This window comes from Methyloversatilis sp., assembly GCF_051861465.1.
GTDB lineage: Bacteria > Pseudomonadota > Gammaproteobacteria > Burkholderiales > Rhodocyclaceae > Methyloversatilis.
The window spans coordinates 57,038-113,735 of sequence record NZ_JBHYCQ010000012.1 but is presented as its reverse complement, the minus strand read 5'-3'; the positions used below and the strand labels follow the sequence as shown (position 1 = coordinate 113,735).

The window sequence follows — 56,698 nt, the reverse complement described above, 5'->3', positions numbered from 1 at the left end:
CCGGGCAAAGTTCCGATGAAGTTGGTGCAGCAACAGTTTGCGGCCCAGGCGCGCTCTGAAGCCTTCACGGAAGCGGTTCAGATGCAGTTTGGCAACGTGGTACGTGAGCAAAAACTACGTGTGGCGGGCAATCCGAAGATTGAGCCTCTTGAGTCGGCCGATCCTGGGCAGGTCTCGTTCAGTGCAACCTTTCAGGTGTATCCGGACATAGAGCTCGCAGATTTATCCGATGCAGTTCTTGAGCAGGCTGTACTTCCGGTCGGGGATGCCGAGGTTGAGAAGACAATCGAGGTACTTCGCAAGCAGCGCGTAACTTTTTTTGAGGCAGATAAGAAAGCCGCAAAAGAAGACCGCTTGACTATCGATTTTCGTGGCACCCAAGAAGGGGAGCCATTTGACGGTGGCGCCGCAGAAGACTTTCCACTAGTGCTCGGCGCCGGATCGCTTTTGCCCGAATTTGAAGCAAACCTCGAAGGCATGGCTCGCGGCGAGTCCAAAACGTTCCCGCTTACATTTCCCGGCGACTACCAAGCTAAAGATCTGGCCGGTAAGACCGTTCAGTTCGAAGTGAAGATCAAAGCTGTAGAAGCTCCTCGGCTCCCGGAGATCGATGAGGAATTCGCAAAGTCACTAGGCGTTCCGTCGGGGGATGTGTCCTTGCTGAAGGCTGATGTTCGGACAAACTTGCAACGCGAGGTCAAGAAGCGCCTCCACGCCCGAGTCAAGAACGAGGTCATGAATGTGTTGCTTGAAAAGCACACCTTTGAGGTTCCGACTTCACTTTGTGACCAGGAATCGCATCGTCTCGCCGAGGAGGCGCTGTCTAACCTCGCTTCTAGGGGTATGAATGTAAAAGATATTCCTGTCGAGCCGACGTGGTTTCTTGCGCAGGCTGAACGAAGGGTGCGTCTGGGCTTGCTTGTCGCGGAAGCCGTCAAGAAGCACGAGCTTTACGCAAAGCCAGAGCAGATACGCGCAGTTGTGGAAGAGCAGGCACAAAGTTACGAGGATCCGGCCGATGTCGTTCGTTGGTACTACAGCGATACGCAGCGCCTTGCCCAGGTTGAAGCGATGGTGGTCGAAGACAACGTGGTGGACTGGGTGCTTGCAAATGTCAAGGTAACGCCCAAGACGGTGGAGTTCGATGAGTTGATGGCGTCGAACTGACCCACCTCGCTTCGCAATTTATCGGCGATCCAGAGCACGAACCGGTAACCAGATAAACTTGAAGCAGGCAGACCTGCTTCAACAAGGAGTGAAACGAATGATGTCGGAAACCGTAGGCTTGGGTCTCGTGCCCATGGTCATCGAACAGAGTGGTCGTGGCGAGCGGGCGTATGACATCTACTCGCGCCTGCTGCGCGAGCGAGTAATTTTCCTGGTTGGCCCGGTGAATGACTCGACAGCGAACGTGATCGTTGCGCAGTTGTTGTTCCTCGAATCTGAAAATCCGGACAAGGACATCTTCTTCTACATCAATTCACCCGGCGGTTCGGTCACTGCCGGGCTTTCGATCTACGACACAATGCAGTTCATAAAGCCAGCGGTGTCGACGTTGTGCATCGGACAGGCCGCCAGCATGGGCGCGTTTCTGTTGTCGGCCGGTGAAAAGGGCAAGCGTTTCTGTTTGCCGAACTCGCGCGTGATGATCCACCAACCGATGGGTGGTTTCCAGGGACAGGCATCGGACATTGAAATACATGCCCGCGAGATCCTGACTTTGCGATCGAAGCTGAACGCGATCATGGCGCATCACACAGGTCAGCCAATTGAAACAATAGAGCGTGACACCGATCGCGACAACTTCCTGTCCGCCGAGCAGGCCCGTGATTACGGCATTATCGACAAGGTACTGACGACCCGCGCCGAAGGCACGACCTGATCCTTCACGCTGTGCAGTGACTTTGAAGTCTGGAGTAAAGCCATGACCGAAAAAAAATCGGGGTCCGAAAAACTGCTGTACTGCTCCTTCTGCGGAAAGAGTCAGCACGAAGTCAAGAAGCTCATCGCAGGCCCATCGGTGTTCATTTGCGATGAATGCATCGATCTGTGCAACGACATCATCCGTGACGAGATCAGCAGCGAACAATCGGGCAAAGGCGCGCGTAGCGACTTGCCGTCGCCGAAGGAGATCTGCGAAATACTCGACCAGTACGTGATTGGTCAATCGCCGGCAAAGCGAATCCTCGCCGTAGCGGTGTACAACCACTACAAGCGTCTGCGCCACATGTCGCGCAAGGACGAAGTCGAACTGTCGAAGAGCAACATCCTTCTTGTTGGGCCGACGGGTTCGGGTAAGACGCTACTTGCACAAACGCTTGCCCGCCTTCTCAATGTGCCGTTCGTGATGGCGGATGCCACGACGCTTACGGAAGCGGGCTATGTCGGCGAAGATGTTGAGAACATCATCCAGAAGTTGCTGCAGAAGTGCGACTACGAAGTCGAACGCGCGCAGCAGGGCATCGTGTATATCGACGAGATCGACAAGATCTCCCGCAAGTCTGACAACCCTTCGATTACCCGTGACGTATCTGGGGAGGGGGTTCAGCAGGCGTTGCTCAAGCTTATTGAAGGAACGGTTGCCAGTGTGCCGCCGCAAGGTGGGCGCAAGCATCCCAACCAGGACTTCGTTCAGGTGGACACGACGAATATATTGTTCATCTGTGGCGGTGCTTTCGACGGTCTTGAGAAAGTGATCCGCAACCGTACCGAGCAGTTCGGTATCGGCTTCGGAGCCGAGGTGAAAAGTCGCGATAACCGGAATTCAGGCGAAGCGCTCCGCGACGTAGAGCCAGAGGATTTGATCAAGTTCGGCCTGATTCCGGAGTTCGTCGGTCGTCTCCCGGTTGTCGCGACGCTGCAGGAACTCGATGAAGAGGCGCTGATTCAGATACTGATCGAGCCAAAGAACGCGTTGATCAAGCAATATCAGAAGCTTTTCCAGATGGAAGGGGTCGAACTGGAAATCCGGCCAGCGGCGCTGCAGGCCATCGCCGGCAAGGCGCTGAAGCGGAAGACTGGCGCACGCGGGCTGCGAAGCATCATTGAGTCGGCGCTGCTCGACACCATGTACGAACTGCCGGGGATAGATAACGTCACCAAAGTTGTCATTGATGAAGGTGTGATCGAAGGCGAAAGCAAGCCCATCATGCTGTTTGCAGATCAACCCAAAGTGTCAGGATCGAACTGACGCCCGCGAACCGGATGTCGCGTAACGCGGGTGCGCCCTCGAGGTGGCTTGATTCGGGCATCGCCGCCCCAATCTGCCTGACACTGTCGCGTTAAGGAATATCAATGTCCAGCCTTCAAACCGTCCCTGAACAACTGGAGCTTCCGCTCCTGCCGTTGAGGGACGTTGTCGTTTTTCCCCATATGGTCATCCCGCTTTTCGTGGGTCGTCCGAAGTCGATCAAGGCCCTGGAATCGGCGATGGAATCAGGAAAGAGCATCTTGCTCGTCGCCCAGAAGTCGGCCGCAAAGGATGAGCCGAGTCCGGATGATCTTTACCGCATTGGCTGCGTCGCCAACATCCTTCAGATGTTGAAATTGCCTGACGGTACCGTGAAGGTGCTTGTCGAAGGCACCCAACGAGCTACGGTCGAAGACATCGTCGACATCAAGACGTTGTTCATGGCGAACGTCACTACAGTTCCGGCCGTCGAGCAGACCTCACATGAGATTGAGGCAATGCGCCGTGCGCTGATCGGCCAGTTCGACCAGTATGTCAAGTTGAACAAGAAGATCCCGCCGGAAATCCTGACGTCGCTGTCCAGTATCGAAGAAGCGGGTCGTCTGGCAGATACGGTCGCAGCACATCTCCCGCTCAAACTTGAACAGAAGCAAGACATTCTGGAGCTGTTCGGCACCGCGGAGCGAATCGAGCGTTTGCTGTCGCAACTGGAAACGGAGCTCGACATCCTGCAGGTCGAGAAGCGCATCCGTGGGCGCGTGAAGCGGCAAATGGAGAAGAGCCAGCGCGAGTACTACTTGAACGAACAGGTCAAGGCTATCCAGAAAGAGTTGGGCGAAGGTGAGGACGGAGCCGATCTCGAAGAAATCGAGAAGAAGATCAAGGCAGCCGGCATGACAAAGGAAGCCGTCGCCAAGGCGCAGTCCGAACTGAAGAAGTTGAAGCTGATGTCGCCGATGTCTGCCGAGGCGACCGTCGTACGAAACTTCATAGAGACGCTTGTGGGCCTCCCCTGGCGCAAGAAGTCACGTATTTTCAAGGACCTCGCTGAGGCGGAAAAGGTACTCGATCGGGATCACTACGGCTTGGAGAAGGTCAAGGAGCGTATTCTCGAATATCTGGCTGTGCAGCAGCGCGTCGACAAACTCAAGGCGCCAATCCTGTGCCTGGTCGGCCCCCCGGGCGTCGGCAAGACCTCGCTCGGCCAGTCGATTGCCAAGGCAACCAACCGCAAGTTCGTTCGTATGGCGCTCGGTGGCGTTCGGGACGAGGCGGAAATCCGTGGACACCGCCGGACTTACATAGGATCGATGCCGGGCAAGATCCTGCAGAACATGACGAAGGTGGCCGTCAAGAATCCCCTTTTCCTGCTCGATGAAGTCGACAAGATGGGCCAGGATTTTCGGGGTGATCCGTCATCCGCCTTGCTGGAAGTGCTTGATCCGGAACAAAACTCGACGTTTGTCGACCATTACGTCGAAGTTGAGTACGACCTTTCCGACGTGATGTTTGTCGCCACTGCCAACACGCTGAACATTCCTGCGCCACTGCTCGATCGGATGGAAGTGATCCGCCTTTCGGGTTACACGGAGGATGAAAAGGTCAACATTAGCCAACGCTATCTGGTTCCGAAGCAGATCAAGAACAATGGTCTGAAGAAGGAAGAGATTTCGATCACTGAAGATGCCCTGCGCGACATCGTCCGCTACTACACACGGGAAGCCGGTGTGCGCGCACTCGAGCGTGAAGTGTCGAAGATCTGCCGCAAGGTGGTCAAAGGACTGGTGCTGAAGAAGCGCTCGTCGAAGATCATCATCAATGCAAAGAACTTGGACAAGTTCCTCGGCGTCCGTCGCTATACCTTCGGCATTGCGGAGAAGGACAATCAGGTTGGTCAGGTGACGGGTCTGGCGTGGACGGAAGTTGGCGGTGAATTGCTGACGATCGAGGTCGCGACAATGCCGGGCAAGGGTGTCGTGCAGCGCACGGGTTCGCTTGGTGACGTGATGAAGGAATCGGTGGAGACTGCGCGCTCCGTCGTCCGCTCACGCGCCCGTCGTTTGGGGATCAAGGACGAAGTATTCGAAAAGGTCGATCTTCACGTGCACTTCCCTGAAGGTGCGACGCCCAAGGACGGACCATCCGCAGGCATCGCCATCACGACCGCGCTGGTTTCCGCTCTCAGCGGGATTCCCGTGCGTGCTGATGTGGCCATGACGGGTGAAATCACACTGCGTGGTGAAGTGCTCGGCATTGGTGGCCTGAAGGAAAAGCTGCTTGCCGCCGTCCGCGGTGGTATCCGTACCGCATTGATTCCACATGAGAATGTCAAGGATCTTGCGGACATGCCCGACACGCTGAAGAACTCGATCGAGATTGTGTCGGTCAGGTGGATCGACGAGGTGCTTGAACGCGCGCTGGAGCGCAAGCCGGATGCGTTGCCGGACGCCGATCCCGCCGCGACGATTGCCAAGGTCGAAGACGCCGCGGTCGCTGCCGCTGCCGTCATTACACACTGACAGCCAGAGTCAGCACAGCCCGCGACTGACCTCTTGTGAGGTATCATCGCGGGCTGTTTTTCGCAGTGCCCGAAGCTCGCGCAGGAATCGGCGGGTGCTTAGCTCAGTTGGTAGAGCGTCGCCCTTACAAGGCGAATGTCGGCGGTTCGAGCCCGTCAGCACCCACCAGAACGGAGTGGTAGTTCAGTTGGTTAGAATACCGGCCTGTCACGCCGGGGGTCGCGGGTTCGAGTCCCGTCCACTCCGCCAAAACTGACAGCGGGCGAACCTGGGTTCGCCTTTTTCATTTTTCGCGCCTGCTGTACGCAGGCCCCGCGAAAGGTATTTATGTTTGATGCGGTTCGCAACAACAAGCGCGTCGTCCAGGGTGTCCTGCTGCTGATGATCCTGCCGTTCGCGTTCTTCGGCGTTGAATCCTATGTAAACAGCGACGTGCAGCGTGAAGATGCCGCGGTTGTCGGCGGTGCGAAGATTGCGCAGGAAGAATTCACGGCAGCCTTGCGCGACCAGCAGGACCGGTTGCGCGAAATGATGGGCGAGGAATTCGACCCGAAGATCATGGAACGTGCAGAGGTGCGCCGCCAGGCGCTGGACGGCCTGGTGAGCCAGCGCTTGCTGATCCAGGAAGCGCAGCGTACAAACCTGACGGTCCCCGATGCTCGCATGAGTCAGATCATCGCCGCGATCCCCGGTTTTCAGGTTGATGGCAAGTTTTCCGAGGCGCGTTTTGATCAGGTTGCGCAGTCGCAGGGGTACAGCCGAGACGGGCTGCTGGCACGCATCCGTCAGGATCTGCTGATCCGCCAGCTTTACGCCGGGATCGCCGGCAGTTCGTTCGTTCCGGCATCGCTCGCGAAGCGCTGGGCGCAGATGCAGCAGGAGCAGCGCGAAGTCAGCGAGGCGGTCATCACGCCGTTCGAATTCATCGAGCAGATTGCCATCACGCCGGACCAGGTGCGCAAATTCTACGACGACAATCTGAAGCAGTTCGAGGTGCCCGAGCAGGTCAAGGTGGAATATCTGACGCTGAGCGAAGCCGCGCTTGCCGCAACGATGGAAGTGAGCGAAGAAGACATCCGGAAGACTTACGAAGCGGATCAGTCGCGCTACATGCAGGGTGAAGAACGAAAGGCCAGTCACATCCTGTTGACCATCGACGCATCGGCCAGCCCGGATGAGCGTGCCGCGGTTCGCACCAAGGCCGAAGCGCTGCTCAAGACGCTGCGCGCCGATCCGTCAAAGTTCGCCGAACTGGCAAAGGAGAACTCGCAGGATCCCGGCTCGAAGGACGCTGGCGGCGATCTGGGCTATTTCGGACGCGGAACGATGGTCAAGCCGTTCGAAGATGCCGTGTTCGCGCTCAAGCCGGGCCAGATCAGCGGTGTCATCGAGTCTGATTTCGGGGTGCACATCATCCAGCTCACTGAAGTCCGCGGCGGGCAGGGCAAGACGCTGGCCGAGGCGCGTGCGGAGATTGCCGACGAACTGAAAAAGCAGTCGGCGCGCCGTAAGTTTGCCGAACTGGCCGAGGTATTCAGCAACACCGTGTATGAGCAGGCCGATTCACTCGCACCGGCCGCTGAGAAGCTCGGCCTTCAGGTCAAAACCAGCCCGTTGATTCCGAAGGGCTTCCTGATGCCCGCGCCGTTCGATAATGAAAAGCTGCGCGATGCAATTTTCTCGGAAGACGCCGTGAAGAACCGCCGCAACACGCAGGCGATCGAAACCGCACCCAATACATTGGTATCTGCACGTGTCATCGAACAGCTGCCTGCTTCCGTGAAACCGTTCGAAAGCGTGCAGCCGGAAATCGAAAAGCAGCTTGGACTTGCGGCCGGGGAAAAGATGGCGCGCGAGCGGGGCGAGGCCGCCATCGCCAAATTGAAGGCGGGAGAAAACGCGCCGTTGAACTGGTCGCCGCCGCAGGATGTGTCCCGCGCCCAGGCGCAGGGACCGGCTGCGGAGATGGTGCGTGCCATATTCAATGCGCCCGCCAACGCGCTGCCGGCCTATCTTGGCTTCCCGATGGGTAACGGAGGCTATGCGGTGTTCCGCATCAGCGCGGTTAAGCAGCCGAAGGAAGCACTGGACCCGCAACGCATCGAAGCGATCAAGGCCCAACTCGATCAGACCGTTTCGCAGGATGACTTTGCAGCCTATCTGGGTTCGCTGCGTCAGCGCTATCCGGTCACCATCAACAGCAAGGCGCTCGAAGCGGCGAAACAGCAGTAGCCACGGCACATGCACCCCAATGAAAAGGCCGCCTGAAAGGCGGCCTTTTCATTGGGGTGCTTCATTTCATCGAGGCGGCTTCAGCTTGCAGGATCCGGAACGGGGGCATTGCGCAGACCGATCAGAAAGGTATCGACAAGCCACGGCGCGGACTTCTGCAGGTCGAAGTCGCGCCGTTCGATCCAGCTGCGCATCAGACCGCCGATGAATGCATGCATCGCCTCTGCCGTTTCGCGTGGCGGGAGGTGCAGCGGCAACTGCCCGATGCGCACTGCCGCGCCGAAGACGACTTCCAGCATATCGAGGCAGCGGCTGTGTGTTTCGAGTTCGCGGGTGCGCAGGCGGTCGAAGTCCGGTCCGCCATCCAGCTTGCAGAACTTGATTTCAAATACTGCCTGAACACGCTCGCAGTCGGTCAGCATGCGCAGCACGCGGATAGCGTCATTGCGCAGAAAGCCGAGCGGATCAGCGCCCGGGTCGGCTGCGAGGTCGCCCAGCATGGCCTGCATCGGCGTTGTGACGCGTTCGCAAACGGCTTCGAAAATGTCTGCCTTGTTTTCGAAGTGCCAATACACGGCGCCGCGTGTATGGCCCGCACTTTTTGCGATGTCGTCCAACGTCGTGCCGGCAACCCCTTTTTCGCGAAAGCAGCGTTCCGCGGCATCAAGAAGCTGCAGCCTCGTTGCTTCAGCTTCTTCTTTGGTGCGTCGAACCATATGAGGCAATCTTTTTACAAACAAGCTTGAATGTATATAAGTACTCGTGACGCGTCAAACCTGCAAGTGGCGGCCGTGCATCAGACCGGCTCAAGCGGTTTCGACAGCCTCGCTTCCGGGGTCGGCTATCATGAACCCACGACAACATTGTTACTACAACACAGGAGGCACGACATGGGATTGCTGAATTTCCTGAAAGATGCGGGTGAAAAGCTTTTTGGTTCCGGTGAGGCCAAGGCTGCAACCGAGCAGGTCAAGGCGGCGCCTACACCGGAGAACCGTGCAAAGCTCGACCGTGCCGCAGGCGACGCCATCAAGACGTACATCGAAAAGATGGGCTTGTCGGCCACTGCGCTTAACGTTTCGTTCGACGGCAGCACCTCGACATGCACGGTTTCCGGCACCTGCGCGGATCAGGCGACCCGCGAACGTATCGTGCTGTCGGCCGGCAACGTGGCCGGTGTCTCTTCGGTGCAGGACCAGCTCAATGTGCTCAATCTCGAACCCGAAGCGCAGTATCACGATGTGAAGTCGGGCGACAACCTGTCGAAGATCGCCAAGACCTACTACGGCGATGCCAACAAGTACCCCCTGATCTTCGAAGCCAATCGTCCGATGTTGTCGCACCCGGACAAGATCTACCCCGGACAGAAGTTGCGCATTCCGCCCAAGCCCTGACCATCTGCACACCTGCAAGGCAAAAAAAAGCCCGAACCTCGGTTCGGGCTTTCAAGATTGGTGGGCAGTACTGGGATCGAACCAGTGACCCCCGCCGTGTGAAGGCGGTGCTCTACCGCTGAGCTAACTGCCCTGCATTCGTGACAGGGCGCGAATACTAGCGGTTAAGCGAAGTGCCGTCAAATGGCTGGGGTGCTGGCGGTACAATCGCGCGCTCATCTTTCGCAGGCATTGCCATGACTCAAGTTGTCCGCACGCGATTTGCGCCGAGTCCGACCGGTTACCTCCACATCGGTGGCGCGCGCACGGCGCTGTTTTCCTGGGCGTACGCCCGCCATCACGGTGGCCAGTTCGTGCTGCGCATCGAAGATACCGATGTGGCGCGTTCGACGCCCGAGGCGGTGCAGGCGATCATCGACGGCATGAAGTGGCTCGATCTGGGACATGACGAGGGGCCGTTCTTCCAGATGCAGCGCATGGATCGCTACAAGGAAGTGATTGCGCAACTGCTGGAGCAGGGTCATGCCTACCGCTGCTACACCACGCAGGAAGAACTCGACGCGCTGCGCGAACAGCAGAGAGCCAGCAACGAAAAGCCTCGATACGACGGTCGCTGGCGCCCAGGGCCCGGTCGGACGTTGCCCGAGCCGCCTGCAGGCGTCGAGCCGGTCATCCGCTTCTGCAATCCGGTCACTGGCGTGGTGGCGTGGGACGATCAGGTCAAGGGCCGCATAGCGATCGCCAATGATGAGCTGGACGACCTGATCATCGCGCGCGCCGACGGCACGCCCACCTACAATTTCTGTGTCTGCGTCGACGACTGGGACATGGGCATCACCCACGTCATCCGGGGCGACGATCATGTCAATAACACGCCGCGCCAGATCAACATCCTGCGCGCGCTGGGCGCTGCCGTGCCGCAGTACGCCCACCTGTCGATGATCCTCGGCGACGATGGCCAGAAGCTGTCGAAACGGCACGGTGCGGTCAGCGTCATGCAGTACGACGAAGACGGCTATCTGCCCGAAGCGGTCATCAACTACCTGGCGCGGCTGGGCTGGAGTCATGGCGATGACGAAGTCTTTTCGCGCGAACAGTTTGTCGGGTGGTTCGATCTCGACCACATCACGCCGTCGGCGGCGCAGTTCAATACCGAAAAGCTGCGCTGGCTGAATGCGCACTATCTGAAGCTGTCCGACAATGGCCGGCTGGCGGCGGATGTGGCGAGCCGCCTGGCGCGTCGTGGTGTCGATCCGGAGACCGGACCGCAGCTCGAGCCGTTGATCGCGCTGTACAAGGACCGTGCGGCCACCCTGGTCGAACTGACCGATGCGCTCGAAGCCTTCTACATCGACCTTCACGTGTCGCCCGACATGCGTGCGCAGCACCTCACGGATCCGGCGCGCGACGCGCTGCGCAAGCTGGCTGCACGTCTTGAAAGTGCGCCATGGGAAAAGGCGGCGCTTTCGTCCGCGATCAAGGAAACCTGCGCCGAGTGCGGCATGAAGATGCCGCAGGTGGCGATCCCGCTGCGCGTGGCGCTGATCGGCCAGCCGCAGACGCCGTCGATCGATGCCGTGCTGGAAGCATTTGGTCGAGAGCGCGTGCTGGCCCGTCTGGCGCGCGTGTGCTGAATCAACGCGGCCCGGACTTGTCGGGACGCGCATGCCCACTTCTGTCATCGTGATCCGCACCGCGCGCATCTCATGGCTTTTTGCGGCGCATGCGGCATCACGTGTCGCGGTGCCGTGTTGCATGCCTGCGCGACCGGGTTGACCGGGTGCCGGACCTTGCCCGATCGGTCACTTGAAAAGCGGCCGCTTCAGGTCCGACAGGCTTGCCGGGTCGCAAGGCAGCTTGAGAATGCAGCAGCGCGGCGCCGACTCAGCTTCTGCACCGGGTTTCCGTGTCGATCGGTTCCCGGGCAATGCCAGTCCGATGGCCGACTGTTGCGCCAGCTGTTCCGGGCATACACTCGGCGATGTGTGAGCTTTCCACCGTGGCGCAGCCCGGCTCCCCGCATGAACCGGATATTCATCAGCTACCGCAGTGCCGACGGCACCAAGGACGCCAGCCGGCTGGCTGACGATCTGGGCGACGCTTTCGGTGCCGAGCAGGTCTTTCTCGACCGACATGACCTGAGGGGTGGCGGCAGCTGGCGTGAGGCGATCGACAACGCCATCGGCAAGCGGCCAGTCGTGCTGCTGCTGATCACGCCAGCCTTCTTCGGCGCGCGTCGCGATGATGGCCACCTGAGAATCGAGGATGCGGACGATCCGGTACGAGGCGAGATCCTGTCTGCGATCGCTGCCGGCGCGACCGTGATGCCGCTGCGCGTCGATGGCACGCCGATGCCGACAGCCGACAGCCTGCCCGAGTCCTTGCGCGCCGTTATCGACTGGCACGCATTGCCGCTGCGTACCGACGATTGGTCGGCCCTTGATCTGCCGCGCATCGTCGCTGACATCGAACAATTCGGTGTGCCGCGTTCGGCAGAAAAGCGGGTCGCCAGCGCGGCCGGGAAACGTCGCCTGATCCTGAGTTCCGGCATAGCGCTCGCAGCCGTTGCGGGTGCCGGCGTGCTGCTGCGTTCCGCCCATCCGCCCGTCGACGTGCCCGCACCTGCGCCCACTGCGCCCGCTGCGCCGAATACGCTGGATGGCGACTGGCTTCTTGTTTCCGCCGACGGACAGCGCACACCGGCGCACCTGCGCCAGCGCGGCGATGCGGTCGAATTGCGATCCGAGCCGGTGCGCATCGACAGTCGGCCGGAATGGGCAGCGTACATCGCATCGCTGGCGGTCGACGGCACGCAGCTGTCGCACGTGCGCTACACCGCGCGCGGCGAGCTTTTTGGCGATGAGCTCGACATGGCGCTGATGCTGATCAGTGGCGACGGCAGCTTCGAAGTGGCCGGTGGCAACCTGCATGTGCGAAGGTCAGCCGATGCGCGAACGCTTGAAGGCAAGGTGTCGCTGAATACAGGTGATGAAGAAGTGGTGCGTCTTGAGCGCATACGCTGACGCTCGAACCGCAAACAAAAAGAGGGCACCCCTGAGGTGCCCTGAAAACATCCTCACGGAGAGAGAGGAAGAGGAATTCTGAAACGACCGGCTAGTCGGCCTGGACAAGGTTGCCGTTCTGCAGCTTCACCTTGTCGCCGACGTGCCAGCTTGGTGCGGTGTCCAGCGTGACCGTACGATAGTCACCGTTGTTCATGCGCACGCCGACCTCATGCCGGGTCGTCTTGCGCTGTGTCTTTTCGATCTGATGGCCAGCATAGGCGCCACCCGCGATACCGATGATCGTCGCCACGGTGCGCCCGCTGCCTTTGCCGACATTGTTGCCGAGCAGGCCACCCACCACACCACCTGCCGCAGCACCCAGTCCGCTCGGATCGGCGGCTGCCTGTACTTCGCGAATCGACTCGACGATACCGCAGTCTATACACAGCGAGGCGGGAGCTACCCGGTAATCGTTCTCAATACGGTACGAATTCGTGCGCGACGCGTCGATCTGTTGTTCGATGTCACGCGGCGGCGCCGCCGTGATGTCGATGCCCGGATCGTAGGTGCGGTCTGCCACGCGCACCGGACGCGCGTCGGCGTACTGCATCGGCTCGGTCTTCTTCGGCGGTACCGCTTTCGCGACCGGCCTGTCAGCGGCGACCGGCCTGGCCGGTGCCTGCGTGACGACCGGCGCTCCTGCGATCGGTGCAACCGGTGTCACCGCCGTCGCAGCCAGTGGATCGATGCTGGCCGCGGCGACCACCTGAGCCGGTGCCGGCTCGGGCGAGCGTTCGAGCATTCCGGTCATCGACGCGATACCGACCGCACTGAAGGCGGTGATCGAAAGCGCAGCCACCCACAGCGCCGGGTGCAGCGAGCGGGCGGAAGCAGTGCGGGCGTGTGTGTTCATCGTGTTCTCCTGTGGGTGAAACGCATGAGCAGCAGTAACGCATGCCCAAGTTAATGAAAGCGACCCCCGTTTGTAAGGATCCATTTCCGGAACGAATCTGCCGCCCGCGTGCGCATGCTGCAGGCTCCGGTCAGGCGATGCCGTTTCAGTCGCGCCAATAGCCGGGGAAAACCCCGCTTCTTTCCAGGGTTCGGGAGGGCCCCGGTGCGCTGAAATACTGCCATGGCTTCCTCTCTCTCGCTCCGGCAGGCAATCGGCACACCTAACCTTCAGCAACTGGCTGCGCCGATACTGATCATCCTCATCCTGTCGATGATGGTGCTGCCGCTGCCCACCTTCGTGCTGGACGTGTTCTTCACCTTCAACATCGCGCTGTCCGTGATGGTGATGCTGGTGGCGCTCTACACGACGCGCGCACTCGATTTTTCGGTTTTCCCGACGGTCCTGCTGGTGACCACGCTGCTGCGGCTGTCGCTGAACGTCGCCTCTACGCGTGTCGTCCTGCTCGAAGGCCACACCGGACCGGATGCTGCGGGAAAAGTGATCGAAGCGTTCGGCCACTTCCTGGTCGGCGGCAATTACGCGGTCGGCATCGTCGTGTTCATCATCCTGACCGTCATCAATTTCGTGGTCGTGACCAAGGGCGCCGGACGGATCGCCGAAGTCGGCGCGCGTTTCACGCTGGACGCGATGCCCGGCAAGCAGATGGCGATCGACGCCGACCTCAACGCCGGCCTGATCGGTGAGGAAGACGCGCGTCGCCGGCGCAAGGAAATCGCCGACGAAGCCGATTTCTACGGCTCGATGGACGGCGCGTCGAAGTTCGTCCGTGGTGACGCGGTCGCCGGCATCATGATCCTGCTGATCAATGTGATCGGCGGCCTGCTGATCGGCGTCTTGGAGCACGACATGAGCGCCGGCGAAGCCGCCAAGGCCTATGTGCTGCTGACCATCGGCGACGGTCTGGTGGCGCAGATTCCGGCGCTGATCATTTCGATCGCCGCCGGTCTGGTCGTTTCGCGCGTCGGCAGTGGCCAGGACGTCGGCGGTCAGGTCATCAGCCAGTTGTTCGGCGACCCGCGCGTACTGGCCATTTCTGCGGGCATCCTCGGCCTGATGGGCATGATCCCCGGCATGCCCAACTTCGTGTTCCTGCTGCTCGCGTCGGTACTGGGTTATCTGGCATGGCGCGGTGTGAATGCCCAGGCGGAACCGAAGGCGAAGGAAGTCGCCGAGAAGGCGGCCGCAGCACAGGCAGCCGATGGCGCCAATGTGGTGATGCCCGAGTCGCAGGAAGCAGCATGGAGTGACGTGGTGCCTGTCGATACGCTGGGGCTCGAGGTCGGTTACCGCCTTATCCCGCTGGTCGATCGCGGTCAGGACGGCGAACTGCTGAAGCGTATCCGCGGCCTGCGCAAGAAATTCGCCGCCGAAATCGGCTTCCTGACTGCGCCGGTGCACATCCGCGACAACCTTGAACTCAAGCCCAACGGTTACCGCATTACGCTCAAGGGCGTCGATGTCGGCAGCGGCGAGGCCTATCCGGGCAGCCTGATGGCGATCAACCCGGGCCGGGTGGCCGGTGCACTGCCCGGCCGTGAAGCGAAGGATCCGGCGTTCGGCCTGCCGGCCGTGTGGATCGAACAAGGTCTGCGAGAACAGGCGCATGCGCTGGGTTACACCGTCGTCGATGCCGCCACCGTGGTGGCGACACACCTGAATCACCTCATTCTGAGCCACGCCGCGGAACTGCTCGGCCGGCAGGAAGTGCAGGCGCTGCTCGACCACGTCGGCAAGGATCAACCGCGGCTGATCGAGGACCTGGTGCCCAAGGCGCTGCCGCTCGGCACCGTGCAGCGCGTGCTGCAGAGCCTGCTGGAAGAGGGCGTGGCCATCCGCGACATGCGTTCCATCATCGAAACACTGGCCGACTATGCAGCGCGCACCCAGGACACGCTGGAACTGACCTCCCGCGTCCGTGTTTCGCTGGGCCGCTCCATCGTGCAGCAGCTGTTCCCGGGCAACGCCGACGTGCAGGTCATGGTGCTCGACCCGGGCCTCGAACGCCTGCTCGGTCAGGCGCTGGGCGCCGGCGGCGATGGCTCGGTCATCGAACCGGGTCTGGCCGACACGCTGATGCACGAAGTTGCGCGCAGCGCGCAGCAGCAGGAAGAAATGGGTCTGCCCGCCGTGCTGCTGGTACCGGCGCCACTGCGCTGGCTGCTGTCGCGCTTCCTGCGTCGCGCCGTACCGAGTCTGAAAGTTGTTGCCAATTCCGAAGTTCCTGAAACACGCACCATCAAAGTGACCTCTGTCATCGGAGTCAAATCATGACGCCTCGCAAATATCTCGCAGCCAGTGCGCGCGACGCACTTCGTCGCATCAAGGAAGAACTCGGGCCGGACGCCATCGTGCTGTCCAACCGACCGGTCGAAGGCGGGGTGGAAATCCTTGCGCTGCCGGCCAACGCACTCGACGCGATGACGGCGGCGGCCAGAAAGCCGGCGCAGAAGGCGGAACCGGTCGCCGTGGCGCCGCAAGCCGATGACGAGGACTTTCAGCTCACCCTGTCGAGCACTGTCGCTGCACGCAGCGCCGCGCCAAGCGCGGCCCGGGTGGCTGTCGCGAGCACCGAGGTGCGCGCACCGAAGCCCTGGCAGCCGTACAAGCCCCGTCCGGCCACGCCGAGCGAACTGCGCGACATGGCTTACGGCCGCGATATTCCGGCCGCCAACACCCGCATGGAACAGATGCGGCCCGAGGCTGAGCCGATCGATCCGGTGCAGCTCGGCGCCCACGCCGAAGTCGCGCAGCGTCGTTCGGCCCCCGAGGCCATTCCGGCGCAGCAACGCGCCACCGTGCCGGTGGCCGACCGGGCGCCCGAAATCGACGGTGCCCTGCGCGCCGAACTGGGCAGCATCCGCCGCATGCTCGAGCAGCAGCTGGCCGGCTTCGCCTGGGGAGAAATGTCGCGTACCTCGCCGCTTAACGCCACGCTCGCCGGTGAAATGCTGGAGTCCGGCTTCAGCGCGACCACCACCTACCGCCTGCTTGACCAGCTGGGCGCCTCCGATTCTCTGGCCGCCGCGCGCAACGAACTGCGTACGCTGATCGGCCGCGATCTGATCACGCTCAACTCCGACGCCGACATCATCGACCGCGGCGGTGTGTATGCGCTGGTCGGCCCGACCGGTGTCGGCAAGACCACGACCACCGCCAAGCTGGCCGCGCGTTGCGTGGTGCGGCACGGTGCCGACAAGGTAGCGCTGCTGACCACCGACGGCTACCGGATCGGCGCCCACGAACAGCTGCGGATCTATGGTCGCATTCTCGGCGTGCCGGTGCATGCCGTGCGCGACGCCTCCGACCTGCGCCGCATGCTGGTCGAACTGCGCGACAAGCACATGGTGCTGATCGACACCGTCGGCATGAGCCAGCGCGATCAGGCGGTGACCGAACAGATCGCCATGCTGTCATCCAGCGGTGATGTACGCCGCCTGCTGCTGCTCAATGCGGTGGCCCGTGCGGATGCGCTCGACGACGTGGTGCGCGCCTATTCGGCGCCGAATGGCGGGGCCGATCTGGCGGGCGCCATCATCAGCAAGGTCGATGAGTCGGTGACGCTCGGGCCGGTGCTCGACGTGCTGATGCGCCACCAGTTGCCCCTCTTCTACGTCGCTAACGGCCAGCGCGTGCCGGAAGACCTGCACCTGCCCAATCGCGCCTATCTGCTGCATCGCGCACTGCGCGCGGCCGGTGAGGATTCGCCGCAGCACCTGTCGGCGCAGGATGCCGGACTGGTCATGGCATCGTCGCGTCGCGCCGCACGCAGCGAGGTGAGCCGTGGCTGATCCGATGAAGGACCAGGCCGCCGGTCTGCGCGCCATGTTCCGCCGCTATCCGACCCAGCGCATCAGCGTTGCGGGCGCGATGGCGGGCGTCGGTGCGACCTCGGTGGCGCTCGGCGCCGCAATCGAAGCCGCACGCAGCGGCCTGCGCGTGACCGTCATCGACGAACATCAGGGACTGGGTTCGGCGACCGCCCGGCTGGGGCTGACTTCCCGGCTCGACCTGTTGCAGGCGATCAACCGCGATGCGCCGCTGGCGTCGGTACCGCTGCTGTCGCAGCACGGCGTGTCGGTGGTGCCGGCGGCGCGTCTTGCGCAGAACTCGAGACAGCTGAACCGACTGCAACTCGAGGCGCTGGATGAAGCACTGATCGAACTGACGCGCGAAACCGAGTTGCTGATCGTCGATTGCGCACTCGAAGAATCACAACTGTCGGCGCTGGCCCGTCGCGCGGACCGCCTCGCAGTGGTGACGGCAGCATCCGGTGTCAGCGTCACCGCTGCGTACGCGCTGATCAAGCGTCATCTGACCGGCAATGCGCCACTGTCGGCCGGGGCGGTGCGTCCGGTTCATGTCGGTGTCAGCCGCGCGCGCTCGGTGTCGGACGCCCGCCAGGCGTTCGCGAGCCTGAATGGCGTGGTGAGCGAGCACCTCGGCAGCGCGCTGCACTGGCTCGGTTGCCTCCCCGCGGGCTATCAGCGGCCGAATTTTGTGGTGGCGGGTGACGATGCCCTCAAGATCGGACGCGATCTTGCCGAAAAGCTCTTCGTGACCCGCGAGACCGAAAAACCCGGTATGTTGATGCCGCACAACGACACACAGTCCGGCGATCCGGCCGGACTGCCAGATGGGCTTTCGGCACGCGTAGCCTGATCGCGCAGCCGGCCGAAGCAGAGGACGACCTATGTATACCGCATCCGGAACACTGGACCGCGACCAGCTCGCCAAGCACTATGCGCCGCTGGTCAAGCGCATCGCCTACCACCTGATGGCCAAGTTACCGGCCAGCGTGCAGGTCGAAGACATCATCCAGAACGGCATGCTCGGGCTGCTTGATGCGATGAACCGCTATGAAGAAGGCCTCGGTGCGCAGTTCGAGACCTATGCCGTGCAGCGCATCCGCGGAGCCATGCTCGACGGCTTGCGCGAGAACGACTGGCTGCCGCGCAGCCTGCGGCGCGACATGCGCCGCATCGAAACCGCGATCACCACGCTGGAGCAGGCCAAGGGCCGCCAGCCGACCGAAGGTGAACTGGCCGAATCGCTCGGCATGCCGCTGGGCGAGTACCAGAAGATGCTGCAGGAAGCGCGTGGCTACCAGCTCGTCTATTTCGAAGATTTCACCAACGGTGACGACGACGATTACCTGGATCGTCACAGCGTCGGCACCGAAGATCTCGATCCGCTCGCCCGGCTGCTCGACAAGAACATGCGCGACGTTCTTGTTCGCGCCATCGGCGACCTGCCGGATCGCGAAAAGACCGTCATGGGCCTGTACTACGAAGAAGACCTGAACCTGCGCGAGATCGGCGAAATCCTCGGGGTTTCGGAATCGCGCGTGTGCCAGTTGCACAGTCAGGCCATCGCGCGCCTGCGCAGTCGCATCTCGGCGCGCACCTGAGCGCGCGCCGGCCTGATATCCCCATGCGTGTCGATCGTCTCAGCATCGTCGGTCTGGCTCTGGGCATCGCCGCCATCATGGCGGGCCAGGTGCTCGAAGGGGGCAGCCTGTCATCGCTGTTCCAGCCGGCCGCGCTGGTCATCGTGCTCGGGGGCACGCTGGGCGCGACCATGCTGCAGACCCGCTTTCCCATTTTCATGCGCGGCATGCGCATGGGCGGCTGGGCTTTTTCGGCGCCGGCAGCGGTACCCGACGACATGATCCGCAAACTGGTCGGCTGGGCCACGCTGTCGCGACGCGAAGGCATTCTGGTGCTGGAAAAGCACATCGGCAGCGAACCTGATCCGTTTTTCCGGAAGGGCGTGCAGTTGCTGGTCGATGGCGCCGATTCGGAACGTCTGCGCGAGGTCATGGAGGTCGAGATCACCACCTACGAAACCACGCTGCGCCAGGCTGCCCGCGTATGGGACGCCGCCGCTGGCTACGCACCGACGATAGGCATTCTGGGCGCGGTGCTTGGCCTGATTCACGTGATGGAAAACCTGGGCGATCCGGCGCGGCTTGGCGCTGGTATCGCCACCGCCTTCGTGGCGACGATCTACGGTGTGGGCAGCGCGAACCTGATCTTCCTGCCGATCGGACGCAAGCTGCAGATGCATGTCACCCAGCTGATCAGCCTGCGCGAAATGTTCGTCGACGGTCTGGCCGGCATCGCCAACGGCGACAACCCGCGCATCATCGAAAGCCGATTGCTCGGCTACGTCGCTTCGGTACCCGGTTGAGTGCGCAGGCGGACCGTGAGGAAGCGTCGCTATGTGCCCGATTCGGACGAGAACCATGACCGGTGGCTCATTTCCTATGCCGATCTGGTGACCCTGCTGTTCGCGTTCTTCGTCGTGATGTACGCAATCTCGCAGGTCAATGACGGCAAATACCGCACGCTGAGCCAGTCGCTGAACAGCGCCTTCGCGCCGCGCGAGGGCGTGCGGCTGATCGAACTGCCGGCGACCGACCAGAGTGCCCGCATGCAGGTCGAGATCGATGAACTGCGTGCCCATCGCGCGGCGCAGAAAGCGCAGGAGCGGCGCGAGCGAGCGGACAAGGCGGCGAAGGACATCCAGCAGGCGTTGTCTGCACTGACCCGTGAAGGGCAGGCCAGTGTCACCCAGGGCGCATTGGGCATCACGGTGGATCTCGACGCGAAATTCCTGTTCGGCCCGGGTGAAAGCGTGCTCGAGCCGGCTGCGCAGGACATCATCGGCGCGATCGCGCGCGTTTTGCTCTATACCGATTTCCCGCTGGTGATCGAAGGCCACACCGACAATGTTCCGGCCGGCGGCAAGCTGGGTTCCAACTGGGAACTGTCGGCGGTTCGTGCGGGCGCCGTGACGCGGGTATTTGCCGACGAGGGCATCCTGTCGACTCGGCTGACCGCCGCCGGTCTGGCCGACCAGCGGCCATTGGCCGACAACGCGACCGAAGAAGGGCGGGCGAAGAACCGCCGGGTATCGATCCGCATCGAAACCTACTCGACCGAACGCGTCACCGTACCGGGTCAGCAGCCATCCGGGCCGGCCGACGTACCCGAAGGCAGTCTGGGATCGAGCTTCCCTAGGCTGTAGCGGGTCGCGCAGACGCCAGAAAGCCCGCCGGGAGATGCCGCGGGCTCCGTCAGTACCACAGGAAAGTTCAGGCGCTGCCGAGTGAGCGGCTGGTCGTTCGTGCCATCGACTGGCCGTCCGGCCCGTAGGTCGACGCCTGTTCCGAGGCGGACATCAGCACCGCCAGCGCCTGCTGGCTGGACTTCATCTGCGCCCGGATGAGCACGCCGTTCGCCTGATTCAGGTCGTGCGCTTCCCGGGCAAGCGCAACGAGTTCCTTGAAAGGCTGCCTGCAGGCGGCCCAGTCGGAAGCGCTCTGGAAAAGTGCTTCGATGTCGTCGCGCCCCGATTTGCTGCCGGCGCGCGCAAGCAACGCCGTGCGTGCATCGCCCAGTTGCGCGAGACGTCCGTACGCTTCGGATTTGCGCGCCGCGAGCACGGCGAGCGTATCGACTTCGCCCGCTTCAAGGGCTCGGCGCTCGGCATGCAAATGGCCGAGGGCGGTGCGCAAGGTCACCGTTTCCTCGATCATCAGTGCGGCCAACCTGGCTGCGGTCTGAGCCGCCGGCTCGGTTGCGGCCATCAGGCTGCCGGGCGTGTATTCAGCATCTGACGCACACTTTCGATCAGGCTGTCGGCCACGCGGTCCGCATTGACCTTGAAACGGCCGTCGGCGATGGCCTGCTTGATCTCGTCGACGCGTGCACTGTCCACCACCGGCACATTGGCGACTGACGCTTCGAGTTCGCGCAGTCGCGAGGACGTGCCTGAAATGTCGACCTGTGCGCCGGGTGCGGCGGCAGATGAAGTTGCAGTCGTCGAACTGTTCGCCGAGCTGCTCTTTGTAGCCGAAGTTGCCGTCGGTGCAAGCGGTTTTCCAGTTCCGTCGATTTTCACGATGAACCCTTTCATAAGACGTTCGACTCGTATTACGACGGCACCCGTACAAAACTTTAGGACTTTTTGTAGGGAGCCGTCCTACACGGCGGCAGGCTCATGAATATACCAAGCAGCGGGGCCGGTGGCGACCGGCCTGTTGGGGTCAGGCGGCTTTACTCAATAGACAACCTCCACCTGACCGCCCGGGCGGGCGACGCCGCTGACGACCTGGCCGCGCCCGGTGCGCACCTGCACCATCTGGCCCTGCTGTGCGCTGGCCAGTGCGCGACCGTCGTGACTGATCGCAAATCCGTTGCCGCGCGCGAACAGTTTCACCTGCTGGCCCTGCTGGACCGCGACCGGGGCGCGCAGCCAGTCTGCGCGCAGTGGCTGGCCCGCGCCGATGGCGGCATTGACCGTCTGGCCGATCACCTGCTGCGGATCACTGACCATATTGGGTGGCAGTTCGGTCAGCTCGCCGCGCATGAAGCCGAAATCGCCGTCCGCAATGATCTGGCCGCGACCGAGCGCGCGCGCAGCGACCAGATAGTCGCCGCTGACCTTGACCCGCGCCGGCACGTAGATCGTCCAGCCTGCGCCGGCGACGCAGCGCACGCCGACCTGCACGCGACCCCAGGCGCGGCTGCCGGTCGGCAGGAATACCTCGTGAGCGGCGCAGCTTTCCAGCGCCAGCCGTGCGTCAACCTGTCCCACCTCGAAACTGGCCTGACCCGGCAGCCCGGCCGTCTGCTGCTGCAGGAAGTCGCCTACCGCGCGCCGCAGCTGTTCGCTCGCCGGCGCCACGGGTGGCGCGGCCAGTGCGGCGCTGCACAGGGCGATACATGAGGGGATCAGCAGACGACGGATCATGGCGGGCTCCTTGGCAAGGTTTCCATTGCACCACCCGGGCCTGCGTTGCGAAGAGGCAAATAGGGCTGAAAGCACCGCCTTGTTCCGGTTTGACGACCGCTCGTTGCCGCAATCTGGGCTTGCCGGCCCGCAAACCCTTTTCGGGATTGGGTTTGCGGTGAATCACGGAGCCCGGAAGCGGCAAGGTTTGCCGCGTCGGGGCGGCAGATAGCCTTGAAAGGCGGGGCAGCAACCGTCCTTTTTTGCCGATCCAGACCGGCAATCGGGTCATAGAGTGGCTGGCACGATAGCTGCAATGGGATACCCATCATGCCGAACCCTCTCGACAAACTGCTCGACCTTCCGCAAGCCGCCCTCGGCGTACGGGCGACCCGCCAGCAAACGCTGGCCGCCAACATCGCCAACGCCGATACACCGCACTACAAGGCGCGCGACGTCGATTTTCGCGGCGCGCTGGAAGCCGCGATGGGCGGACGCCTCGGCGGTCCGGTTGAGCTTGCGCGCACGTCGGCGCGGCACATCGAAGCCAAGGGTGACGCGTCGATGGACGCTTCGCTGAAGTACCGCACCGAAACGCAGTCCAGCCTCGACGGCAACACGGTGGACATGGACGTCGAGCGTGCCGCCTTCGCCGAGAACACCGTGCAGTACGAGGCGCTGCTCACCTTCATCAACGGTCGCCTGCGCACGATGCAGAACGCCATACAAGGCCAGTAAGGAGACTGAATCATGGGAAACATGTTCAACGTATTCGGCATCGCGGGGTCGGCGCTCACGGCTCAGTCAGTTCGCCTGAACACGGTGTCCAGCAACCTGGCCAATGCGGATTCGGTGACCTCGGCCAATGGCCAGCCCTATCGAGCCAAGCAGGTGGTGTTCGAAGTGCGTCCGATCAGCGAAGGCGGCGAGGCCAATGGCGTGCGCGTGACGCAGATCGTCGAAAGCGCAGCGCCGCTGCGCACCACCTACGACCCGACCAATCCGGCGGCGAACAAGGAGGGTTATGTACAGATGCCCAACGTCAATGTGGTGGAAGAGATGGTGAACATGATTTCCGCCTCCCGCTCGTATCAGACCAACGCGGAAATGATGAACACCGCGAAGCAGCTGATGCTCAAGACCCTCTCCATCGGACAGTAAGGGAATCGTCATGGCAGTCAATTCAACAGGCAATACCTCGGCGGCAGATATCTACAGCTCGCTGAACACGACGCAGACCAAGGCGACTTCGGAAATCGACAAGGCGCAGAACCGCTTCCTGATGCTGCTGACGACGCAGCTCAAGATGCAGGATCCGCTCAATCCCATGGACAACGCGCAGGTCACCTCTCAGCTGGCCCAGATCAGCACGGTGGATGGCATCAGCAAGCTCAACAGCACGCTGGAAAAGCTCACCAGCAGTTCGGCCGATTCGCAGCATCTGCAGGCCGCGGCGCTGGTCGGCCATGCGGTTTTGGTCGAAGGATCGGCGCTGGAACTGGTGAACGGCAAGTCGATGGGGGGCATCGAGCTGACCTCGCCGGCGGATCGCGTCACGGTATCGGTCAAGGGTGCCAATGGCGTGCTGGTGAAGGAAATCAATCTGGACGCACGCGATGCCGGCATCACGCAGTTCGTCTGGGACGGCACCGACATGGCTGGCACGGCAGTTGCTGAGGATGGCAAGTACTCCTTCACTGTGAGCGCCATCCAGGGCACGCAGAAGCTGGTCACCACGCCGCTCGAACTTGCCGTGGTGCAAAGCGTGGAGCGCAGCGGCGGCCAGACCCGCCTTAATGTAGGCCAGCAGTCGCTGGTCTCGATGAACGACATCAAGCAGATCTACTGATCGGGAGTTGAATCATGGCCTTCCAGCAAGGACTTTCCGGACTGAACATTGCGTCCAAGGCACTCGATGCCATCAGCAACAACGTGGCGAACTCGACCACCGTGGGTTTCAAACAGTCATCGGCACAGTTCTCCGACCTGTATGCCTCGACGCTGGGCGGCGGCGGCAAGGCGCAGATCGGTATCGGCGCTACAGTTACCGGCGTGGCCCAGCAGTTTTCCCAGGGCAACATCACGGTCACCAGCAACCCGCTTGATCTGGCGATCAACGGCGAAGGCTTCTTCCGCATGAGCGACAATGGCTCGACGATCTACACGCGGAACGGTCAGTTCTCGGTCGACAAGAACGGCTACATCGTCAATCCGTCCGGCTACCGGTTGACCGGATATGGTGTGGATGCGGACGACAACATCATCGTCACCGCGCCGATCGATCTGCGCATCGACACCGCGCTGAGCGGCGGCGAGCCGCGGGCCACCGTAGGGGCCGATCTGGCGGTCAATCTCGATTCCCGCCTGGCGGCACCGGCCAACCCGGTGTTCTCGCCGACCGACACCACCAGTTTCTCCTACTCGACTTCGCTGACGTCGTACGACTCGCTGGGCAATTCGCACATCATGTCGGTGTACTTCGTGAAGACTGCGACGCCGAACCAGTGGAACATGCACACCGCGCTCGACGGCGGCGCGCCGACCGCGGCCACGGCTGTCACCTTCAATTCCAATGGTGGTCTGGTCGGCCCGAATACGCTGCCTCAGTCGTTCGCCATCACGACCGGTGCAACCAGTCCGCTGGCGTTCGACCTCGACCTGACCGGTTCGACCCAGTTCGGCTCCGCCTTCAGCGTCAACGCAGTGGCGCAGGACGGCTTCGCCTCCGGCCGCCTGTCCGGTATCAGCGTGTCGCCGGAAGGCGTGCTGCAGGGGCGCTACACCAACGGGCAGTCGCGCAATCTGGGTCAGGTCGTCATGGCGACCTTCCAGAATCCGGACGGCATGACCCAACTCGGCAGCAATGGCTGGGCAGAAACGTCCTTCTCCGGCCCGCCTGCCATCGGCGCGCCGGGCTCTGGCAACCGTGGCGGCCTGCAGCCCGCCGCGGTGGAAGACTCGAATGTCGATCTCACCGCCGAACTGGTGAACATGATCACCCAGCAGCGCGCCTATCAGGCCAATGCGCAGTCGATCAAGACGCAGGACCAGATCATGCAGACCCTGGTCAACCTGCGCTGACCGCCGCTGAGGACACACCATGGACCGCATGATCTATACCGCGATGAGCGGCGCCAAATGGACGCTGGAGCGTCAGGCGTCGGTCGCGCAGAATCTCGCGAACGCGTCGAGTACCGGCTATCGCGCCGAAGAGCACCGGCTGCGCGCCGTGCCGGTGCAGACCGAAGCGTTTGCGTCGCGCGCCTTCGTGGTGGATGCCAGCGTCAGGAACGATTTCACGCCCGGTCCGCTGCAGCAGACCGGTGGCGCCTACGACGTCGCCATCAAGGGCAGTGGCTGGTTCGCTCTGGCCATGCCTGACGGCACGGAGGCCTACACACGCAACGGCCACCTGCAGATCAGCCCGACGGGTGTACTGCAGAACCACAACGGTATCCCGGTGCAGGGTGAGACCGGCCCGATCACCGTGCCGCCGGACACCGAGGTCACCATCGGCGCCGACGGCACCCTGTCCGCCGTACAGCGCACCGGTGGCGTCAATCAGGTCAATCAGATCGGCCGGCTCAAGCTGGTCGACCCGCCCGAGAACACGATCAAGCGCGGCGATGACGGCCTGTTCCGCGTCACCACGCCGGGCCCGGTGCCGCAGTCACAGAACGTACGCGTCGCCGCAGGCTTTCTCGAAGGCAGCAATGTGAACGTGGTGGACCAGGTGGTGGCGATGATTTCGCTGTCGCGCCAGTTCGAAATGCAGACGCGCATGCTCACCACGGCAGAGCGCGATGATCAGGCGGCGACCCAGCTGCTGTCCAACCGATAACCGGAGTACACGACCATGATCCGCTCGCTGTGGATAGCCCGCACCGGCATGGATGCACATCAGACCCAGCTTGATGTCATCACCAACAACCTCGCCAACGTCAGCACCAACGGTTTCAAGCGCGCGCGCGCCGTGTTCGAGGATTTGCTGTACCAGACGATGCGCCAGCCCGGCGCGCTGAACACGCAGCAGAACACCATTCCTTCCGGCCTGCAGATCGGCACCGGCGTGCGCCCGGTGGCCACCCAGCGCATCCAGACCCAGGGCAATCTGCAGCAGACCAGCAATTCACTCGACGTGGCGGTGCAGGGCGAGGGCTTCTTCCAGATCCAGATGCCGGACGGCACGCTGGCTTACACCCGTGACGGCTCGTTCCAGAAGGACGCGCAGGGCGTGATGGTCACGTCGAGCGGATTTCCGGTGCAGCCGCAGGTCACGATTCCGCCGGATACGGTGTCGCTGACCATCGGTCGTGACGGTGTGGTCAGCGCACTGCAGGCCGGCCAGGCCGCGCCGACCCAGATCGGTCAGCTGCAACTGGCCACCTTCGTCAATACCGGTGGCCTGCAAAGCGTCGGCGAGAACCTCTATGTCGAAACCGCATCGAGCGGCACACCGACACCCAATACACCGGGGACCAATGGGGCGGGCCTGCTGAATCAGGGCTTCGTCGAGACATCGAACGTGAATGTGGTCGAGGAACTGGTGCAGATGATCCAGACCCAGCGGGCATACGAAATCAATTCGCGCGCCATCCAGACCTCGGACGAAATGCTCGCCCGGCTGACCCAGCTCTGATCGGTCGTGCAATGACCCGTGGAGAACCCGTCATGAACAACGAACGCATCCAGCAGATCGCCCGCGCCGCCGGTTTCGTCACCGTGCTGGTGGTGGCGATCATGCTGGCCGGCTGCGTCAACACGCCGCCCACCGCTGTGCTTCAGCCGATGACCGCGCGGCCGGCGCCCAAACCGGACTTCGTGCAGAACGCCGGTGCCATTTTCCAGCCGACCGGCGGCGCGCGCCCGCTGTTCGAGGATCGCCGCGCGCGCTACGTCGGCGATACGCTGGTCATCAACATCAGCGAACGTACCCAGGCGGCGAAGAAATCGGCCAGTACGGCAGACCGCACGCAGGATATCGAAATGGGCGTGCCGACCATCGCGGGCCTGCCGGGCAAGAGCCTGCAGGGCGCAACGGTGGCCGCCAACAGCGCCAACGCCTTCTCCGGCAAGGGCGCGTCGTCTGCCGACAACAATTTCACCGGCACCATCACGGTGACGGTGATCGAGGTGCTGCCGAACGGCAACCTGGTGGTGTCCGGCGAAAAGCAGGTTGCGATCAACCAGGGCAACGAGTTCATCCGATTCTCTGGTGTCGTCAATTCGACCCAGATTTCCGGCGCGAACACGGTGCAATCAACGCAGGTGGCCGATGCGCGCATCGAGTACCGGGCCAACGGCTATATCGACGAAGCGCAGGTCATGGGCTGGCTGGCGCGCTTCTTCCTGACCTTCATGCCGCTGTGAAGCGACCAGCTTGATGCGGGTTTTGCCGTCTTTTCCGGTGAATGAAAGCGGCACGTGCAACGTATAAAGAGTCATCACGCTGCCCAGGAAGCCACGCCCGGAGGGCGAACTGTCATGAAACGTATAACGATTTTTCTGCTGCTTGCACTGCTTTCGGTTGCGCCTGCGCACGCCGAGCGGATCAAGGATCTTGCGACGCTGGCCGGTGTTCGCAACAACCAGCTGATCGGCTATGGGCTGGTCGTGGGACTGGATGGTTCGGGTGACCAGACCACCCAGACCCCGTTCACCGTGCAGAGCGTGATCAACATGCTGGGCAATCTGGGCGTGACGCTGCCGCCTGGCCAGAACCTTCAGCTGAAGAACGTGGCGGCCGTGATGGTCACCGCCAATCTGCCGCCCTTTGCGCGGCAAGGACAGGCGCTGGATATCACCGTGTCGTCGATGGGCAACGCAAAGAGCCTGCGCGGCGGCACATTGGTGATGACACCGCTGAAGGGCGCCGACGGCCAGGTTTACGGCATGGCCCAGGGCAATGTGGTGGTCGGCGGCGTGGGCGCTTCGGCGGGTGGCGCTTCGGTCACCGTCAATCATCTGTCGGTCGGTCGCATCGCCGGAGGGGCAACGGTTGAACGTGCGGTGCCGACCAGCGTCGGAGAGGGCGGGTTTGTCGAACTCGAAACCAACACGACCGATTTCGGCACGGCCCAGCGCATGGTCGACGCCATCAACAAGGCCATGCTGCCCGGCACGGCCGTCGCTGCCGATGCCCGGCGCATCCGCGTGCGCGCGCCGCTCGATCCGGGCGAACGCGTGGCCTTCATGAGCCAGCTGGAAAACATCGATGTGACGCCCGCGCAGCAGGCGGCCAAGGTGGTCGTCAATTCGCGTACGGGTTCGGTCGTGATGAATCAGGCGGTGACGCTGGACACCTGTGCGGTTGCGCACGGCAATCTCACGGTCACGGTCACCGCCGAACCGGTGATCAGCCAGCCCGGCCCGCTGTCCGGCGGCCAGACGGTGGTGGCCGAACGCAACCAGATCGACATCCAGCAGGAAGGCAGCGCCCTGATCAATGTGAAGAAGGGTGCCAACCTGTCGGAGGTGGTGCGTGCGTTGAATGCGCTGGGCGCCAACCCGCAGGACCTGATCATCATCCTGCAGGCGATGAAGGCGGCCGGGGCGCTGCGCGCCGAACTGGAAGTGATCTGATGGAAAACAGCGGCCTCACCTCGCTGGCGGCCGATGTGCGCGGGCTGGACGTGCTGCGCCGCGCGTCGCGCGACAACTCGCCGGAGGCATTGAAGGCGGCCGCCAAGCAGTTCGAAGCCATGTTTCTGCAGGTGGTGATCAAGTCGATGCGCGAGGCGTCGCCCGGTGACGAGCTGTTCGGCGGGCAGGAAAGCAAGATGTACCAGGACATGCTCGACCAGCAGTGGGCCCAGGTCATGAGCGAGGGGGGCGGCACCGGGCTGGCAAAGGTGCTTGAGCGGCAGCTGTCCGCAAATGCCCGCAGCGCCGACACGTCGATGCCGATCGATCTCAAGCCGCTGTCCGACGCGGCGCAGTTTTCCGGCATTGCGATGATGCCGCCGACGGCAATCTCTGCCGTCCGCAGGCAGACATTGCAGGGCAGTGCGGCAACACCCGTCGATTCGTCAGTGCAGTCGGTGCTGGCCGGCCTGGCCGCGGAACAGCCGCCGGTCAGCAGTCCGAATGTGCCGGCTCACGCACGGGCCTTCGTCGAACGCGTGTGGCCGGCGGCGCTGTCGGCCAGTCGCGCGACCGGCATTCCGGCCCAGTTCCTGGTTGCCCAGGCTGCACTGGAAACCGGCTGGGGACGCGCCGAGCTGTCGGCGACCGATGGTTCGGCCAGCCACAACCTGTTTAATATCAAGGCCGGCAGCAGTTGGCAGGGCCCGACCGTGAAGGTTTCGGCGAGTGAATTTGTGGATGGCCGCTGGACCCGCGAGGACAGCGCCTTCCGCCGCTACGGCTCGTACGAGGAAAGCTTTGCCGACTACGCGAAGTTGCTCCTCGACCAGCCGCGCTATGCGCGCGTGGTCGGCGCGCAGGATGCCGGCAGCTTTGCGCGCGGTCTGCAGCAGTCGGGCTATGCGACCGACCCGATGTACGGCGCCAAGCTGGAACGCATCATCAACGGCCCGCTGCTGCGTTCGGCGCTGGCCGAATGAGTCATTGAACGAGGTCGGCAAATCGGGGCGGTGCATCAAGGAAGCAACTCGAGGCAGCGCCGCCGGATGAGACCGGCCTGACCGTCTGCGCCCGCTTCGCGCAGTGCGCGGACGCATACATCAATTGCTTCGTGCAGGGACGCTTCGTCGGTCACCTTACGCAACGCGGGCTTGATCCGTGCCGTGTCGCCGCGCAGGGCGCGCTCCATGGCGTCCATCAGATACAGGCGCGCAATGGCGAGCGAGCGCCGCGTTGGCCTGCCGCCATCGGTGTCCCGACCGTCAACCGCGACCAATCCGAAATCGAGCAATGTGGCGGCCGCGGCAAGCAGACGCGTGCCCTCCGCAGCGGGTCGGCCGAGGGCGGCAAACAGGGCGGCAAAGTCCTGCCGCCCATCCACCACTATCAGCAGTACGCGGGCCAACGGATCCAGCCGGTCACTGCGCCGGACCAATTCGGCGCGTCCGGCCATTGTCTTGAAAGGCACGTCGGTACTGCGTATGCGGTCGATTGTCCCGGTCATTCGACGCATTGTTGCAGGCCAGTGTGACGGAAATACAAAAGCTGGCAAAGGTTTTGCTTAGATGAGTCGTAAGCACTCTGAACGAGACGACACATCATGGGAACGCAGCTCTACAACATCGGGATCACCGGACTGAACGCCGCACAGGCGGGGCTGATCACGACCGGTCACAACATTTCGAACGCGGCCACGCCCGGCTTCACCCGGCAGCAGGTCGTGCTCGGCACCAACGATCCGCAACTGACTGGCAGCGGCTTCCTCGGTCAGGGCGCGCGGATCGAAACGGTGCGACGCATCTACAGCCAGTTCCTGACTGCCCAGGTGATGGAAGCCAAGACGCAGAACGCGGAATACGGCGCCTACGCCGACCAGATCGCCGCGCTCGACAATCTGCTGGCCGACCCCGAAGCCGGCTTGTCGCCCGCGATGTCCGACTTCTTCGATGCCCTGCAGAGCGTGTCAGCGTCTCCCACCTCGCTCGCTTCACGCCAATCGGCGATTTCCGCCGCCCAGTCCATGACCGCCCGCTTCAATGCGCTGGATACGCGGCTGGAACAGGTCCGCACCGGCCTCAATGGCGAAATCACCGGTTCGGTCGAACTGATCAACCAGCTGGTGACCCAGGTCGCCCAGTACAACGAACAGATTGCCGTGGCGGAATCCACAACCGGACCGACCCGTCTCGCCAATGACATGCTGGATGCGCGCGAGCGTCTGATCACCGAACTGAACGAACTGGTGCGCGTGACGCAGCTGCAGCAGAGCGACGGTTCGATCAACCTGTTCATCGGTAATGGCCAGCCGCTGGTGGTCGGTGGCAGCAGCTTCACGCTCGCGGCGAGCACTTCGCTTGAAGACGCCAGCCGCATCGAAGTGAGCTACACCGCGCCGGGCGGCGCGGTGCTGCGTCTGCAGGAAGACACGATCAACGGCGGCAAGCTGGGCGGCTTGCTGGCCTTTCGCCGCGAGACGCTGGACGGCGCGCAGAACGCACTCGGCCGGATCGCCATCGGCATGGCGGAACAGTTCAATGCGCAGCACGCCTTGGGTCAGGACCTCAATGGCGCGCTCGGCACCAATGTGTTCAACGTGCTGGCGGGCAGCGCGCTGCCCGCCAGCACCAACAGCACGGTGGCGGCCGCGCAGGTCAATGTCGCGATCAGCGACTCGTCGCAGCTGACCACCAGTGATTACCGGCTGGCCTTTGATGGCGCCACGTACACGCTGACCCGGATGTCCGACAACCAGAGCTGGTCGGCAGCGACCCTGGGCGGATTGCCACCGCCGGGCAGTCCGCAGGGCTTCACGCTCGATTCGGGTGCGACCACGCTGGCTGCCGGTGACAGCTTCCTGGTCCAGCCGACGCGCAACGGCGGCTCGGACATCCGCACCGTCATCACCGATCCGCGCATGCTGGCGCTGGCGATGCCGGTCAGCACCTCGGCGGCGCTGGCCAATACCGGCAATGGCAGCATCAGCGCCGGTACCGTGACCTCGACCACCGGCCTGCCGCTGGGCGGCCCGATCACGCTCACCTTCGATGCCACCACGAACGTATTCAACGTAACGGGCGGCCCCGGTGGCACGATTGCCTACAACCCGACGACCGAGTCGGCCGGCAAGAGCTTCACCTTCGCCGGCCAGGGTGGATTTACCTTCCAGATGTCCGGACTGCCGCGCAATGGCGACACCTTCACCATCGCACCGAACAGCAGTGGCCAGGGCGACAACCGCAATCTGCTCGCACTGGGTGCGCTGCAGAACGCCGGCACGCTGGCCGCCGGATCCACCGGATTCCAGGGCGCTTATGCGCAGATGGTGGCATCGATCGGCGCCCAGGCGCGCGAGGTGCAGGTGAACCAGACGGCGCAGAAGGTGCTGCTGTCACGCGTGGAGGAGTCACAGCAATCGCTGTCCGGCGTGAATCTCGATGAAGAGGCGGCCAACTTGCTGCGCTACCAACAGGCCTATCAGGCCGCCGGAAAGATGATCGAACTGGCCAGCCGCCTGTTCGACACCCTGCTGCAGATTGGCCGCTGAGGAGAATCACATGCGCATATCCACCAACACCATCTACGAAACCGGCACCGCCGGGCTGGTTCGCCAGAGCAGCGATCTGTTCCGGACACAGCAGCAGATGTCCACCGGCAAGCGCGTGCTCGCGCCGTCCGACGATCCGGTTGCATCGGCCACCGCGCTGGAAATAGACCAGACCAAGGCCATGAACGACCAGCACGCCGTGAACCGGCGCGATGCCACCAGTGCGCTGGGCTTTGCCGAATCGCAGATTTCCACCGCTGGCGACCTGATCGCATCGATCCGCGAACGTCTGATTCAGGCCGGCAACGGCGCGCTCAGCGACAGCGACCTGAAATCGATCGCCACCGACATCCGCGGCAGCTTCGCCGGGCTGATGGGGGTTGCCAACTCGCGCGATGCCTTCGGCGACTTCCTGTTCTCGGGCTATCGCAGCGATACCCAGCCGTTCGCCGGCAGCATCGAGGCGGGTGTGAGCTACGCCGGCGACGACGGCCAGCGCGAGGCACAGGTCGGATCCGCCCGGCGCATTGCAGTCAGCGATTCCGGCAGTACGGTGTTCATGCGCATGCGCACCGGCAACGGCGATTTCACGATGAGCCCAGGTGCCGGCAACACGGGCAGCGCAGTCAGTGATCTCGGCAGCGTGACCAGCGGTGTCGACTGGAATGCCTCGACCAACGGCGGCAGCTTCAACATCGTGTTCGATGTGACCAACAACGTCACCACCTACGACATCATCGACAACACGTCGGGCAATTCGATGCTGACCGGCGCCGCGCCGGGTGCCGCGCCTTACCCGCGGACCTATGTCGAAGGCGACACGATCACGCTGGCGTCGCAGGGCGCCGAACCGGCGTTCGACCTCGGTGCGCGCTTCTCGATCACCGGCTCGCCGGCGACCGGCGACAGCTTTTCGCTCGATCGCAGCGCGACGCAAAGCGTGTTCGAAACCATCTCCGACGTGGTGATGGCGCTGGAAGGCGGCACCAACGGCAATCCGGTGGCCATCGCCGCGCTGAACAACACGCTGTCCGCCACGATAGGCAACATCGATCAGGCGCAGGAAACCCTGCTCACCGTGCGCTCGCGCATTGGCGCGCGCACGGCCGAACTGGATGCGCTGAATTCGCTCGGCGCCGATGTCGATCTGCAGTTCCAGTCGCAACTGGCCGACCTGCGCGAGCTGAACTACACCGAGGCGATCAGCCGCCTGACTCAGCAACAGACCTATCTGCAGGCGGCGCAGCAGTCCTTTCTGAAAGTGTCGGGGCTTTCGCTGTTCAACTTCATCTGAGGCGCGCCATGAATTCACGGATGCTCGCGTTGATCGCCCCCTGCCTGCTGGCTGCATGTACCTCGCTCGATCGCACGCTGCCGAATTCAGGTTCGGTCATTCCGAATACAAAGCTGCAACTGACGCCAGGGTACGCCACCACTCCGGAAAAGCTGATCTACTTCGCCGGCGCCGCCTACGTGGCCTATCTGGTACTCGACCCGATGGCGCCGAACTGGGCCATCGACGAGGCCAAGCTGTCCGACGACACCTACTACCTGGGCATGAAGAAGGTGCGCATGCGTTCCGGTGGCGAGGGCGAAGCGCGTATGGTGTTCCGGCGTCGTGCCGAACAACTGGCCCGCTCGGGCGGCTTCGCGGGATACGAAATCGTCAGCTACAGCGAAGGCATCCAGTCCGACCTGATCGCGCAGCGGGTGGGCGAGGGGATCATCCAGCTCCGGCACGGCACGCGCTAGGGTCGGTTCGCAACATCACGCGTGCAGCCCGCGCATTGCAGGGCGAGGCGGTGCGACGTGTCCAGCCCAGGGGCAACGTGACGCACGACTCGAACGAGAACAGAGCCTGGCCAGCGACGCCTCGGGCAGCTCGGGTAGACTTCGTCCGATGTCTCTTCCCTACTGGCGGCTGTCCGCCTATTACTTCTTCTATTTCGCCTTCGTAGGCGCCTTTTCGCCCTACTTCGGCCTCTACCTTTCTTCCATCCATTTCTCCGCCGCCGACATCGCCATCGTCATGTCGCTGATGCAGGTCATGCGGATTCTTGCGCCCAGTCTGTGGGGATGGCTGGCCGACCGCATCGGTGCCCGGGTGCCCATCGTGCGTGCGGCAGGGCTGGCCAGTCTTGCCGGTTTCCTGATCTTCTTCACCACCGACCAGTTCATCGGCGTCTTCGTCGCCATGGCGCTGATGTCCTTCTTCTGGAGTGCGTCGCTGCCGCTGGTCGAGGCGACCACGCTGGAACACTTGAAATCCAGCGTGTCGCGCTACGGCGCCATCCGGGTCTGGGGATCTGTCGGCTTCGTCGTCACGGTGCTGGTGCTGGGCGATGTGCTCGAACGCACCGGACTGGATGCCGTGCTGTGGGCCTGCAGCCTGTTGCTGGCCGGCATTTTCCTGTTCGCGATGTGCGTGCCGGAGGCGCCGGTGCATGCCGGCGCTGTGGCGGCCACGCAGTCGCTGCGTGCCATCCTGCGCAGCCGTCCGGTCGCAGGGCTGTTCGGTGCGGCTTTCTTTATGAGCTGTGCGCATGGCGCGCTGTATGTCTTCTATTCGATCCATCTCGACGAAAACGGTTACAGCAAGCGGGTGATCGGCGGGCTGTGGACGCTGGGCGTGCTGGCCGAGATCGGCGTTTTCCTGTGCATGCCATGGCTGCTGCGCCGCTTCACGCTGCGCGCGTTGTTGCTGGTGGCGCTGATGGCGGCGGTGCTTCGCTTCGCGGTCATCGGCTGGGCGGTCACCGCACCGTTCTGGTTGATCGGCGCGCAACTGCTGCATGGCCTGACCTTCGGCGCCTTTCATGCCGGTTCGGTGGCGGCGCTGAACCAGTGGTTCGACGCGCGCCAGCAGGCGCGGGCGCAGGCGTTGTATGGCAGCGTGTCATTCGGCGCCGGCGGCATGGTGGGCGGTTTGCTGGCCGGATGGATGTGGGCGCCGCTGGGCGGCGCCTGGGCGTTCTCGGTCAGTGCGCTGTTCGCGGTTGCCGGCTACGCCTTGCTGCGCTGGATGTGGCGCCCGGAAAGCGCGCCCGGGCACGGCTGAGCGCCCGCCGGCCGGTTATAATCTCCGGTTTGGCTGATCAGCGGGAATCGTTTCAATGGCGCAAACGCTTTACGACAAATTGTGGTCCGGCCATGTCGTGCATACCGAAGACGACGGCACGACGCTGCTCTACATCGACCGCCACCTGGTGCATGAAGTCACCAGTCCGCAGGCCTATGAAGGTCTGCGTCTGGCCGGTCGCAAGCCCTGGCGCACCGGTTCCATCGTCGCGACCGCCGATCACAATGTGCCGACCGACGGCTCGGATCTGTCGGTGGCCGACCCGACCTCGCGTGCCCAAGTGGAAACGCTGGACGACAACATCCGCACCTATGGCGCGCTGGCCTACTTTCCCTATCGAGACAAGCGGCAGGGCATCGTGCACGTGATCGGGCCGGAAAACGGCGTGACCCTGCCCGGCATGACCGTGGTGTGCGGCGACTCGCACACCTCGACGCACGGCGCGTTCGCCTGTCTGGCGCAGGGCATCGGCACGTCGGAGGTCGAGCATGTGCTGGCCACGCAGTGCCTGCTGCAGAAGAAATCGAAGTCGATGCTGGTCCGGGTCGAAGGCGATCTGGGCCGTGGCGTCAGTGCCAAGGACATCGCGCTGTACGTGATCGGCCAGATCGGCACCGCCGGCGGAACCGGCTTCGCGATCGAATTCGCCGGCTCGGCCATCCGCGCGCTGTCGATGGAAGGGCGCATGACCCTGTGCAACATGGCGATCGAGGCCGGTGCGCGGGCCGGCATGGTCGCCGTCGATCAGACCACGATCGACTACCTGCGCGGCCGCCCGTTTGCGCCGCGCGACGAACAGTGGGACCGGGCGGTCGAGTACTGGCGCACGCTGAAATCCGACGACGGCGCACAGCACGACCGCGTGGTCGATATCGATGCCCGGCGGATCACGCCCCAGGTCACCTGGGGCACGTCGCCCGAAATGGTGACCGACATCCGTGGCCAGGTGCCGGCGCCCGAGGATTTCGCCGATCCGGTGCAGCGCGAAGGCGTGGCGCGCGCGCTGCAGTACATGGGGCTGACCCCGCGCACACCGATCGACCAGATCCGGATCGACAAGGTATTCATCGGTTCCTGTACCAATTCGCGGATCGAAGACCTGCGCGCGGCCGCCAAGGTCGTGCAGGGGCGACACATCGCCGACAACGTCAAGCTGGCCATGGTGGTGCCGGGTTCCGGTCTGGTCCGGGCGCAGGCCGAAGCCGAAGGGCTGGACAAGGTGTTCAAGGCGGCCGGCTTCGAGTGGCGCGAGCCGGGCTGTTCGATGTGTCTGGGCATGAATGCCGACCGGCTCGACCCGGGCGAGCGCTGCGCCTCGACCTCGAACCGCAATTTCGAAGGTCGTCAGGGTGCCGGCGGACGCACCCATCTGGTCAGTCCGCAGACGGCGGCTGCGGCGGCGATCGCCGGCCGCTTCGCCGATGTGCGCGATGTCGTTTGAAAATCCGGGAGAGTGGGCATGAAGCTGATCGTAGTGTGCATGAGCGCCGTGGCGCTGCTGCTGGCGGGTTGCAACACCGTCGAAGGGCTGGGCAAGGACATCAAGAAGGGTGGCGAAGCCATCGAGAAGTCAGCGAAATAGCCACTGCCAGAGAAACAGTCAGCGAAAAGTCAGAGAAAGAACCAGGCAAATCACGCAATGAATCCTTTCACCACACTTGACGGACTGGTCGCGCCGCTGGACCGCGCGAACGTCGACACCGACGCCATCATTCCGAAGCAGTACCTGAAGTCGATCAAGCGTTCGGGCTTCGGCCCGACGCTGTTCGACGAATGGCGCTATCTCGATGTCGGCCAGCCGGGTCAGGACCACTCGAAGCGGCCGCTCAATCCCGACTTCGTGCTGAACCAGCCGCGCTTCCAGGGCGCCAGCATCCTGCTGGTGCGCGAGAACTTCGGTTGCGGCTCGTCGCGCGAACACGCGCCCTGGGCAATCGAGGATTTCGGCTTCCGCGCCATCCTCGGCACCACGTTCGCCGACATCTTCTTCAACAACTGCTTCAAGAACGGCCTGCTGCCGATACGTCTGCCGCAGACCGAACTGGAGCAATTGTTCCTGCAGTGCGCCGGCACACCGGGCTACCGGCTGCGCATCGATCTGGAAAGCCAGACCGTGATCCGGCCGGACGGCCACGTCATCCGCTTCGACGTCGAAGCCTTCCGCAAGTACTGCCTGCTGAACGGCTTCGACGACATCGGCCTGACCTTGCGTCAGGCGGACAAGATCCGCGAATTCGAAGCCCGTCGCCGTATCGAACAACCCTGGCTGTTTGCCTGAACTCTGGAGCGTCCATTGAAAGTCTGCGTTATTCCCGGTGACGGCATCGGCATCGAAATCACGGCCGAGGCGCTGCGCGTGCTCGAAGCGCTGCGCAGCGACGGGCTGAAGATCGAATTCGAACAGGCGCTGCTCGGCGGCTGCGCGGTGGACGCGACCGGCAAGCCCTACCCGGACGCGACCTCGAAGCTGGCGCGCGAAGCCGACGCCATCCTGCTTGGCGCGGTCGGCGGTCCGAAGTGGGACACGCTGCCGCGCGAACAGCGCCCCGAGCGCGGCTTGCTGGGCATCCGCGCCGAACTGGGCGTGTTCGCCAACCTGCGCCCGGCCATCCTGTATCCGGAGCTGGCGAATGCGTCGTCGCTGAAACCGGAAGTGGTGTCCGGACTGGACATCCTGATCGTGCGCGAACTGACCGGCGACATTTATTTCGGCCAGCCGCGCGGCATCGAGGAGCGCGACACGCAATGGGGCCGTCAGCGTGTCGGCTGGAACACGATGATCTACGCTGAAGAGGAAATCCGCCGCATCGGGCGCGTCGCCTTCGAAGCGGCGCGCAAGCGCGGCGGCAAGCTCTGTTCGGTCGACAAGATGAACGTGCTCGAATGCACCCAGCTGTGGCGCGAGGTCATCACGGCCATGGCCGCCGATTATCCGGATGTCGAGCTGTCGCACATGCTGGTCGACAACGCCGCGATGCAGCTGGTGAAGGCGCCGAAGCAGTTCGACGTGATCGTCACCGGCAACATGTTCGGCGACATCCTGTCGGACGAGGCGTCGATGCTGACCGGTTCGATCGGCATGCTGCCGTCGGCTTCGCTGGACGCGAACAACAAGGGGCTGTACGAGCCCAGCCACGGTTCGGCGCCGGACATCGCAGGCAAGGGCGTGGCCAATCCGCTGGCGACCATCCTGTCGGCGGCGATGCTGCTGCGCTACAGCGGCGAGGACGAAGCGAACGCGGTGCGCATCGAGAATGCGGTACGCAAGGTGCTGGCCCAGGGTTTCCGCACCGGTGACATCTACGAAGCAGGCACGCAGCGCGTGGGTACGAAGGACATGGGCGACGCGGTCATCGCGGCGCTGTAACGCTCAGAGGGCAAGACAATGTTGAAGCTGGGTATGGTGGGTTGGCGCGGCATGGTGGGTTCGGTACTCATGCAGCGCATGCGCGAAGAGGGCGATTTTTCGCTGGTCGAACCGGTGTTCTTCACCACGTCCAGCGTCGGTGCGGCCGGTCCGGACGTGGGGCAGGGCAGTGCGCCGCTGCTCGATGCCGCCGACGTCAGCCAGCTGGCGAAGATGGACATCATCATCACCTGCCAGGGCGGCGACTACACGAACGAGGTGTTTCCCAAGCTGCGTGCCGCCGGCTGGAAGGGCTACTGGATCGACGCCGCGTCAGCGCTGCGCATGAAGGACGACGCCATCATCATCCTCGATCCGGTCAACATGGACGTGATCAAGGCCGGCCTGGCCGGCGGCGTGAAGAACTACATCGGCGGCAACTGCACCGTCAGCCTGATGTTGATGGGCGTCGGCGCGCTGTTCACGGCCGGTCTGGTCGAGTGGATGAGCGCCATGACCTATCAGGCGGCATCGGGTGCGGGCGCGCAGAACATGCGCGAACTGCTGTCGCAGATGGGCACCTTGCACGGCGTTGCCGCGCCGATGCTGAAGGACAGTTCGTCGGCCATCCTCGACATCGATCGCGCGGTCACCGAAAGCCTGCGCAGCGCCGATTTCCCGAAGGCCCATTTCGGCGCTCCGCTGGCGGGCTCGTTGATCCCTTATATCGACAAGGAACTGGACAGCGGCCAGAGCAAGGAAGAATGGAAGGGCCAGGCTGAAACCAACAAGATCCTCGGTCGCACCGGATCCGCGATCACCCCGATCGACGGCATCTGCGTTCGCGTCGGTGCGATGCGTTGCCATTCTCAGGCGCTCACTATCAAGTTGCGCCGCGATGTGCCGTTGGACGAGATCGAAAGCATGATCCGCGAAGCGAATGCCTGGGTGAAGTTCGTACCCAATCATCGTGAGGACAGCATGCGCGACCTGACGCCGGCCGCGGTCAGCGGTTCGCTGACCATTCCGGTCGGTCGCGTACGCAAACTCAATATGGGGCCGGAGTATCTCGGTGCATTCACGTGTGGCGACCAGTTGCTGTGGGGCGCCGCCGAACCGCTTCGCCGCATGCTGCGCATCCTGATCGAAGCCTGACCACGCATCGACACCTCGCACCAGCGTGCGCGGCGTGTCGTAACAGACAGTATCGCAACATAAAGCGACTGTTTAGCTTGCAGTGCTAAGACCATGATGTTATTTTGAGATTTGGGTTTTAGCGCGCGAGGAAAACGCGGTGCGTCATAGCGATAAAAAACATTCGATCCGCCTGTTGACCGCGTTGCTGTCAGCGCTCCCGCTGACAGCCGGCGCAGCCGGTCTGGGCAAGCTTACTGTCCAGTCCGCGATCGGACAGACCCTCCGTGCAGAAGTCGAGTTGTCCGCCAGCGCGGATGAACTGGCTTCGATGACCGCCAGGCTCGCGCCGCCAAGCGCCTTCAAGCAGGCCGGCGTCGAATACGCCACCAGTCTGAGCGGCGTCAAGGTCGCAGTGGAAAAGCGCGGTGCGCGTCCGGTGCTGGTTGTGACCAGCGAGCGGGTGGTCAATGAGCCTTATCTCGATGTCCTGATCGAGCTCAACTGGTCGTCCGGCAAGCTCGTCCGCGAATACACCTTCCTGCTTGATCCGGCAGACATGCCGCGACAGGCGCCGGTTGACCCGGTTGTCGTCAAGAGTGCAGAGCCACGTGCGGTGACGAGGGCGCCGGTCGCGCCGACGCGCGCACCCGCCGACAACGTCTATGAAGTGAAACGCGGCGATACGCTGAGCCGTATCGCAGGCGAGTACGTACCGGCCGGCGTCAGCCTGGACCAGATGCTCGTGGCACTGGTCAAGGCCAATCCCGATGCCTTCGACAGCGGGAACATGAATCGCCTGCGTGCCGGGCGTATCCTCGCCATTCCGGATCAGTCGGCTGCGCAAGCCGTGTCGCCGCAGGAAGCGCGCAAGATCGTGATGGCCCAGACCAGCGACTTCGCTGCCTATCGCGCTCGTCTGGCGGGTGCCGTGGCCGATTCAACGTCGACGGCAGACACCGGCAGTCGAGCCGCGTCCGGCAAGATCGAGGCGCGGGTCGACGATCGCGCACCGTCTGCAGCAGCGGCATCCGACCAGGTCAGAGTGTCGAAATCCGCTGCCGAAAGCGACCGCAAGATCAGTGCGCTTGAAGAAGAGGTGGTTGCCAAGGAGCGCGCGCTCAAGGACGCCAACAGCCGTCTGGCCGATCTCGAACGAAACGTGCGGGAGCTGCAGAAGCTGGTCGAACTGAAAAACACCCCGATGGCGCAGGCTCAGCAACAGGCGGCAACGCCGCCTGCGCCTGCCTCCGAGCCGGCTCCAGCGCCGGCCCCGGCACCTGTGGTCGCGCCATCGGAAAAGCCGGTGCCGGATCTCGCATCCGATGCGGCCAAATCCGAAGAAAAGGAAGTACCGGATCTGGTCGCACTCGCGGATGAGAAGCCGACAGCGAAACCGGCCGAACCGCCGGTGGCGGTCGAGCCGCCCAGTGCGGAACCTGCGCCGCCGGTCGCCGCACCGGCTCCGGCTCCGGCGCCCGAACCCGAACCCGAACCCGAACCCGCCGTGGAACCTGAACAGCCGGGACTGTTCTCCGATCCCAAGACGCTGGGCGGACTGGGGGCCGTGTTGCTGCTCGTCCTGGGTTACCTCGGGTACCGCAAATCAAAGGCCCGCCAGACACCGCCTGACGCAACGCCGTCGACCACCGCCGGCCTTGAAGCAGCGCCTGCCGCATCGTCGGTGATCGGTGCAACAGGCGGCGGCCAGAGCGTCGATACCAGCGCCAGTTCCATCCAGACCGATTTCAGCCAGTCTTCGCTGTCGTCGATCGACGCTGACGAAGGAGTCGATCCGGTTGCAGAAGCGGACGTGTACATGGCTTACGGTCGCGATGCGCAGGCGGAAGAAATCCTGCTCGAAGCGCTGAAGACCGAGCCGAGCCGTCATGCAATCCATCTGAAGCTGCTCGAGATCTATGCTCAGCGGAAATCGGTCAAGCCCTTCGAAACGATGGCGACCGAGCTGTACGCGCAGACCAGCGGCCGTGGTGCCGACTGGGAAAAGGCCGCCTTGCTGGGCCGCTCGGTTGATCCGACCAATCCGCTGTATGGCGGCGGCGCCGATGCACCGGATGACGGTTTTGACGAACAGGCGTCGATGGCGGCGACTGTCGTCGTGTCGGGCGCCGACAAGATGCGCGATACCTGGACATTGCCGGGTGACATCGGTCAGCTTGCATCGGGCAGCGAACCGACCATTGCGCTGGATCTGAACAAGATCGACCAGGGGGCCCCCGAAGCGCCTGCACCCAAGGTCGATGCGGATCTCGATTTCGATCTCGACATCCAGTCCTCGGAGCCGCTGGCGGAAGCGCCCGCCGTGGGCGTCGCCACGACGATGACCAAGCCGGGTGAAGAGTCCGACGCCGATTCTTCGCTTGATTTCGATCTGGGGCTCGATTTCACATCGGACGAACCGAAGAAGGACGTCAGTACGGTCGTTCTTGAAAAGAATGTCGCCGACACCGCGGAAGCGCTTGCCCAGTCCTCGCAGGGATTCGATCTGGATCTGTCGCTGCCTGCAGCAGGCGATGCCGACCCGGATGCCGCAGCCAGCGGCGCCGTGGTCGATCTCGAACGCACGGATGTCGGCAATCTGATCGACTTCAACTTCGACGCATCCGACGCGCCGGCACAGGCGTCCGCTGAACCGGTGATTGATCTGTCGGACATCAATCTCGATCTGGGTACCGATCCGTCCACGCTCGAAACCGACATTGTCGGCGACCCCCTCCATGCACTGGAAACGGATGTGGTCGGCGATGCGGTGCAGGCGTTCGACGAACCCCCGCCGCAGGCACTGCCCGACCTGAGCGAATCGTCGGTGTCCACCGTGATCAATCCGGAAGACATGCTCGCGACCGAGGAGCCGCCGCAAACGGCCGCCGAAGAAGCGGAGACCAAGCTTGAACTGGCACGCGCCTATGAAGAGATGGGCGACAAGGAAGGTGCGCGCGAACTGCTGCAGGAAGTGGTGCGTGAAGGCACGGCGGATCAGCAGTCCCAGGCGAGCGAAATGCTCGCGAAACTTGCCTGAACGGGGCACTTCAGCGGATGGATCGGCGTTCGCGCCGATCCGCGCCCTGCTGCGCGCACATCCGCGTCTCGGCTGAAATTCTCCACGCGTGTCCTGTTTGTCCCGGCCTCGCCGGGCGCTATCCTTGACGCAAATTTCCTGCGTCATCCCCATGTACGCCACCGACACTGACCCGGCTGCACCCCGCCTGCATGCGGCGACATTGCTCGCGCTCTGGCTGGTCTGGCTGCTTGCCGGGCAGGTGGCGGGCTCGCCCTGGCACGAACTGTGGTCAGCCATATCCATCACGTGCGCCCTGTTGTTGGCAGCACACCCCTTCCTTCGCCTGCTGCGCCGTCTGCGCTGGCTGCTGCTGGCCATCCTGCTCACCTTTGCGTTCGCTACGCCCGGGCGTCTGCTGATACCCGATTTCCCGGCGGGTCCGAGCGTCGAAGGCCTGCTGGCTGCCCTGTCTGCGATGAGCAAGCTGATCGGCATGGCCGCAGCCGTCGCCGTACTGCTGGACCGGATGGCGCCCGCCCGACTGACCGGGGCCATTCACCGGCTGGTTCATCCGTTGTCGGCGGGTCATCCATCGCCCGGAAGCTTCGCCTTGCGCCTGCAACTGGTACTGCACGAAGTCGATCACCAGGCGCCGGGACGCAATTGGCGTTCGTGGCTGGAAGAAGGCGACAGCGGAACGCCCCTTCCGGTCGCGGCGTGTGCGCCGCTTGCTGCACTGGATCTTGCCGTGCTGGCCGCTGCGGGCTGTCTGCTTGCACTCTGGCACTGGGCCTGACATGCGCCTTGCACTGGGTGTCGAATACGACGGATCGGCCTTTCGTGGCTGGCAGTCGCAGGCGACCGGACCGACGGTGCAGGACACGCTGGAAGCCGCCTTGTCCTCCATCGCGGCGCATCCGGTTCGCGTGCAGGCCTCCGGCCGCACCGATACCGGCGTCCATGCGACGGCGCAGGTGGTGCATTTCGACACGTCGGCGCATCGCCCGGATACGGCATGGGTGCGCGGCTGCAATGCGCTGTTGCCGCCGTCGGTTGCGGTGCGCTGGGCCACGCCGGTCGCCGGCGATTTCAACGCGCGCTTTTCGGCGCATTCGCGCAGCTACCGTTACTGCCTCTACAACCATCCTGTGCGTCCGGCACTGGCAGCCACGCTTGCCGGCTGGTTCCATCGTCCGCTCGACGAGGTCCGCATGCAGGCAGCGGGCGCGGATCTGGTCGGCACGCATGACTTTTCCGCCTTCCGGTCGTCGGAATGCCAGGCGCGCAGTCCGGTACGCACCTTGTCTGCGCTGTCGCTGGCGCGCCGGGGCGACTGGATCCTGCTCGACCTGACGGCCAATGCCTTTCTGCATCACATGGTGCGCAACATCGTCGGCGCACTGGTCGAAGTGGGGTGCGGCCGGCGTGATCCGCCCTGGATGGGCGAACTGCTGGCAGGGCGGGACCGGCGCCTGGGCGCGCCGACTTTTTCTGCCAGTGGCCTCTATCTGGTCGGTGTGGGCTACGATGCGGAGTGGCGTTTGCCGGAAGCCCAGTGCGGATTGCGCCTTCCGCCCATCGGACCGGAGTGATGCCCGGCTGAAGGCGCTACGATCAACCTCGAGGACGCATGGTGCGCAAGACCCGTATCAAGGTGTGTGGCTTTACCCGCGAAACCGACCTCGAAGCTTCACTGGCGCTCGGGATCGACGCAGTCGGATTCGTGCTTTATCCGCCCAGCCCCCGTGCGGTGAGCGTCGAACGGACCGCGGCGCTGGCGTCGCAGGTGCCGCCGTTCGTGACGCGGGTCGGGCTGTTCGTCAATGAAGACGCCGGACTGATCGGCGAGGCCGCGCGCGGAGCGCGCCTGGATTGCCTGCAGTTTCATGGCGACGAGACGCCGGATGACTGCGAACGTTTCGGCCTGCCCTACATCAAAGCAGTCCGGGTGAGGCCGGGGCTGGATTTGCTAGAATACGCGGTCAGGTTTCGCGCAGCGCGAGCGCTGCTGCTGGACGCCTACTCCGATGCCTGGGGGGGATCCGGCAAAAGCTTCGACTGGACGCTGATCCCGCCCGACCTTCCACTGCCGGTCATTCTGTCCGGCGGCCTGGATCCGGAGACTGTGGCAGACGCGGTACGGCGTGTGGCGCCGGCTGCGGTCGATGTGAGCAGCGGAGTCGAATCCGCCAAAGGAATCAAGGACGTGGCCAGGGTGGCTGCGTTCATATCAGGAGTGGAAAATGGGGAAGCTCGACCTGCCGGCTGAGGTATCTGCCTCCGCCTACAACCTGCCGGACACGACCGGACATTTTGGTCCGTACGGCGGCACATTCGTCGCCGAAACCCTGATTGCCGCGCTCGATGAGCTGCGGGACACCTACGAATCACTGAAGGACGAACCGGCGTTCCGCGCTGAATTCGAGTACGAGCTGAAGCACTACGTCGGCCGCCCGAGCCCGATCTTCCACGCCCGTCGCCTGTCCGACGCGGCGGGTGGCGCGCAGATCTACCTCAAGCGCGAAGACCTGAACCACACCGGCGCCCACAAGATCAACAACGTGATCGGCCAGGCAATGGTGGCCAAGCACATGGGCAAGCCGCGCGTGATCGCGGAAACCGGTGCCGGCCAGCACGGCGTGGCCACCGCAACGATCGCCGCCCGGCTCGGCATGGAATGCGTGGTCTACATGGGCAGCGAGGATGTGAAGCGCCAGGCGGCCAACGTCTATCGCATGAAGCTGCTGGGCGCGACGGTGGTTCCCGTCGAATGCGGCTCGAAGACCCTGAAGGACGCGCTGAACGAAGCGATGCGCGACTGGGTGACCAACGTCGCCAACACCTTCTACATTATCGGTACCGTGGCCGGCCCGCATCCCTACCCGATGATGGTGCGCGACTTCCAGTCGGTCATCGGCGAAGAGTGCAAGTGGCAGATGCCGGAAATGATCGGCCGTCAGCCGGATGCCGTGATTGCCTGTGTCGGTGGCGGATCGAATGCGATGGGCATCTTCTATCCCTACATTCCCTATCCGGACGTGCGCCTGATCGGCGTCGAGGCGGCCGGGCACGGCATTTCGACCGGCATGCATTCGGCGTCGCTGTGTGCCGGGCGTCCGGGCGTGCTGCACGGCAATCGCACCTATCTGCTGCAGGACGAGAACGGCCAGATCATCGAAACGCATTCGGTGTCGGCCGGCCTCGACTACCCGGGCGTCGGCCCGGAACACGCCTGGCTGAAGGACTGTGGCCGCGCCGAGTACGTGGCGATCGACGACGAGGAAGCGCTCGCCGCCTTCCACAAGACCTGCCGCATGGAAGGCATCATTCCGGCGCTCGAATCGTCGCATGCGGTCGCCTACGCCATGAAGATGGCGGCCGGCATGTCGAAGGACGCGGTGCTGCTGGTCAACCTGTCCGGCCGCGGCGACAAGGATATGCATACCGTGGCCGAGAAATCCGGCATCCAGTTCTGACCTGCTTTTCCACCATCCTGTTGTCGGCCGGGTGGCGGAAGCCGCCCGGCGACGGTTTCCGAAAATGTCCCGAATCACTCAAACACTGTCCGCGCTGGACGCCGCCGGTCGCAAGGCGCTGATTCCATTCGTCACCGCCGGAGACCCCGACCTGTCGGTGACGGTGCCGCTGATGCACACACTGGTCGAGGCGGGCGCCGACATCATCGAACTCGGGGTGCCCTTTTCCGACCCGATGGCCGATGGTCCGACGATACAGCGCGCATCCGAGCGGGCGTTGCTCAAGAAGGTGTCCCTGCGCCAGGTGATCGCGGCGGTGGCCGAGTTCCGCACCCGCAACACCACGACGCCGGTGGTGCTGATGGGCTATGCCAACCCGATCGAGGCCATGGGTGTCGACGCGTTCGCCGACGCGGCGTCGTCCGCCGGTGCAGATGGCGTGCTGGTCGTGGATTACCCGCCGGAAGAGTCGCGCGAATTCGCCAAGGTGGTGCGCGCGGCCGGGCTGGACGTGATCTTCCTGCTGGCGCCGACCTCGACCGACGTGCGGATCCGCGCCGTCGGCGAAATCGGCAGCGGCTATATCTATTACGTGTCGCTGAAAGGCGTGACCGGCGCCGGCCACATTGACATCGATGCCGTATCGAAGCGCATTCCGCTGATCCGCGACATGGTCGGTCTGCCGGTCGGCGTCGGTTTCGGCGTACGTGACGGCGCATCGGCGAAGGCGCTGGCTTCCGTGGCCGACGCGGTCGTCATCGGCAGCCGCATCATCGAGGAAATCGAGAACAGCCCGGCAGACGAAATACTGCCGCGCGTGAAGACGCTGCTGAGCGGCATCCGTGCGGCGATGGACAGCGTCGAGGTGACGGCATGAGCTGGCTGCAGAAACTTCTGCCGCCGAAGATCAACCGCAGCGAGGCCGCCGGACGCAAGTCGGTTCCCGAAGGCCTGTGGTCGAAGTGCCCAGCCTGCGAAGCCGTGCTCTACACCGCCGATCTGGCGGCCAATACCGGCGTCTGCCCGAAGTGCAATCACCACTCGCGGGTACGCGCCCGCGTGCGGCTGGATGCGCTGCTCGACCGTGAAGGCCGCTTCGAGATCGGTGCCGAGGTCATGCCGGTCGATCCGCTGAAGTTCCGCGACAGCAAGCGCTACGCCGACCGTCTGAACGCGGCCGCCGACGAAACCGGCGAAGGTGATGCACTGATCGTCATGCAGGGCGCGATCCGGACTGTGCCGGTGGTGGTCGCCTGTTTCGAGTTCGAATTTCTCGGTGGATCAATGGGTTCGGTCGTTGGCGAACGCTTCGTGCGCGGCGTGCGCGTCGCAGTCGAACAGCGCCTTCCCTTCGTCTGCATCGCAGCGAGCGGCGGCGCGCGCATGCAGGAGGGCCTGTTTTCGCTGATGCAGATGGCCAAGACCACCGCTGCGCTGACCCAGCTGGCCCAGCACAAGCTGCCCTTCATTTCGGTGCTGACCGACCCGACCATGGGCGGCGTGTCGGCCAGCTTCGCCTTCATGGGCGACATCGTCATCGCCGAGCCAGGCGCGCTGATCGGTTTCGCCGGCCCGCGCGTGATCGAGCAGACCGTGCGCGAAAAGCTTCCTGAAGGCTTCCAGCGCGCCGAATTCCTGGTCGAGAAAGGCGCTGTCGACATGATTGTCGATCGCCGCGAAATGCCCGACCGCATCGCAGGCCTGCTGTCCGCGCTGCAACGCATGCCGGCATTGACGTGCTGAACCGGACCGCTCCGCGACCGCTGCGTCGCATGACAACCGTGCCCGGTCCGTCGATCACATGCCGCTGACGCTGACCGAGTGGCTGCAGCACCTTGAAAGCCTGCATCCGAAGGTGATCCAGCTCGGGCTGGACCGCGTGCTCAGCGTCAAGGCGGCGCTCGGCATCACGCAGACCATCCCGCTGTTCATCGTCGGCGGCACCAACGGCAAGGGCTCCACCTGTGCGATGCTCGAACGCATCCTGCGCTGCGCTGGATATCGTGTCGGCACCTACACCTCGCCGCATCTGCTGGCCTACAACGAACGTGTTCGCATCAACGGCGAACCGGCCAGCGATGAGGCCCTGTGCGCCGGATTTGCCGAGGTCGAACAGGCGCGCGGCGACACCGCGCTGACCTATTTCGAGTTCGGCACCCTGGGTGCGTGGCAGGTGTTCGAGCGCGCCGACCTTGATGTGATCGTGATGGAAGTGGGGCTGGGCGGCCGTCTTGATGCGGTGAACGCGTTCGACGCCGACTGCGCCATCGTCACCAGCGTCGATCTCGACCACATGGAATATCTCGGTGACACGCGGGAGCTGATCGGCCGCGAGAAGGCCGGCATCTTCCGAGCGGGGCGTCCGGCCATCGTCGGTGATCCGATGCCACCTGCCACGGTGATCGAGTACGCGCAGGCTATCGGCGCAGTGCTGAAAGTGTCCGGCCGCGATTTCGGCTTTGCCGGTGACCGGCAGCAGTGGGGCTACTGGCGGCGCGAGCCGGAACGGCTGGTCAAGCGTGGCGGGCTGGCCTATCCGGCGCTGCGCGGTGCCAACCAGCTGCTCAATGCATCGGCGGTGATCACCGCGCTGGACGCCATGTCCGATCAGGTTCCGGTATCCGTCGGCGACATCCGGCTCGGGCTGGCGACGGTCGAACTGCCCGGCCGCTTCCAGGTGATGCCCGGCCGGCCGTCGGTCATCTTCGACGTCGCGCACAACCCGCATGCCGCCTCGGTGCTGAACGAAAACCTGTCGAGCATGGGGTTCTACCCGGAAACCTGGGCCGTGCTGGGCATGTTGCGCGACAAGGACATCGCCGGCGTGCTCGACCGGCTCAAGGGGCGCATCGACCACTGGATGCTGTGCGACCTCGGCGGCCCGCGCGGTACGCTGGCCGGCGACATCGCCGAAATGATTGCCGGACAGGGTATTCCGGGCAGCGTGTCGACCTTTGCCAGCCCGGTCGACGCATGGCAGGCCACCCGGGAACTGGTGGGTGCAGATGATAGAATCGTGGTGTTCGGATCCTTCCTCACCGTCGCCGAAGTCATGCGCGAATACACGCGCTCGCCCCTGCCTTCAAAAGGCTGAACCCACCCGCAGGATGCGCCCGACGTGGCTTCTACCGCACCCGATCTCCAGACTGAATTGCGCAAGCGCGCCCGCCGGCGCCTGCTCGGCGCCATCGCGCTCGCGCTGACCGCGGCCATCGTCCTGCCGGTCGTGATGGACCACGAGCCGCGCGCCCCGGCGCAGGACATTGCAGTGCGCATTCCGCCGCGTGACAGCCTGCCCGCGTTGGCCCAGCCGGTGCGCCCCGAGCCGGCGGATACCGATGTGATGATTCCGCCCGCGCCGCCGGATACCGAATCCACAGCGCCGGCGACGACCGGGTCAGCCCCCGTGGCACCGCCCGCACCACCCGCGCCCGTTCCCGCGCCACCGAAGGCCGAGCCGCCCAAGCCGGCTGCCGCGCCCGCTGCAGCCGGCGAAGCGTCTCGTGTGGCCGCTCTGCTCGATGGCAAGTCGGGCGCCTTCGCGTTGCAACTGGGCGTGTTCAGCGACGCCGCGAATGTGGCCAAACTCCGCGCACGAGCGAAGGAACTGGGCTTTCCGACCTTCACCGAACCGGTGAAACTGGAAAACGGCCAGTCCCGGACGCGCGTCAAGGTCGGCCCGTTCGCGACGCGCGCTGCAGCCGAAGCCGCGCAGCGCAAGCTGGAAGGTGCCGGCATGCGTTCCATGGTGGCGCCGGCTGCATGACCGTGCTGGACTACATCCTGATCGCCATCGTGGCGGTGTCCACGGCAATCGGGTTGATGCGCGGTCTGGTCAGCGAAGTGGTTGCCCTGGCGGCGTGGGTGCTCGCCTTCATCGTCGCCCGACAGTTCGGTGGCGACGTTGCCACGCTCCTGCCGGCCAGCCTGCAGGATCCGGGGTTGCGCATGGTCAGCGGTTTCGCGCTCGCCTTCGTCGCGGTGCTGTTGTTGTGCGGCGTACTGCGCTGGGTTTTGCGCTCGCTGATCAAGGCGACCGGACTCGATTTTCCCGATCGGGTGCTCGGGGGCTTGTTTGGGCTGGCTCGGGCCGCATTTATACTGCTTCTAATCGTGGTCGGTGCAGCGTTCACGCCCGCCCCCGAACAACCGTGGTGGCGCGCGGCGGCGCTGACGCCACCGCTGGAGACCGCAGCAATCGCCCTGCGCCCGTGGCTGCCGGATGCAGTGGCAAAGAAGATTCGATTTAAGGCCTGACCATCATGTGCGGAATACTCGGCGTCGTTGCAACCTCTCCCGTCAATCAGCTCCTGTACGACGGACTGCTTGTGCTGCAGCACCGTGGCCAGGACGCGGCCGGCATTGCCACCGCGCAGGGCCAGAAATTCCACATGCACAAGAGCTCCGGACTGGTGCGCGACGTGTTCCGCACGCGCAACATGCGCACCCTGCTCGGTGACTGGGGCATCGCGCACGTGCGCTATCCGACCGCCGGGTCCGCCTACAACGCGGCGGAGGCGCAGCCCTTCTACGTCAATTCGCCGTTCGGCATCGTGCTGGCGCACAACGGCAACCTGACGAATTCGGAAGAGCTGAAGGTCGACATGTTCCGCACCGACCTGCGGCACATCAACACCACATCCGATTCCGAAGTGCTGCTGAATGTGCTGGCGCACGAAATGATGCAGTCGCTGCGCGAGCGGCCGACCTTCGACGAGCAGACCGTTTTCCGCGCCGTGGCAGGCGTGCATCGCCGCTGTCGCGGGGCCTACGCCGTGGTCGCGATGATCGCCGGATTCGGCCTGCTGGCATTCCGCGACCCGTACGGCATCCGCCCGTTGGTCATCGGCACGCACGAGACCGAACAGGGCACCGAATGGCTGGTCGCCTCGGAAAGCGTTGCGCTCGATACGCTGGGCTTCACGCTGCTGCGCGACATCGCGCCGGGTGAAGCCGTGCTGATCTCGCCGGAAGGCACGATGCAGTCGCTGCAGTGCGCCGCGCACCCGACCCAGGCGCCCTGTCTGTTCGAATACGTCTATCTGGCGCGCCCTGACTCGCTGATGGATGGCGTGTCGGTTTACGAGTCCCGCGTGAAGATGGGCGAATTCCTCGCGCAGAAGATCCAGCGCGACCACGCAGGCCTGCAGATCGACGCAGTCATCCCGATCCCGGATTCCAGCCGCCCGTCGGCGATGGAACTGGCCCGCGTGCTTGATGTGCCGTACCGCGAGGGGTTCGTGAAGAACCGCTACATCGGCCGAACCTTCATCATGCCGGGCCAGGCGGTGCGCCGTAAATCGGTGCGCCAGAAGCTCAATGCGATCACGCAGGAGTTCCGCGGCAAGAACGTGCTGCTGGTTGACGATTCGATCGTGCGCGGCACGACCAGCCAGGAAATCGTCGCGATGGCGCGCGAAGCGGGCGCGCTGAAGGTGTACTTCGCCTCGGCTGCGCCACCTGTGCGTTTCGCCAACGTGTACGGGATCGACATGCCGACCCGCGACGAACTGATCGCGGCCAACCGCTCCGACGAGGAAATCCGCGTCGCCATCGGTGCCGACGAGCTGATCTACCAGACGCTGGACATGCTCAAGGCCTCGATCACTGCCTGCAACCCCTCGATCGAACAGTTCGAAACGTCGTGCTTCGACGGCTGCTACGTCACTGGCGATGTGACCGCCGCGTACCTCGATGGGGTCGAGAACCAGCGCAAGGGCGCGCCACGGCAGACCGAGGACGACAGCGGTCAGCTCGACCTGAATCTGGTCACGTCGGAAGAGAACGCCTGAGCGTGTCTCCGGTTCATGCGCTTTCCCGACATCCGGCTTGACCTGCCCGCGGGACCGGCAGTAATGTCCGGATACGCGCCGATTTGAATCCAGCTTGCGGGCGCGCGGGTCGAGGTCTCGTCGAGACTTTGAACCGGACAAATACGGCTAAAGCGGCGAAACGAATGCATTCCCGAACCCGTTTTGCCCCATCGGCAGAACGGGTTTTTTGTTTGGGGCCCATGTTTTCGCTTGTCCGTTTTCTGCTTTTCCGACCCTGATTGCCGGCACTCGCGCCGGTTGGAGCACAGCATGAGCAGTCCTGAACATACGCCGTCCGGTCGGGCGGCATTCGATCCGGATCAGTACGATCCGGAAACACTGGCCATACGTGCGGGCATCGAGCGCAGCCAGTTCGGCGAACACAGCGAAGCGCTGTACCTGACGTCGAGTTTCGTGTTCAACAACGCCGCCGAGGCGGCGGCGCGCTTTTCCGGGGCAACGCCCGGCAACGTGTACGCACGTTTCACCAATCCTACCGTCACGATGATGCAGGACCGCCTTGCCGCGCTGGAAGGTGCCGAGGCGTGTGTGGCGACCAGTTCCGGCATGTCGGCCATCCTGTCGATGGTGATGGCGTTGCTCAAGAGTGGCGACCACATCATCGCCTCGCGCAGCATTTTCGGCTCGACCCAGCAGTTGTTCGCCAACTACTTCGAAAAGTTCGGCATTTCGACCACGCTGGTGGATGCGACCGACATCGCGGCCTACCGTGCGGCCGTGCAGCCGACCACCCGCCTGTTCTTCATCGAAACGCCGTCGAACCCGCTGACCGAGGTGATCGACATCGCAGCCGTCGCCGAAGTGGCGCATGAGGCCGGCGCGCTGCTGGCGGTCGACAACTGCTTCTGTTCGCCCGCGCTGCAGAAGCCGCTCGAACTGGGGGCCGACATCATCATCCACTCGGCCACCAAGTATCTGGACGGGCAGGGCCGCGTACTGGGCGGCGCCGTGTGTGGCCGCAAGGCGGAGATGGACGAGGTGCTGCGCTTCCTGCGCACGGCCGGCCCGACGCTGTCGCCGTTCAACGCCTGGGTCATCCTGAAGGGGCTGGAAACGCTGTCCATCCGCATGGAGGCGCAGTCGGCCCGGGCGCTCGAACTGGCGCGCTGGCTCGAGAAGCAGGCCTGGGTCGACCGGGTGTTCTATCCGGGCCTCGAATCGCATCCGCAGCATGCCATCGCGATGCGCCAGCAGCGTTCGGGTGCTGCGGTGGTTGCATTCGAGGTGAAGGGCGGGCGCGAAGAGGCGTGGAAGCTGATCGACTCGACCCGCATGCTGTCGATCACGGCCAACCTGGGTGACACCAAAACGACGATCACGCACCCGGCGACGACGACACACGGCCGCATTTCGCAGGAGGCGCGCGACGCGTCGGGCATCCGTGACAGCCTGATCCGCCTCGCGATCGGGCTCGAATCGGTTGCCGACATGCAGCGCGACCTGTCGCGCTGGCTGGCGGTCTAGGGGCTGCCGGTGCCGCGTCACATCGCACTCGTTCCCGCCGCGGGCAGTGGCAGCCGTTTCGGGGCGCACCTGCCGAAGCAGTATCTGCCGCTGGCCGGCAAACCGCTGATCCACCATGCGCTGGCCACCCTGTGTGCGCATCCGCGCATCGACCGGGTGGTCGTTGTGCTGTCGCCGGACGACCTGTACTGGCGCGACCACGACTGGTCGGCGCTCGGGCCGAAGCTGATGCCGGTCCATTGCGGCGGTGCCAGCCGGGCGGTGTCGGTGCGCAACGGCCTGTTCGAACTGACCGGCTGGGCGCGGCCGGACGATTGGGTGCTGGTGCACGACGCCGCGCGGCCCTGCCTGAGCGGGGCGCTGCTCGATACGCTGATCACCGGACTGGCCGATGATGCGGTCGGCGGCCTGCTCGCCGTGCCGGTCGCGGACACCCTCAAGCGCGCCGATGACCATGGCCGGGTGGCGAGCACCGTGCCGCGTGCAGCCATGTGGCAGGCACAGACACCGCAGATGTTCCGCCTTGCGCTGCTGCATGACGCACTGGACCGCGGCACCGATGTCACCGACGAGGCTTCGGCGATCGAGGCGGCTGGGCTGGCGCCGAAACTGGTTGCATCGAGTGCCGGCAACCTGAAGGTGACCTGGCCGGAAGACATGGAGCTGGCCGAATTGATCCTGCGCACCCGGGAGGCATCGCAATGAGCAACCTTCTACAAGCGGCACCGCTTCCCTTTCGCATCGGTCAGGGCTTCGACGTCCACCGACTGGTCGCCGGCCGCAAGTGCATCATCGGCGGCGTCGACATTCCGCATGAGAAGGGCCTGCTTGGCCATTCCGACGCGGATGTGCTGCTGCATGCGATCACCGATGCCCTGCTCGGTGCGGCCGGCTTGGGCGACATCGGCCGGCTGTTTCCGGACACCGATGTGGCCTACGCGGGCGCCGACAGCCGTGAGCTGCTGCGCGAAGCGGTCAGGCGGGTGCGCCTGACCGGCTGGCAGATTGGCAACATCGACGCGACCGTGATCTGTGAACAGCCGAAGATCACGCCGCATGCGGCACAGATGACAGCCCACATCGCGGCTGACTGCGGCATTGCGCCGAACGCCGTAAACGTCAAGGGAAAGACGTCCGAAAAGCTGGGTTACACCGGTCGCGGTGAAGGCATTGCGGCGCAGGCCGTGGCCCTGCTGATTGCGCCACCGCCACCCGCCATGGGTTGACGATCAGCTGAGGTTTTCGGGCTTAATGCGGCCCGCCAGAACAAAAAACGCCGCCGGCGTGAAATGCGCCGGCGGCGAATGAAGCAGGAAACCTGTCAGCCTGTCTTGTCGAGCAGCGGTCGCAACCACTTTGCGACGCCACGTCGCCTCAGTACCTCGCGTTGTTCCGGTGTGAGCCGGATGGTGACAGGTACCGTCGGATCAACGGGTTTTCGGCCGGCACCGACACGGGTGCCGCCGTGCGGTGACCGCGACATCACTTCCGATCGAAGGTCGGAGACTTCTCCGGAACCACATGGGTGAGATCACCTTCGCCGATGAGGTAGTGATCGGTGCGCTTCGCAGAACGGTTGTCGACCACTCCGAACGTCTTGTTGCTGTGGTGGTTGTACATCGTCGACATCTGTGCCGCCTTGCCGCTGTTGAAAAGTGCCTTTGCCTGATCCAGTGTAAGCATTGTCATAACCAACCTCCATTGAGATGTCCGCGACGTGAGCCTTGATTAGAAACTGAGTGCAACCTTTGACGACTGATGCTTCCGGTTACGCCGTCAGCGCTGTATCGCGCGCGGCTTTTCTTGTGTCCCTTGGGCCCCGCTACCTGCACTCCTTGGGTTGATTTCAGCCTGCGACATGCGGGCTGTCAGATTCAAAGTAAGACATCAATCAAGACGTTTCAAGGAATTTTTGAAACTGTTTTCTCGCGTTAAAACAATGTGTTGAATAGTCTTTCTTCTGCGGCGCAGCATCCGGGGCCGGCGCCTCGTCCGCAGCGCACGGCGCACCCTCCGCTAAGGCGCGCCGGTATTGCACGTCAGGGGATTCTTCGTTGCCAGCAAAAGAGTAGCGCAATAAGTTATCGCGAGCGCCTTGATCCGCGCGGGTCTGCCTCGATTTTTCCGGGCGAACAGGGGCTGTTGCGTCGCGTCATCAACGCACGATCCCGCGACCGGTCGCGGGATCGCTTTTCGACCTGTTGATCGGTCGGCCGGAGCCGGCTCAGCGCCCACCGCTGACGTCGAGCAGTGCGCCGGTGGTGTAGGAAGCGTCGTCCGACAGCAACCACAGGATGGCGCGTGCCACTTCTTCCGGTTCGCCGCCGCGCTGCAGCGGCACCGATGATTTCACCCGGTTGACCCGGTCCGGTTCACCGCCGGCGGCGTGGATATCCGTCCGGATGACGCCGGGCCGGACGGCATTCACGCGGATGCCATCGGCCGCCACCTCCTTCGCCAGACCGATCGTGAAGGTGTCGATGGCGCCCTTCGACGCGGCATAGTCGACGTATTCATCAGGCGAGCCCAGCCGGGACGCTGCCGACGATACATTCACGATGGCGCCACCGGTGCCGCCATGCCGTCGCGACATGCGGCGCACGGCTTCCCGGGCGCACAGCATGCTGCCGATCACATTGGTTGCGAAGATGCGACCCAGTCGCGCCGCACTCATGTCTTCGACCCGGCTCTGAGCTTCAAGCATGCCGGCATTGTTCACCAGCGCCGACAGGCGGCCGAAGGCGCTGTCGACGTCACGGAACAGTCGCTCGACGTCCGCCTCGATGCCGACGTCTGCCGCCAGTGCGAGCGCTGTGCCGCCGGTGTGGGTGATATCGCGGACCAGTGCTTCGGCGGCATCGCGCTGGCTCAGGTAGCTGATCACCACCGCATCGCCCTGCGCGGCGGCCAGACGCGCAGTCGCCGCGCCGATGCCGCGACTGCCGCCGGTGATGACGATGATTCGGTTCATGTCGGGCACATTCGCGAAGATCAATGCCGCATATCCGGAAGGACACGCTGGCATCAGACCTTAGCGCGATTGCCGCCATCCGGCCAGCGAGGCCGTGGTGGCCGGCCCCGGTCGGCGAGCACTGCGCTGGCGGATCCCGCTTCAGGCGATGCGACGACGCGCCGCGACAAGAACGCCCGCGAGTCCGGCGC

General features: G+C 63.8%; 55 protein-coding genes and 3 tRNA genes (2 of these 58 cut by a window edge). 48 read left to right on the top strand and 10 right to left on the bottom strand.

Annotation, left to right across the window (positions count from 1 at the left end; all coding sequences use genetic code 11):
• The 7 genes from tig to ACTIFF_RS15980 form a co-directional block, all read left to right on the top strand.
• On the top strand, positions 1–1,167 hold the 3' portion of the coding sequence (gene tig / locus ACTIFF_RS16010) for a trigger factor (protein WP_439537726.1). 135 nt of this gene lie to the left of the window's left edge; only the last 1,167 of its 1,302 coding nucleotides appear in the window; the start codon falls outside the window, past its left edge; its stop codon occupies positions 1,165–1,167.
• Positions 1,168–1,264: 97 nt separating this feature from the next.
• The gene (gene clpP / locus ACTIFF_RS16005) at positions 1,265–1,882 is read left to right on the top strand and encodes an ATP-dependent Clp endopeptidase proteolytic subunit ClpP (protein ID WP_306477376.1); all 618 of its coding nucleotides are present in this window, start codon (positions 1,265–1,267) and stop codon (positions 1,880–1,882) included.
• Between the two features lie 42 nt (positions 1,883–1,924).
• Positions 1,925–3,190 (top strand): ATP-dependent Clp protease ATP-binding subunit ClpX, encoded by a 1,266-nt coding sequence (clpX, locus tag ACTIFF_RS16000; RefSeq protein WP_439537725.1) that lies wholly within the window; start codon positions 1,925–1,927, stop codon positions 3,188–3,190.
• A gap of 104 nt (positions 3,191–3,294) precedes the next feature.
• Positions 3,295–5,709, top strand: coding sequence for an endopeptidase La (lon, locus tag ACTIFF_RS15995; protein ID WP_439537724.1), 2,415 nt, complete (start codon positions 3,295–3,297; stop codon positions 5,707–5,709).
• A 92-nt stretch (positions 5,710–5,801) separates the two neighbouring features.
• Positions 5,802–5,877 (top strand) — tRNA-Val (locus ACTIFF_RS15990).
• 4 nt (positions 5,878–5,881) lie between these two features.
• Positions 5,882–5,958 (top strand) — tRNA-Asp (locus tag ACTIFF_RS15985).
• Between the two features lie 78 nt (positions 5,959–6,036).
• Positions 6,037–7,941, top strand: coding sequence for a SurA N-terminal domain-containing protein (locus ACTIFF_RS15980; protein ID WP_439537723.1), 1,905 nt, complete (start codon positions 6,037–6,039; stop codon positions 7,939–7,941).
• 80 nt (positions 7,942–8,021) lie between these two features.
• On the opposite strand, the gene ACTIFF_RS15975 is transcribed toward ACTIFF_RS15980, so the two are convergent.
• Positions 8,022–8,681, bottom strand: coding sequence for a TetR family transcriptional regulator (locus tag ACTIFF_RS15975; RefSeq protein ID WP_439537722.1), 660 nt, complete (start codon positions 8,679–8,681; stop codon positions 8,022–8,024).
• 150 nt (positions 8,682–8,831) lie between these two features.
• Here ACTIFF_RS15975 and lysM point away from each other — a divergent pair, with 150 nt between their 5' ends.
• Positions 8,832–9,335 (top strand): peptidoglycan-binding protein LysM, encoded by a 504-nt coding sequence (gene lysM, locus ACTIFF_RS15970; protein WP_439537721.1) that lies wholly within the window; start codon positions 8,832–8,834, stop codon positions 9,333–9,335.
• A gap of 58 nt (positions 9,336–9,393) precedes the next feature.
• Here lysM and ACTIFF_RS15965 read toward each other — a convergent pair.
• Positions 9,394–9,468, bottom strand: a tRNA-Val gene (locus tag ACTIFF_RS15965).
• 103 nt (positions 9,469–9,571) lie between these two features.
• Between ACTIFF_RS15965 and gltX the strand changes: the two genes are divergently transcribed.
• Both gltX and ACTIFF_RS15955 read left to right on the top strand, forming a co-directional pair.
• Positions 9,572–10,969: a glutamate--tRNA ligase gene (gene gltX / locus ACTIFF_RS15960; protein ID WP_439537720.1), complete on the top strand. Its 1,398-nt coding sequence runs from the start codon at positions 9,572–9,574 to the stop codon at positions 10,967–10,969.
• Positions 10,970–11,356: 387 nt separating this feature from the next.
• A complete protein-coding gene (locus tag ACTIFF_RS15955) occupies positions 11,357–12,358 on the top strand; it encodes a toll/interleukin-1 receptor domain-containing protein (protein WP_439537719.1) in 1,002 nt (333 codons plus the stop codon).
• A gap of 91 nt (positions 12,359–12,449) precedes the next feature.
• Here ACTIFF_RS15955 and ACTIFF_RS15950 read toward each other — a convergent pair whose 3' ends face one another.
• Positions 12,450–13,253, bottom strand: coding sequence for a glycine zipper 2TM domain-containing protein (locus ACTIFF_RS15950; RefSeq protein WP_439537718.1), 804 nt, complete (start codon positions 13,251–13,253; stop codon positions 12,450–12,452).
• A gap of 222 nt (positions 13,254–13,475) precedes the next feature.
• Between ACTIFF_RS15950 and flhA the strand changes: the two genes are divergently transcribed.
• Genes flhA through ACTIFF_RS15920 form a run of 6 tightly spaced genes read left to right on the top strand, consistent with a single transcriptional unit; the run spans position 13,476 to position 20,345 of the window.
• Entirely contained in the window at positions 13,476–15,587 is a 2,112-nt protein-coding gene (gene flhA / locus ACTIFF_RS15945) for a flagellar biosynthesis protein FlhA (RefSeq protein ID WP_439537717.1), read from the top strand.
• Complete coding sequence (gene flhF, locus ACTIFF_RS15940; RefSeq protein WP_439537716.1) at positions 15,584–17,104, top strand: flagellar biosynthesis protein FlhF; 1,521 nt, start codon at positions 15,584–15,586, stop codon at positions 17,102–17,104. Before flhA ends, flhF begins: the two co-directional genes overlap by 4 nt.
• Positions 17,097–17,975 carry a MinD/ParA family ATP-binding protein gene (locus ACTIFF_RS15935; protein WP_439537715.1) on the top strand — a complete coding sequence of 293 codons (879 nt, stop codon included), beginning with the start codon at positions 17,097–17,099 and terminating at the stop codon, positions 17,973–17,975. Before flhF ends, ACTIFF_RS15935 begins: the two co-directional genes overlap by 8 nt.
• Positions 17,976–18,006: 31 nt before the next feature.
• Complete coding sequence (locus tag ACTIFF_RS15930; RefSeq protein ID WP_069037965.1) at positions 18,007–18,723, top strand: RNA polymerase sigma factor FliA; 717 nt, start codon at positions 18,007–18,009, stop codon at positions 18,721–18,723.
• A 23-nt stretch (positions 18,724–18,746) separates the two neighbouring features.
• A complete protein-coding gene (locus tag ACTIFF_RS15925; protein WP_439537714.1) occupies positions 18,747–19,505 on the top strand; it encodes a flagellar motor protein in 759 nt (252 codons plus the stop codon).
• Positions 19,506–19,520: 15 nt separating this feature from the next.
• A complete protein-coding gene (locus ACTIFF_RS15920; protein WP_439537713.1) occupies positions 19,521–20,345 on the top strand; it encodes a flagellar motor protein MotB in 825 nt (274 codons plus the stop codon).
• A 67-nt stretch (positions 20,346–20,412) separates the two neighbouring features.
• Here the strand turns inward: ACTIFF_RS15920 and ACTIFF_RS15915 are convergent, their stop codons facing one another.
• The 3 genes from ACTIFF_RS15915 to flgA all read right to left on the bottom strand — a co-directional run bounded on the left by ACTIFF_RS15915 (position 20,413) and on the right by flgA (position 22,073).
• Complete coding sequence (locus ACTIFF_RS15915) at positions 20,413–20,907, bottom strand: flagella synthesis protein FlgN (RefSeq protein WP_439537712.1); 495 nt, start codon at positions 20,905–20,907, stop codon at positions 20,413–20,415.
• Complete coding sequence (gene flgM, locus ACTIFF_RS15910; RefSeq protein WP_306477392.1) at positions 20,907–21,221, bottom strand: flagellar biosynthesis anti-sigma factor FlgM; 315 nt, start codon at positions 21,219–21,221, stop codon at positions 20,907–20,909. Before flgM ends, ACTIFF_RS15915 begins: the two co-directional genes overlap by 1 nt.
• Before the next feature lie 159 nt (positions 21,222–21,380).
• Positions 21,381–22,073, bottom strand: a complete 693-nt coding sequence (gene flgA, locus ACTIFF_RS15905; RefSeq protein WP_439537711.1) for a flagellar basal body P-ring formation chaperone FlgA — start codon at positions 22,071–22,073, stop codon at positions 21,381–21,383.
• 309 nt (positions 22,074–22,382) lie between these two features.
• Here flgA and flgB point away from each other — a divergent pair, with 309 nt between their 5' ends.
• The 9 genes from flgB (at position 22,383) to flgJ (ending at position 29,617) form a co-directional block, all read left to right on the top strand.
• Positions 22,383–22,790 (top strand): flagellar basal body rod protein FlgB, encoded by a 408-nt coding sequence (flgB, locus tag ACTIFF_RS15900; protein WP_305614178.1) that lies wholly within the window; start codon positions 22,383–22,385, stop codon positions 22,788–22,790.
• 21 nt (positions 22,791–22,811) lie between these two features.
• The gene (gene flgC, locus ACTIFF_RS15895) at positions 22,812–23,213 is read left to right on the top strand and encodes a flagellar basal body rod protein FlgC (RefSeq protein WP_069037959.1); all 402 of its coding nucleotides are present in this window, start codon (positions 22,812–22,814) and stop codon (positions 23,211–23,213) included.
• 10 nt (positions 23,214–23,223) lie between these two features.
• Complete coding sequence (locus tag ACTIFF_RS15890) at positions 23,224–23,901, top strand: flagellar hook assembly protein FlgD (RefSeq protein ID WP_439537710.1); 678 nt, start codon at positions 23,224–23,226, stop codon at positions 23,899–23,901.
• 14 nt (positions 23,902–23,915) lie between these two features.
• Positions 23,916–25,133, top strand: a complete 1,218-nt coding sequence (gene flgE / locus ACTIFF_RS15885; RefSeq protein ID WP_439537709.1) for a flagellar hook protein FlgE — start codon at positions 23,916–23,918, stop codon at positions 25,131–25,133.
• Between the two features lie 19 nt (positions 25,134–25,152).
• Entirely contained in the window at positions 25,153–25,893 is a 741-nt protein-coding gene (gene flgF, locus ACTIFF_RS15880) for a flagellar basal-body rod protein FlgF (RefSeq protein ID WP_439537708.1), read from the top strand.
• A 15-nt stretch (positions 25,894–25,908) separates the two neighbouring features.
• The gene (flgG, locus tag ACTIFF_RS15875) at positions 25,909–26,691 is read left to right on the top strand and encodes a flagellar basal-body rod protein FlgG (protein WP_069037955.1); all 783 of its coding nucleotides are present in this window, start codon (positions 25,909–25,911) and stop codon (positions 26,689–26,691) included.
• 32 nt (positions 26,692–26,723) lie between these two features.
• On the top strand, positions 26,724–27,422 hold the full coding sequence (locus tag ACTIFF_RS15870) for a flagellar basal body L-ring protein FlgH (RefSeq protein WP_306477397.1): 699 nt from the start codon (positions 26,724–26,726) through the stop codon (positions 27,420–27,422).
• A gap of 114 nt (positions 27,423–27,536) precedes the next feature.
• Entirely contained in the window at positions 27,537–28,634 is a 1,098-nt protein-coding gene (locus tag ACTIFF_RS15865) for a flagellar basal body P-ring protein FlgI (protein ID WP_439537707.1), read from the top strand.
• Positions 28,634–29,617: a flagellar assembly peptidoglycan hydrolase FlgJ gene (flgJ, locus tag ACTIFF_RS15860; protein ID WP_439537706.1), complete on the top strand. Its 984-nt coding sequence runs from the start codon at positions 28,634–28,636 to the stop codon at positions 29,615–29,617. The genes ACTIFF_RS15865 and flgJ overlap by 1 nt, the downstream gene beginning before the upstream one ends.
• 35 nt (positions 29,618–29,652) lie before the next feature.
• Here flgJ and ACTIFF_RS15855 read toward each other — a convergent pair whose 3' ends face one another.
• On the bottom strand, positions 29,653–30,090 hold the full coding sequence (locus ACTIFF_RS15855) for a hypothetical protein (RefSeq protein WP_439537705.1): 438 nt from the start codon (positions 30,088–30,090) through the stop codon (positions 29,653–29,655).
• Between the two features lie 147 nt (positions 30,091–30,237).
• Here ACTIFF_RS15855 and flgK point away from each other — a divergent pair, with 147 nt between their 5' ends.
• The 23 genes from flgK to ispF all read left to right on the top strand — a co-directional run bounded on the left by flgK (position 30,238) and on the right by ispF (position 54,762).
• Complete coding sequence (flgK, locus tag ACTIFF_RS15850) at positions 30,238–32,181, top strand: flagellar hook-associated protein FlgK (RefSeq protein WP_439537704.1); 1,944 nt, start codon at positions 30,238–30,240, stop codon at positions 32,179–32,181.
• 10 nt (positions 32,182–32,191) lie between these two features.
• Positions 32,192–33,475 (top strand): flagellar hook-associated protein FlgL, encoded by a 1,284-nt coding sequence (gene flgL, locus ACTIFF_RS15845; RefSeq protein ID WP_439537703.1) that lies wholly within the window; start codon positions 32,192–32,194, stop codon positions 33,473–33,475.
• Between the two features lie 8 nt (positions 33,476–33,483).
• Entirely contained in the window at positions 33,484–33,933 is a 450-nt protein-coding gene (locus tag ACTIFF_RS15840) for a hypothetical protein (protein WP_439537702.1), read from the top strand.
• Between the two features lie 148 nt (positions 33,934–34,081).
• Complete coding sequence (locus ACTIFF_RS15835) at positions 34,082–35,239, top strand: MFS transporter (RefSeq protein ID WP_439537701.1); 1,158 nt, start codon at positions 34,082–34,084, stop codon at positions 35,237–35,239.
• A gap of 55 nt (positions 35,240–35,294) precedes the next feature.
• Entirely contained in the window at positions 35,295–36,701 is a 1,407-nt protein-coding gene (gene leuC, locus ACTIFF_RS15830; protein WP_439537700.1) for a 3-isopropylmalate dehydratase large subunit, read from the top strand.
• An 18-nt stretch (positions 36,702–36,719) separates the two neighbouring features.
• Positions 36,720–36,842, top strand: a complete 123-nt coding sequence (locus ACTIFF_RS15825) for an entericidin A/B family lipoprotein (protein WP_439537699.1) — start codon at positions 36,720–36,722, stop codon at positions 36,840–36,842.
• Between the two features lie 57 nt (positions 36,843–36,899).
• Positions 36,900–37,538 carry a 3-isopropylmalate dehydratase small subunit gene (leuD, locus tag ACTIFF_RS15820; RefSeq protein ID WP_069037945.1) on the top strand — a complete coding sequence of 213 codons (639 nt, stop codon included), beginning with the start codon at positions 36,900–36,902 and terminating at the stop codon, positions 37,536–37,538.
• Between the two features lie 15 nt (positions 37,539–37,553).
• Entirely contained in the window at positions 37,554–38,627 is a 1,074-nt protein-coding gene (gene leuB / locus ACTIFF_RS15815) for a 3-isopropylmalate dehydrogenase (RefSeq protein ID WP_439537698.1), read from the top strand.
• Between the two features lie 18 nt (positions 38,628–38,645).
• A complete protein-coding gene (asd, locus tag ACTIFF_RS15810) occupies positions 38,646–39,761 on the top strand; it encodes an aspartate-semialdehyde dehydrogenase (RefSeq protein ID WP_439537697.1) in 1,116 nt (371 codons plus the stop codon).
• A gap of 184 nt (positions 39,762–39,945) precedes the next feature.
• Positions 39,946–42,780, top strand: coding sequence for a FimV/HubP family polar landmark protein (locus ACTIFF_RS15805; RefSeq protein WP_439537696.1), 2,835 nt, complete (start codon positions 39,946–39,948; stop codon positions 42,778–42,780).
• Between the two features lie 151 nt (positions 42,781–42,931).
• A complete protein-coding gene (locus ACTIFF_RS15800) occupies positions 42,932–43,558 on the top strand; it encodes a hypothetical protein (protein ID WP_439537695.1) in 627 nt (208 codons plus the stop codon).
• A gap of 1 nt (position 43,559) precedes the next feature.
• Positions 43,560–44,354 carry a tRNA pseudouridine(38-40) synthase TruA gene (gene truA, locus ACTIFF_RS15795; protein WP_439537694.1) on the top strand — a complete coding sequence of 265 codons (795 nt, stop codon included), beginning with the start codon at positions 43,560–43,562 and terminating at the stop codon, positions 44,352–44,354.
• A gap of 38 nt (positions 44,355–44,392) precedes the next feature.
• The gene (locus ACTIFF_RS15790; RefSeq protein ID WP_439537693.1) at positions 44,393–45,031 is read left to right on the top strand and encodes a phosphoribosylanthranilate isomerase; all 639 of its coding nucleotides are present in this window, start codon (positions 44,393–44,395) and stop codon (positions 45,029–45,031) included.
• On the top strand, positions 45,006–46,238 hold the full coding sequence (trpB, locus tag ACTIFF_RS15785; protein ID WP_439537692.1) for a tryptophan synthase subunit beta: 1,233 nt from the start codon (positions 45,006–45,008) through the stop codon (positions 46,236–46,238). Before ACTIFF_RS15790 ends, trpB begins: the two co-directional genes overlap by 26 nt.
• 64 nt (positions 46,239–46,302) lie before the next feature.
• Positions 46,303–47,115 (top strand): tryptophan synthase subunit alpha, encoded by an 813-nt coding sequence (gene trpA, locus ACTIFF_RS15780; RefSeq protein WP_439537691.1) that lies wholly within the window; start codon positions 46,303–46,305, stop codon positions 47,113–47,115.
• Positions 47,112–47,981 carry an acetyl-CoA carboxylase, carboxyltransferase subunit beta gene (gene accD / locus ACTIFF_RS15775; RefSeq protein WP_305631331.1) on the top strand — a complete coding sequence of 290 codons (870 nt, stop codon included), beginning with the start codon at positions 47,112–47,114 and terminating at the stop codon, positions 47,979–47,981. Before trpA ends, accD begins: the two co-directional genes overlap by 4 nt.
• A gap of 58 nt (positions 47,982–48,039) precedes the next feature.
• The gene (gene folC / locus ACTIFF_RS15770) at positions 48,040–49,332 is read left to right on the top strand and encodes a bifunctional tetrahydrofolate synthase/dihydrofolate synthase (RefSeq protein ID WP_439537690.1); all 1,293 of its coding nucleotides are present in this window, start codon (positions 48,040–48,042) and stop codon (positions 49,330–49,332) included.
• 24 nt (positions 49,333–49,356) lie between these two features.
• Positions 49,357–50,004, top strand: coding sequence for an SPOR domain-containing protein (locus ACTIFF_RS15765; protein WP_439537689.1), 648 nt, complete (start codon positions 49,357–49,359; stop codon positions 50,002–50,004).
• Complete coding sequence (locus tag ACTIFF_RS15760) at positions 50,001–50,495, top strand: CvpA family protein (protein WP_439537688.1); 495 nt, start codon at positions 50,001–50,003, stop codon at positions 50,493–50,495. The genes ACTIFF_RS15765 and ACTIFF_RS15760 overlap by 4 nt, the downstream gene beginning before the upstream one ends.
• A 5-nt stretch (positions 50,496–50,500) precedes the next feature.
• Entirely contained in the window at positions 50,501–52,030 is a 1,530-nt protein-coding gene (purF, locus tag ACTIFF_RS15755) for an amidophosphoribosyltransferase (RefSeq protein WP_306477415.1), read from the top strand.
• A gap of 291 nt (positions 52,031–52,321) precedes the next feature.
• Positions 52,322–53,536, top strand: coding sequence for an O-succinylhomoserine sulfhydrylase (locus ACTIFF_RS15750; RefSeq protein ID WP_439537687.1), 1,215 nt, complete (start codon positions 52,322–52,324; stop codon positions 53,534–53,536).
• Between the two features lie 9 nt (positions 53,537–53,545).
• A complete protein-coding gene (ispD, locus tag ACTIFF_RS15745; RefSeq protein ID WP_439537686.1) occupies positions 53,546–54,241 on the top strand; it encodes a 2-C-methyl-D-erythritol 4-phosphate cytidylyltransferase in 696 nt (231 codons plus the stop codon).
• Positions 54,238–54,762 (top strand): 2-C-methyl-D-erythritol 2,4-cyclodiphosphate synthase, encoded by a 525-nt coding sequence (gene ispF / locus ACTIFF_RS15740; RefSeq protein WP_439537685.1) that lies wholly within the window; start codon positions 54,238–54,240, stop codon positions 54,760–54,762. The genes ispD and ispF overlap by 4 nt, the downstream gene beginning before the upstream one ends.
• Positions 54,763–55,018: 256 nt before the next feature.
• Here the strand turns inward: ispF and ACTIFF_RS15735 are convergent, their stop codons facing one another.
• The 3 genes from ACTIFF_RS15735 to ACTIFF_RS15725 form a co-directional block, all read right to left on the bottom strand.
• Entirely contained in the window at positions 55,019–55,225 is a 207-nt protein-coding gene (locus ACTIFF_RS15735; RefSeq protein WP_439537684.1) for a hypothetical protein, read from the bottom strand.
• Positions 55,226–55,760: 535 nt separating this feature from the next.
• The gene (locus ACTIFF_RS15730) at positions 55,761–56,507 is read right to left on the bottom strand and encodes an SDR family oxidoreductase (protein ID WP_439537683.1); all 747 of its coding nucleotides are present in this window, start codon (positions 56,505–56,507) and stop codon (positions 55,761–55,763) included.
• Between the two features lie 141 nt (positions 56,508–56,648).
• On the bottom strand, positions 56,649–56,698 hold the end of the coding sequence (locus ACTIFF_RS15725) for a PEP-CTERM sorting domain-containing protein (protein WP_439537682.1). It continues 610 nt past the right edge of the window; only the last 50 of its 660 coding nucleotides appear in the window; its start codon lies off the right edge, out of view; it ends in the stop codon at positions 56,649–56,651.

What these genes read in the sequence shown, in the direction of transcription:
- ACTIFF_RS15825 (WP_439537699.1), top strand. Translation starts at nt 36,720, where the DNA reads ATGAAGCTGATCGTAGTGTGCATGAGCGCCGTGGCGCTGCTGCTGGCG.
- flhF (WP_439537716.1), top strand. Translation starts at nt 15,584, where the DNA reads ATGACGCCTCGCAAATATCTCGCAGCCAGTGCGCGCGACGCACTTCGT.
- ACTIFF_RS15950 (WP_439537718.1), bottom strand. Translation starts at nt 13,253, where the DNA reads ATGAACACACACGCCCGCACTGCTTCCGCCCGCTCGCTGCACCCGGCG.
- ACTIFF_RS15735 (WP_439537684.1), bottom strand. Translation starts at nt 55,225, where the DNA reads ATGACAATGCTTACACTGGATCAGGCAAAGGCACTTTTCAACAGCGGC.
- lysM (WP_439537721.1), top strand. Translation starts at nt 8,832, where the DNA reads ATGGGATTGCTGAATTTCCTGAAAGATGCGGGTGAAAAGCTTTTTGGT.
- ACTIFF_RS15760 (WP_439537688.1), top strand. Translation starts at nt 50,001, where the DNA reads ATGACCGTGCTGGACTACATCCTGATCGCCATCGTGGCGGTGTCCACG.
- leuC (WP_439537700.1), top strand. Translation starts at nt 35,295, where the DNA reads ATGGCGCAAACGCTTTACGACAAATTGTGGTCCGGCCATGTCGTGCAT.
- ACTIFF_RS15855 (WP_439537705.1), bottom strand. Translation starts at nt 30,090, where the DNA reads ATGGCCGGACGCGCCGAATTGGTCCGGCGCAGTGACCGGCTGGATCCG.
- truA (WP_439537694.1), top strand. Translation starts at nt 43,560, where the DNA reads ATGCGCCTTGCACTGGGTGTCGAATACGACGGATCGGCCTTTCGTGGC.
- folC (WP_439537690.1), top strand. Translation starts at nt 48,040, where the DNA reads ATGCCGCTGACGCTGACCGAGTGGCTGCAGCACCTTGAAAGCCTGCAT.
- ACTIFF_RS15800 (WP_439537695.1), top strand. Translation starts at nt 42,932, where the DNA reads ATGTACGCCACCGACACTGACCCGGCTGCACCCCGCCTGCATGCGGCG.
- flgC (WP_069037959.1), top strand. Translation starts at nt 22,812, where the DNA reads ATGTTCAACGTATTCGGCATCGCGGGGTCGGCGCTCACGGCTCAGTCA.
- flhA (WP_439537717.1), top strand. Translation starts at nt 13,476, where the DNA reads ATGGCTTCCTCTCTCTCGCTCCGGCAGGCAATCGGCACACCTAACCTT.
- clpX (WP_439537725.1), top strand. Translation starts at nt 1,925, where the DNA reads ATGACCGAAAAAAAATCGGGGTCCGAAAAACTGCTGTACTGCTCCTTC.
- ispF (WP_439537685.1), top strand. Translation starts at nt 54,238, where the DNA reads ATGAGCAACCTTCTACAAGCGGCACCGCTTCCCTTTCGCATCGGTCAG.
- ACTIFF_RS15790 (WP_439537693.1), top strand. Translation starts at nt 44,393, where the DNA reads ATGGTGCGCAAGACCCGTATCAAGGTGTGTGGCTTTACCCGCGAAACC.
- ACTIFF_RS15890 (WP_439537710.1), top strand. Translation starts at nt 23,224, where the DNA reads ATGGCAGTCAATTCAACAGGCAATACCTCGGCGGCAGATATCTACAGC.
- ACTIFF_RS15925 (WP_439537714.1), top strand. Translation starts at nt 18,747, where the DNA reads ATGCGTGTCGATCGTCTCAGCATCGTCGGTCTGGCTCTGGGCATCGCC.
- ACTIFF_RS15730 (WP_439537683.1), bottom strand. Translation starts at nt 56,507, where the DNA reads ATGAACCGAATCATCGTCATCACCGGCGGCAGTCGCGGCATCGGCGCG.
- flgB (WP_305614178.1), top strand. Translation starts at nt 22,383, where the DNA reads ATGCCGAACCCTCTCGACAAACTGCTCGACCTTCCGCAAGCCGCCCTC.
- ACTIFF_RS15980 (WP_439537723.1), top strand. Translation starts at nt 6,037, where the DNA reads ATGTTTGATGCGGTTCGCAACAACAAGCGCGTCGTCCAGGGTGTCCTG.
- purF (WP_306477415.1), top strand. Translation starts at nt 50,501, where the DNA reads ATGTGCGGAATACTCGGCGTCGTTGCAACCTCTCCCGTCAATCAGCTC.
- ACTIFF_RS15750 (WP_439537687.1), top strand. Translation starts at nt 52,322, where the DNA reads ATGAGCAGTCCTGAACATACGCCGTCCGGTCGGGCGGCATTCGATCCG.
- flgJ (WP_439537706.1), top strand. Translation starts at nt 28,634, where the DNA reads ATGGAAAACAGCGGCCTCACCTCGCTGGCGGCCGATGTGCGCGGGCTG.
- trpA (WP_439537691.1), top strand. Translation starts at nt 46,303, where the DNA reads ATGTCCCGAATCACTCAAACACTGTCCGCGCTGGACGCCGCCGGTCGC.
- trpB (WP_439537692.1), top strand. Translation starts at nt 45,006, where the DNA reads ATGGGGAAGCTCGACCTGCCGGCTGAGGTATCTGCCTCCGCCTACAAC.
- ACTIFF_RS15930 (WP_069037965.1), top strand. Translation starts at nt 18,007, where the DNA reads ATGTATACCGCATCCGGAACACTGGACCGCGACCAGCTCGCCAAGCAC.
- gltX (WP_439537720.1), top strand. Translation starts at nt 9,572, where the DNA reads ATGACTCAAGTTGTCCGCACGCGATTTGCGCCGAGTCCGACCGGTTAC.
- flgA (WP_439537711.1), bottom strand. Translation starts at nt 22,073, where the DNA reads ATGATCCGTCGTCTGCTGATCCCCTCATGTATCGCCCTGTGCAGCGCC.
- ACTIFF_RS15865 (WP_439537707.1), top strand. Translation starts at nt 27,537, where the DNA reads ATGAAACGTATAACGATTTTTCTGCTGCTTGCACTGCTTTCGGTTGCG.
- ACTIFF_RS15955 (WP_439537719.1), top strand. Translation starts at nt 11,357, where the DNA reads ATGAACCGGATATTCATCAGCTACCGCAGTGCCGACGGCACCAAGGAC.
- flgK (WP_439537704.1), top strand. Translation starts at nt 30,238, where the DNA reads ATGGGAACGCAGCTCTACAACATCGGGATCACCGGACTGAACGCCGCA.
- accD (WP_305631331.1), top strand. Translation starts at nt 47,112, where the DNA reads ATGAGCTGGCTGCAGAAACTTCTGCCGCCGAAGATCAACCGCAGCGAG.
- clpP (WP_306477376.1), top strand. Translation starts at nt 1,265, where the DNA reads ATGATGTCGGAAACCGTAGGCTTGGGTCTCGTGCCCATGGTCATCGAA.
- flgF (WP_439537708.1), top strand. Translation starts at nt 25,153, where the DNA reads ATGGACCGCATGATCTATACCGCGATGAGCGGCGCCAAATGGACGCTG.
- ACTIFF_RS15840 (WP_439537702.1), top strand. Translation starts at nt 33,484, where the DNA reads ATGAATTCACGGATGCTCGCGTTGATCGCCCCCTGCCTGCTGGCTGCA.
- flgE (WP_439537709.1), top strand. Translation starts at nt 23,916, where the DNA reads ATGGCCTTCCAGCAAGGACTTTCCGGACTGAACATTGCGTCCAAGGCA.
- ACTIFF_RS15835 (WP_439537701.1), top strand. Translation starts at nt 34,082, where the DNA reads ATGTCTCTTCCCTACTGGCGGCTGTCCGCCTATTACTTCTTCTATTTC.
- flgG (WP_069037955.1), top strand. Translation starts at nt 25,909, where the DNA reads ATGATCCGCTCGCTGTGGATAGCCCGCACCGGCATGGATGCACATCAG.
- leuD (WP_069037945.1), top strand. Translation starts at nt 36,900, where the DNA reads ATGAATCCTTTCACCACACTTGACGGACTGGTCGCGCCGCTGGACCGC.
- ACTIFF_RS15915 (WP_439537712.1), bottom strand. Translation starts at nt 20,907, where the DNA reads ATGGCCGCAACCGAGCCGGCGGCTCAGACCGCAGCCAGGTTGGCCGCA.
- asd (WP_439537697.1), top strand. Translation starts at nt 38,646, where the DNA reads ATGTTGAAGCTGGGTATGGTGGGTTGGCGCGGCATGGTGGGTTCGGTA.
- flgL (WP_439537703.1), top strand. Translation starts at nt 32,192, where the DNA reads ATGCGCATATCCACCAACACCATCTACGAAACCGGCACCGCCGGGCTG.
- lon (WP_439537724.1), top strand. Translation starts at nt 3,295, where the DNA reads ATGTCCAGCCTTCAAACCGTCCCTGAACAACTGGAGCTTCCGCTCCTG.
- ACTIFF_RS15870 (WP_306477397.1), top strand. Translation starts at nt 26,724, where the DNA reads ATGAACAACGAACGCATCCAGCAGATCGCCCGCGCCGCCGGTTTCGTC.